Annotated in this window: 59 protein-coding genes (1 of these 59 only partly in view); 36 read left to right on the top strand and 23 right to left on the bottom strand. The window is 73.8% G+C overall.

Annotation, left to right across the window (positions count from 1 at the left end; genetic code table 11):
• Positions 1–11, bottom strand: the start of a protein-coding gene (locus HH311_RS33590) for a TetR/AcrR family transcriptional regulator (protein WP_312030409.1). It extends 631 nt beyond the left edge of the window; 11 of the gene's 642 nt are visible here — the first part of the coding sequence; it begins with the start codon at positions 9–11; its stop codon lies off the left edge, out of view.
• A 211-nt stretch (positions 12–222) separates the two neighbouring features.
• Between HH311_RS33590 and HH311_RS25780 the strand changes: the two genes are divergently transcribed.
• The 12 genes from HH311_RS25780 to HH311_RS25725 all read left to right on the top strand — a co-directional run bounded on the left by HH311_RS25780 (position 223) and on the right by HH311_RS25725 (position 15702).
• The gene (locus HH311_RS25780) at positions 223–1374 is read left to right on the top strand and encodes an acyl-CoA dehydrogenase family protein (protein WP_169186575.1); all 1152 of its coding nucleotides are present in this window, start codon (positions 223–225) and stop codon (positions 1372–1374) included.
• A gap of 10 nt (positions 1375–1384) precedes the next feature.
• Positions 1385–3118 carry an AMP-binding protein gene (locus tag HH311_RS25775; protein WP_169186574.1) on the top strand — a complete coding sequence of 578 codons (1734 nt, stop codon included), beginning with the start codon at positions 1385–1387 and terminating at the stop codon, positions 3116–3118.
• Positions 3118–4716, top strand: a complete 1599-nt coding sequence (locus HH311_RS25770; RefSeq protein WP_169186573.1) for an acyl-CoA carboxylase subunit beta — start codon at positions 3118–3120, stop codon at positions 4714–4716. Before HH311_RS25775 ends, HH311_RS25770 begins: the two co-directional genes overlap by 1 nt.
• 5 nt (positions 4717–4721) lie before the next feature.
• Entirely contained in the window at positions 4722–6770 is a 2049-nt protein-coding gene (locus tag HH311_RS25765; RefSeq protein ID WP_169186572.1) for a biotin carboxylase N-terminal domain-containing protein, read from the top strand.
• A gap of 65 nt (positions 6771–6835) precedes the next feature.
• Complete coding sequence (locus tag HH311_RS25760; protein ID WP_169186571.1) at positions 6836–8440, top strand: AMP-binding protein; 1605 nt, start codon at positions 6836–6838, stop codon at positions 8438–8440.
• Complete coding sequence (locus HH311_RS25755) at positions 8437–9219, top strand: enoyl-CoA hydratase-related protein (RefSeq protein WP_312030408.1); 783 nt, start codon at positions 8437–8439, stop codon at positions 9217–9219. The genes HH311_RS25760 and HH311_RS25755 overlap by 4 nt, the downstream gene beginning before the upstream one ends.
• Complete coding sequence (locus HH311_RS25750; protein WP_169186570.1) at positions 9216–10730, top strand: class I adenylate-forming enzyme family protein; 1515 nt, start codon at positions 9216–9218, stop codon at positions 10728–10730. The genes HH311_RS25755 and HH311_RS25750 overlap by 4 nt, the downstream gene beginning before the upstream one ends.
• Positions 10727–11491 carry an enoyl-CoA hydratase/isomerase family protein gene (locus tag HH311_RS25745; RefSeq protein WP_169186569.1) on the top strand — a complete coding sequence of 255 codons (765 nt, stop codon included), beginning with the start codon at positions 10727–10729 and terminating at the stop codon, positions 11489–11491. The genes HH311_RS25750 and HH311_RS25745 overlap by 4 nt, the downstream gene beginning before the upstream one ends.
• Before the next feature lie 5 nt (positions 11492–11496).
• On the top strand, positions 11497–12291 hold the full coding sequence (locus HH311_RS25740) for a TIGR03084 family metal-binding protein (protein ID WP_169186568.1): 795 nt from the start codon (positions 11497–11499) through the stop codon (positions 12289–12291).
• 116 nt (positions 12292–12407) lie between these two features.
• Positions 12408–14078 carry an acyclic terpene utilization AtuA family protein gene (locus tag HH311_RS25735; protein ID WP_211190821.1) on the top strand — a complete coding sequence of 557 codons (1671 nt, stop codon included), beginning with the start codon at positions 12408–12410 and terminating at the stop codon, positions 14076–14078.
• 104 nt (positions 14079–14182) lie between these two features.
• Positions 14183–15094: an SEC-C domain-containing protein gene (locus tag HH311_RS25730; protein ID WP_169186566.1), complete on the top strand. Its 912-nt coding sequence runs from the start codon at positions 14183–14185 to the stop codon at positions 15092–15094.
• Positions 15091–15702, top strand: coding sequence for a hypothetical protein (locus HH311_RS25725; RefSeq protein WP_169186565.1), 612 nt, complete (start codon positions 15091–15093; stop codon positions 15700–15702). The genes HH311_RS25730 and HH311_RS25725 overlap by 4 nt, the downstream gene beginning before the upstream one ends.
• Here HH311_RS25725 and HH311_RS25720 read toward each other — a convergent pair whose 3' ends face one another.
• From HH311_RS25720 to HH311_RS25710, 3 genes are read right to left on the bottom strand one after another with little or no spacing between them, the layout of a single operon-like run.
• On the bottom strand, positions 15703–15972 hold the full coding sequence (locus tag HH311_RS25720) for a YciI family protein (protein ID WP_169186564.1): 270 nt from the start codon (positions 15970–15972) through the stop codon (positions 15703–15705).
• Positions 15969–16451 carry an SRPBCC family protein gene (locus HH311_RS25715; RefSeq protein WP_169186563.1) on the bottom strand — a complete coding sequence of 161 codons (483 nt, stop codon included), beginning with the start codon at positions 16449–16451 and terminating at the stop codon, positions 15969–15971. The genes HH311_RS25720 and HH311_RS25715 overlap by 4 nt, the downstream gene beginning before the upstream one ends.
• Positions 16411–16761, bottom strand: coding sequence for a helix-turn-helix transcriptional regulator (locus HH311_RS25710; protein WP_211190806.1), 351 nt, complete (start codon positions 16759–16761; stop codon positions 16411–16413). Before HH311_RS25710 ends, HH311_RS25715 begins: the two co-directional genes overlap by 41 nt.
• 124 nt (positions 16762–16885) lie before the next feature.
• Here HH311_RS25710 and HH311_RS25705 point away from each other — a divergent pair, with 124 nt between their 5' ends.
• From HH311_RS25705 to HH311_RS25695, 3 genes are all read left to right on the top strand, one after another.
• A complete protein-coding gene (locus HH311_RS25705; protein WP_169186562.1) occupies positions 16886–18070 on the top strand; it encodes a WXG100 family type VII secretion target in 1185 nt (394 codons plus the stop codon).
• A 12-nt stretch (positions 18071–18082) separates the two neighbouring features.
• Positions 18083–18385, top strand: a complete 303-nt coding sequence (locus HH311_RS25700; protein ID WP_169186561.1) for a hypothetical protein — start codon at positions 18083–18085, stop codon at positions 18383–18385.
• 97 nt (positions 18386–18482) lie between these two features.
• Positions 18483–18650 (top strand): hypothetical protein, encoded by a 168-nt coding sequence (locus HH311_RS25695; protein ID WP_169186560.1) that lies wholly within the window; start codon positions 18483–18485, stop codon positions 18648–18650.
• Positions 18651–18705: 55 nt separating this feature from the next.
• On the opposite strand, the gene HH311_RS25690 is transcribed toward HH311_RS25695, so the two are convergent.
• The 3 genes from HH311_RS25690 to HH311_RS25680 form a co-directional block, all read right to left on the bottom strand.
• Positions 18706–19260, bottom strand: coding sequence for a carbonic anhydrase (locus HH311_RS25690; protein WP_169186559.1), 555 nt, complete (start codon positions 19258–19260; stop codon positions 18706–18708).
• An 83-nt stretch (positions 19261–19343) separates the two neighbouring features.
• Complete coding sequence (locus HH311_RS25685; RefSeq protein WP_312030406.1) at positions 19344–20312, bottom strand: helix-turn-helix domain-containing protein; 969 nt, start codon at positions 20310–20312, stop codon at positions 19344–19346.
• Positions 20309–20833, bottom strand: a complete 525-nt coding sequence (locus tag HH311_RS25680; RefSeq protein ID WP_312030405.1) for a MarR family transcriptional regulator — start codon at positions 20831–20833, stop codon at positions 20309–20311. The genes HH311_RS25685 and HH311_RS25680 overlap by 4 nt, the downstream gene beginning before the upstream one ends.
• A gap of 88 nt (positions 20834–20921) precedes the next feature.
• Between HH311_RS25680 and HH311_RS25675 the strand changes: the two genes are divergently transcribed.
• From HH311_RS25675 to HH311_RS25665, 3 genes are all read left to right on the top strand, one after another.
• A complete protein-coding gene (locus HH311_RS25675; RefSeq protein WP_169186558.1) occupies positions 20922–21545 on the top strand; it encodes an NAD(P)-binding domain-containing protein in 624 nt (207 codons plus the stop codon).
• A 45-nt stretch (positions 21546–21590) separates the two neighbouring features.
• Positions 21591–22154 carry an NADPH-dependent FMN reductase gene (locus tag HH311_RS25670; protein WP_169186557.1) on the top strand — a complete coding sequence of 188 codons (564 nt, stop codon included), beginning with the start codon at positions 21591–21593 and terminating at the stop codon, positions 22152–22154.
• Between the two features lie 212 nt (positions 22155–22366).
• Positions 22367–22651: a hypothetical protein gene (locus tag HH311_RS25665; protein WP_169186556.1), complete on the top strand. Its 285-nt coding sequence runs from the start codon at positions 22367–22369 to the stop codon at positions 22649–22651.
• A gap of 234 nt (positions 22652–22885) precedes the next feature.
• On the opposite strand, the gene HH311_RS25660 is transcribed toward HH311_RS25665, so the two are convergent.
• From HH311_RS25660 to HH311_RS25645, 4 genes are all read right to left on the bottom strand, one after another.
• Positions 22886–23290 (bottom strand): hypothetical protein, encoded by a 405-nt coding sequence (locus tag HH311_RS25660; protein WP_169186555.1) that lies wholly within the window; start codon positions 23288–23290, stop codon positions 22886–22888.
• A gap of 145 nt (positions 23291–23435) precedes the next feature.
• The gene (locus HH311_RS25655) at positions 23436–24431 is read right to left on the bottom strand and encodes a helix-turn-helix domain-containing protein (RefSeq protein ID WP_169186554.1); all 996 of its coding nucleotides are present in this window, start codon (positions 24429–24431) and stop codon (positions 23436–23438) included.
• A 64-nt stretch (positions 24432–24495) separates the two neighbouring features.
• A complete protein-coding gene (locus HH311_RS25650) occupies positions 24496–25449 on the bottom strand; it encodes a helix-turn-helix transcriptional regulator (RefSeq protein ID WP_169186553.1) in 954 nt (317 codons plus the stop codon).
• A gap of 137 nt (positions 25450–25586) precedes the next feature.
• Complete coding sequence (locus tag HH311_RS25645) at positions 25587–25823, bottom strand: hypothetical protein (protein ID WP_169186552.1); 237 nt, start codon at positions 25821–25823, stop codon at positions 25587–25589.
• Positions 25824–26283: 460 nt separating this feature from the next.
• Between HH311_RS25645 and HH311_RS32240 the strand changes: the two genes are divergently transcribed.
• On the top strand, positions 26284–26964 hold the full coding sequence (locus HH311_RS32240; protein ID WP_248304214.1) for a hypothetical protein: 681 nt from the start codon (positions 26284–26286) through the stop codon (positions 26962–26964).
• Positions 26880–27788 (top strand): CoA transferase, encoded by a 909-nt coding sequence (locus HH311_RS31110; protein WP_312030415.1) that lies wholly within the window; start codon positions 26880–26882, stop codon positions 27786–27788. Before HH311_RS32240 ends, HH311_RS31110 begins: the two co-directional genes overlap by 85 nt.
• On the opposite strand, the gene HH311_RS25635 is transcribed toward HH311_RS31110, so the two are convergent.
• From HH311_RS25635 to hemW, 5 genes are all read right to left on the bottom strand, one after another.
• Positions 27699–28565 carry a LysR family transcriptional regulator gene (locus tag HH311_RS25635; RefSeq protein WP_169186551.1) on the bottom strand — a complete coding sequence of 289 codons (867 nt, stop codon included), beginning with the start codon at positions 28563–28565 and terminating at the stop codon, positions 27699–27701. The genes HH311_RS31110 and HH311_RS25635 overlap by 90 nt on opposite strands.
• 11 nt (positions 28566–28576) lie before the next feature.
• Positions 28577–29242: an NIPSNAP family protein gene (locus HH311_RS33585; protein ID WP_169186550.1), complete on the bottom strand. Its 666-nt coding sequence runs from the start codon at positions 29240–29242 to the stop codon at positions 28577–28579.
• 43 nt (positions 29243–29285) lie between these two features.
• Positions 29286–30722, bottom strand: a complete 1437-nt coding sequence (locus tag HH311_RS25625) for an MmgE/PrpD family protein (RefSeq protein ID WP_169186549.1) — start codon at positions 30720–30722, stop codon at positions 29286–29288.
• A gap of 118 nt (positions 30723–30840) precedes the next feature.
• Positions 30841–31701 carry an alpha/beta fold hydrolase gene (locus HH311_RS25620; RefSeq protein ID WP_169186548.1) on the bottom strand — a complete coding sequence of 287 codons (861 nt, stop codon included), beginning with the start codon at positions 31699–31701 and terminating at the stop codon, positions 30841–30843.
• On the bottom strand, positions 31701–32942 hold the full coding sequence (gene hemW, locus HH311_RS25615; protein WP_169186547.1) for a radical SAM family heme chaperone HemW: 1242 nt from the start codon (positions 32940–32942) through the stop codon (positions 31701–31703). Before hemW ends, HH311_RS25620 begins: the two co-directional genes overlap by 1 nt.
• A gap of 118 nt (positions 32943–33060) precedes the next feature.
• Here hemW and HH311_RS33770 point away from each other — a divergent pair, with 118 nt between their 5' ends.
• The 5 genes from HH311_RS33770 to HH311_RS25595 all read left to right on the top strand — a co-directional run bounded on the left by HH311_RS33770 (position 33061) and on the right by HH311_RS25595 (position 38102).
• Entirely contained in the window at positions 33061–33144 is an 84-nt protein-coding gene (locus tag HH311_RS33770) for a putative leader peptide (protein WP_396027462.1), read from the top strand.
• A gap of 105 nt (positions 33145–33249) precedes the next feature.
• Positions 33250–35022: a nitrite/sulfite reductase gene (locus HH311_RS25610; protein ID WP_169186546.1), complete on the top strand. Its 1773-nt coding sequence runs from the start codon at positions 33250–33252 to the stop codon at positions 35020–35022.
• A 142-nt stretch (positions 35023–35164) separates the two neighbouring features.
• Positions 35165–35896, top strand: coding sequence for a phosphoadenylyl-sulfate reductase (locus tag HH311_RS25605; protein ID WP_169186545.1), 732 nt, complete (start codon positions 35165–35167; stop codon positions 35894–35896).
• Positions 35893–36846: a sulfate adenylyltransferase subunit CysD gene (gene cysD / locus HH311_RS25600; RefSeq protein WP_248304213.1), complete on the top strand. Its 954-nt coding sequence runs from the start codon at positions 35893–35895 to the stop codon at positions 36844–36846. Before HH311_RS25605 ends, cysD begins: the two co-directional genes overlap by 4 nt.
• Positions 36846–38102 (top strand): sulfate adenylyltransferase subunit 1, encoded by a 1257-nt coding sequence (locus HH311_RS25595; protein WP_169186544.1) that lies wholly within the window; start codon positions 36846–36848, stop codon positions 38100–38102. The genes cysD and HH311_RS25595 overlap by 1 nt, the downstream gene beginning before the upstream one ends.
• Positions 38103–38144: 42 nt before the next feature.
• Here HH311_RS25595 and HH311_RS25590 read toward each other — a convergent pair whose 3' ends face one another.
• The 3 genes from HH311_RS25590 to HH311_RS25580 form a co-directional block, all read right to left on the bottom strand.
• Positions 38145–38966: an alpha/beta fold hydrolase gene (locus HH311_RS25590; protein ID WP_169186543.1), complete on the bottom strand. Its 822-nt coding sequence runs from the start codon at positions 38964–38966 to the stop codon at positions 38145–38147.
• A gap of 69 nt (positions 38967–39035) precedes the next feature.
• Complete coding sequence (locus HH311_RS25585; RefSeq protein WP_312030403.1) at positions 39036–39767, bottom strand: HAD-IA family hydrolase; 732 nt, start codon at positions 39765–39767, stop codon at positions 39036–39038.
• Positions 39764–40798, bottom strand: coding sequence for a zinc-binding dehydrogenase (locus HH311_RS25580; protein WP_169186542.1), 1035 nt, complete (start codon positions 40796–40798; stop codon positions 39764–39766). Before HH311_RS25580 ends, HH311_RS25585 begins: the two co-directional genes overlap by 4 nt.
• Before the next feature lie 93 nt (positions 40799–40891).
• Between HH311_RS25580 and HH311_RS25575 the strand changes: the two genes are divergently transcribed.
• Complete coding sequence (locus HH311_RS25575; RefSeq protein WP_169186541.1) at positions 40892–41410, top strand: TetR/AcrR family transcriptional regulator; 519 nt, start codon at positions 40892–40894, stop codon at positions 41408–41410.
• A gap of 53 nt (positions 41411–41463) precedes the next feature.
• Here the strand turns inward: HH311_RS25575 and HH311_RS25570 are convergent, their stop codons facing one another.
• Positions 41464–41952 (bottom strand): carbonic anhydrase, encoded by a 489-nt coding sequence (locus HH311_RS25570; protein ID WP_169186540.1) that lies wholly within the window; start codon positions 41950–41952, stop codon positions 41464–41466.
• A 290-nt stretch (positions 41953–42242) separates the two neighbouring features.
• Here HH311_RS25570 and HH311_RS33765 point away from each other — a divergent pair, with 290 nt between their 5' ends.
• The 4 genes from HH311_RS33765 to HH311_RS25555 all read left to right on the top strand — a co-directional run bounded on the left by HH311_RS33765 (position 42243) and on the right by HH311_RS25555 (position 46119).
• On the top strand, positions 42243–42314 hold the full coding sequence (locus HH311_RS33765; protein ID WP_396027461.1) for a putative leader peptide: 72 nt from the start codon (positions 42243–42245) through the stop codon (positions 42312–42314).
• A 156-nt stretch (positions 42315–42470) separates the two neighbouring features.
• Positions 42471–43586: an LLM class flavin-dependent oxidoreductase gene (locus HH311_RS25565; protein ID WP_169186539.1), complete on the top strand. Its 1116-nt coding sequence runs from the start codon at positions 42471–42473 to the stop codon at positions 43584–43586.
• The gene (locus HH311_RS25560) at positions 43583–44902 is read left to right on the top strand and encodes an MFS transporter (protein ID WP_169186538.1); all 1320 of its coding nucleotides are present in this window, start codon (positions 43583–43585) and stop codon (positions 44900–44902) included. The genes HH311_RS25565 and HH311_RS25560 overlap by 4 nt, the downstream gene beginning before the upstream one ends.
• Positions 44899–46119 (top strand): acyl-CoA dehydrogenase family protein, encoded by a 1221-nt coding sequence (locus HH311_RS25555; RefSeq protein WP_169186537.1) that lies wholly within the window; start codon positions 44899–44901, stop codon positions 46117–46119. The genes HH311_RS25560 and HH311_RS25555 overlap by 4 nt, the downstream gene beginning before the upstream one ends.
• Before the next feature lie 73 nt (positions 46120–46192).
• Here HH311_RS25555 and HH311_RS25550 read toward each other — a convergent pair whose 3' ends face one another.
• The 3 genes from HH311_RS25550 to HH311_RS25540 all read right to left on the bottom strand — a co-directional run bounded on the left by HH311_RS25550 (position 46193) and on the right by HH311_RS25540 (position 49074).
• A complete protein-coding gene (locus HH311_RS25550) occupies positions 46193–47026 on the bottom strand; it encodes a calcium-binding protein (protein WP_169186536.1) in 834 nt (277 codons plus the stop codon).
• Positions 47027–47528: 502 nt separating this feature from the next.
• A complete protein-coding gene (locus HH311_RS25545) occupies positions 47529–48326 on the bottom strand; it encodes a Ku protein (protein WP_169186535.1) in 798 nt (265 codons plus the stop codon).
• A gap of 76 nt (positions 48327–48402) precedes the next feature.
• Positions 48403–49074, bottom strand: a complete 672-nt coding sequence (locus HH311_RS25540; protein ID WP_169186534.1) for a GntR family transcriptional regulator — start codon at positions 49072–49074, stop codon at positions 48403–48405.
• A 456-nt stretch (positions 49075–49530) separates the two neighbouring features.
• On the opposite strand from HH311_RS25540, the gene HH311_RS25535 reads away from it, so the two are divergent.
• From HH311_RS25535 to HH311_RS25510, 6 genes are read left to right on the top strand one after another with little or no spacing between them, the layout of a single operon-like run.
• Positions 49531–50472, top strand: a complete 942-nt coding sequence (locus tag HH311_RS25535; RefSeq protein ID WP_169186533.1) for a dihydrodipicolinate synthase family protein — start codon at positions 49531–49533, stop codon at positions 50470–50472.
• Positions 50469–51128: a cyclase family protein gene (locus HH311_RS25530; protein ID WP_169186532.1), complete on the top strand. Its 660-nt coding sequence runs from the start codon at positions 50469–50471 to the stop codon at positions 51126–51128. Before HH311_RS25535 ends, HH311_RS25530 begins: the two co-directional genes overlap by 4 nt.
• Positions 51125–52282, top strand: coding sequence for an LLM class flavin-dependent oxidoreductase (locus tag HH311_RS25525; RefSeq protein WP_312030402.1), 1158 nt, complete (start codon positions 51125–51127; stop codon positions 52280–52282). Before HH311_RS25530 ends, HH311_RS25525 begins: the two co-directional genes overlap by 4 nt.
• Positions 52279–53583 (top strand): NtaA/DmoA family FMN-dependent monooxygenase, encoded by a 1305-nt coding sequence (locus HH311_RS25520; RefSeq protein ID WP_169186531.1) that lies wholly within the window; start codon positions 52279–52281, stop codon positions 53581–53583. The genes HH311_RS25525 and HH311_RS25520 overlap by 4 nt, the downstream gene beginning before the upstream one ends.
• A 42-nt stretch (positions 53584–53625) precedes the next feature.
• Entirely contained in the window at positions 53626–54360 is a 735-nt protein-coding gene (locus tag HH311_RS25515; RefSeq protein ID WP_169186530.1) for an enoyl-CoA hydratase/isomerase family protein, read from the top strand.
• Positions 54357–55691: an MFS transporter gene (locus HH311_RS25510; RefSeq protein WP_169186529.1), complete on the top strand. Its 1335-nt coding sequence runs from the start codon at positions 54357–54359 to the stop codon at positions 55689–55691. Before HH311_RS25515 ends, HH311_RS25510 begins: the two co-directional genes overlap by 4 nt.
• Positions 55692–55743: the final 52 nt, after the last annotated feature.

Genomic DNA, 55743 nt, shown 5'->3' with positions numbered 1-55743 from the left:
GCCTCGCTCACGGCCCCTCCCCTCGCGGTGGTGAATGTCGTGCACTAAGTGTCGCGGGGCCGGCGGGCGTAGCCGTTGCCGCACGACTTCCGCAGGTCGCGGCACCCGTCGTCGTCGGGAAGCGTAGCCGATCCGCGCCGCTGTGCCTCTGGTCACGTGGTCGCGGAGCCGCTACGGTCCGGGTCGAGTGAACGATGAGTCACAGAGCCTCGAGGAGTCGGCGTGGACTTCGTGGAGACCGACGAGCACCGCGACCTGCGGGCCGCCGTCGGCCGGATCGCCGCCCCGTTCGGCGGCGACTACTACGTCGACCACGCGCGCCGCGGCGAGGAGTGCACCGAGCTCTGGCACGCGCTCGGCGACGCCGGCTTCGTCGGGGTGTCGGTCCCCGAGGAGTACGGCGGCGGGGGCGGCGGGCTCGTCGAGCTGGCGCTGGTGTGCGAGGAGACCGCGGCCGCCGGCGCGCCGATGCTGTTGTTGCTGGTCACGCACGCGATCTCGGCCGCGGTGATCGCCGAGTACGGCACCGAGGAGCAGCGCAAGGAGTGGCTGCCGGGGCTGGCGAGCGGCCGGGAGAAGGTCGTCTTCGCGATCACCGAGCCCGGCGCCGGATCGAACACCCACCAGCTCGCGACGACGGCCCGGCGCGAGGGCGAGGAGTGGGTGGTCCGCGGCGAGAAGTACTACATCTCCGGGGTCGACGAGGCCGAGGCGCTGCTGCTGGTGGCGAGGACGGGCACCGACCCGCGCGGCAACGCCCAGCTCTCGCTCTTCCTCGTGCCCACCGACGCGGAGGGGCTCCAGAAGGTGCCGCTGCCGGTCGACGTCATGCTGCCGGAGAAGCAGTTCACGCTGCGGTTCGACGAGGTGCGGCTGCCGGCGACGGCGCTGGTCGGCGACGAGGGCCAGGGGTTCCGGCAGGTGTTCCACGGGCTGAACCCGGAGCGGATCACCGGGGCGGCGCTCTGCGTCGGGATCGCCCGCTACGCGCTGGCCCGCGCGGCGCGGTACGCGAACGAGCGCGAGGTGTGGGGCAGGCCGATCGGCTCGCACCAGGGGGTCGCGCACCCGCTGGCCAAGGCCCGCGTCGAGACCGAGCTGGCCGCGCTGATGACGCGCAAGGCCGCCTGGCTGCACGACCGGGGGCTGCCGGCGGGCGAGGAGTCGAACATGGCGAAGTACGCGGCCGCCGAGGCCGCGCTCGCCGCCGTCGACGCCGCGATGCAGACCCACGGCGGCAACGGCGTGGCCTCCGAGTTCGGGCTCCTCCCCTACTGGGGCCTGGCCCGGCTGCTCCGGATCGCCCCGGTGAACCGGGAGATGATCCTCAACTTCGTCGCCCAGCACGGCCTGGGCCTGCCGCGGTCCTACTGAGGAGGTCGTCGTGGACCTGCAGCGGAATCTGGCGCAACGGATCAACGTCGGCGACGCCCTGACGCGGTCGGCGGCGGCGCGGCCCGGCCAGCTGGCGGTGGTGGACACCCCGGCGAGCGGAGCGAGGGGGGACGTGCAGACCCGGCGGCTGACCTACGCGGAGTTCGACGCGTGGGTGAACCGGCTCGCGCACGGGCTGGTCGGGCGGGGGTACGCCGTCGGGGACGCGCTGGCGCTGGCGGCCGGCAACAGCGCCGAGTTCCTGGCGGTCTACTACGCCTGCGCGAAGGCCGGCGTCGTGTGCGTGCCGGTCAACCTCGGGTGGCGGCCGCACGAGATCGCGTACGTGCTGCGGCACTCGGGGGCGCGGGGCGTCGTCGTCGAGACCCAGTTGGTGCCGACGATCGTCGAGGCGCTGGCCGAGGCGCCGGGGGTGGCCGACGTGGTGGTCGCGCCGGGCACCGAGGGATCACGCGCGAACGGCGCCGGCCTCGCGTCCACTGCAAGGAATGCGCCATTGCTGGCATCGGGGGTCGGGGGCGAGCCATGGGTGAACGGCGCCGGCCTCGCATCCACTGCAAGGAATGCGCCATTGCTGGCACTCGAGGAGCTCGAGACCAGCGACGACTCACCCCCCGAGATCGCGATCGACGACCGCGCGCCGCTCTCCTACCTGTACACGTCGGGCACCACGTCGTTCCCCAAGGGCGTCGTCGGGACCCACCTCGCGATCCACCTCGAGTCGATGTCCGCCGCGCTCGACTCCGGGTGGCACGCCGACGACCGGTTCATCGCGATGATGCCGATGTTCCACACCGCGCAGCTCAACGCGTTCTGCACGCCCGCGATCACGGTCGGCGCGACGATCGTCGTGCACCGCGGGTTCGACCCGGCGCGGTTCCTCGAGACCATCGAGCAGGAACGGATCACCCAGGTCTTCGGGCTGCCGATGATGTACCGGGCGGCGCTCGACCACGCCGACTTCGCCCGCCGCGACCTGTCGAGCCTGAGGCGCGCCGTCTACGCCATGGCGCCCATGCCCGAGGCCCAGATCAAGGCGTGCCTCGACGGGTACGGCTGCGACTTCGCGCTGCTCTTCGGCCAGACCGAGATGTCGCCGATCACGACCCTGTTCCGGCCCGAGCACCAGCTCACGCACGTCGGGTCGGTCGGGACGCCGCTGACCGGCGTGCAGGTCGGGATCATGCGGATTCCCGACAATGCAACTGAGCACGCCGATAGGGAGCTGCTGCCGCCCGGTCAGCAGGGCGAGATCGTCTACCGCGGGCCCTCGACGATGCAGGAGTACCTGCACGATCCCGAGGCCACCGACGTCGCGTTCGCGCACGGCTGGTTCCACTCCGGCGACGTCGGGTGGTTCGGCGACGACGGCGTCCTCTGGTTCGCCGACCGCTCCAAGGACGTCATCAAGACCGGCGGTGAGAACGTCGCGTCGATCGAGGTGGAGCGGGCGGTGTACGACGCCGAGCCCGACGTCGCCGAGGTCGTCGTCGTGGGCCTCCCGCACGCGCGGTGGAGCGAGGCGATCACGGCCGTCGTCGTGCCCAAGCCCGGCGTCCGGCTCGAGCCCGACAAGCTGATCGCCGCGCTGAAGGACCGCCTCGACGGCTACAAGGTGCCGAAGTCGGTGATCGTCGCCGACGAACTGCCGCGGACCTCCACCGGCAAGATCCAGAAGAACGTCGTCCGGGACCTCCACACCGACCACTACGGAGGACGTTGATGGCTGTCCTGCGCTCCATGCTGGACACCTCGTCGGAGAGCTACGTCAGCAACCGCAAGAACCAGCTCGAGCTGGTCGCCGCGCTCGACGAGCAGCTGGAGCTCGTCGTCGCCGGCGGCGGCGAGCGCTACATGCAGCGCCACCGCGACCGGGGCAAGCTCCCCGTCCGCGAGCGGCTCGCGCTGCTCCTCGACCCGGACTCGCCGTTCCTCGAGCTCTCCGCGCTCGCGGCGTGGGGCACCGACTTCACCGTCGGGGCGTCGATCCTGACGGGGATCGGGGTCGTCTCCGGGGTCGAGTGCCTGGTCATCGGGCACGACCCGACGGTGCGCGGCGGCGCGATGAACCCGTACTCGCTGCGCAAGACGCTGCGGGCGCTGGAGATCGCGCGCCTCAACCGGCTGCCGGTGATCAACCTCGTCGAGTCGGGCGGCGCCGACCTCCCGACGCAGGCCGACCTCTTCGTCCCCGCCGGGCGCATCTTCCACGAGCTCACCGAGCTCTCCTCGATGGCGATCCCGACGATCGCGCTCGTCTTCGGCAACTCCACCGCCGGCGGGGCGTACGTCCCCGGCATGTGCGACTACGCGGTCCTCGTCGACCGCCAAGCGAAGGTGTTCCTGGGCGGCCCGCCGCTGGTGAAGATGGCGACCGGCGAGACCGCCGACGACGAGTCCCTCGGCGGCGCCGACATGCACTCCCGCGTCTCCGGGCTCTCCGACTACTTCGCCACGGACGAGCGCGACGCGATCCGGCTGGGCCGCGAGATCGTCTCCCGGTTCCACTGGCACAAGCTGGGCCCGGCGCCGTCGTCGCACGCGCCGGAACCGCACTACGACCCGGAGGAGATCCTCGGGATCCTCCCGCCGGACACCAAGGTGCCGTTCGACCCGCGCGAGGTCCTCGCCCGCACCGTCGACGGCTCGGAGTTCGACGAGTACAAGCCGCTCTACGGGACCTCGCTGGTCACCGGGTGGGCGTCGATCCACGGCTTTCCCGTCGGGGTGCTCGCGAACCACCGCGGCGTGCTGTTCAGCGAGGAGGCCAAGAAGGCCAGCGAGTTCATCCTGCTCGCCAACCAGACCGACACGCCGCTGGTCTTCCTGCAGAACACGACCGGCTACATGGTCGGCACCGACTACGAGCAGGGCGGGATCATCAAGGACGGCGCCAAGATGATCAACGCCGTGACCAACAGCGGCGTCCCCCACGTCACGATCAACATGGCGTCGTCGTTCGGGGCCGGGAACTACGGCATGTCGGGCCGCGCCTACGACCCGCGGCTGATGTTCGCCTGGCCCGGCGCCAAGCTCGCCGTGATGGGCGCGGCGCAGCTCGCCGGGGTGATGTCGATCGTCGGGCGGGCCTCGGCGTCGTCGCAGGGCAAGCCGTTCGACGAGGAGGCCGACGCCGCCCGGACCCGCGCCATCGAGGCACAGATCGAGGCCGAGTCCCACTCCTTCTACATCTCGGGGAAGCTCTACGACGACGGCATCGTCGACCCCCGCGACACCCGCACCGTGCTCGGCATGTCGCTCTCGGCCGTGCACTCCAACACCGTCGCCGGCCGCCGTGGCTTCGGCACGTTCCGGATGTGAGCGCCATGATCCCTTCCCCGTCGCTGCGCTCGCCCCGGACGATCAGCAAGCTGCTCGTCGCCAACCGCGGTGAGATCGCCGCCCGCGTCATGCGCACCGCCCACGCGCTCGGCATCTCCACCGTCGCGGTCCACTCGGACCCCGACGCCGACGCCCCGTTCGTCGCGCTCGCCGACGAGGCGGTGCGCCTGCCGGGGGCGTCGCCGACGGAGACCTACCTGCGGTCCGACCTCGTCATCGCGGCGGCGCGGGCGACGGGGGCCGACGCGGTCCACCCCGGGTACGGGTTCCTCTCCGAGAACGCCGGGTTCGCCCGCGACTGCGCGGCGGCCGGGCTGACCTTCGTCGGCCCGACGCCCGAGGCGATCGCGTCGATGGGCTCGAAGCTCGAGGCGAAGGCGCTGATGGCGGCGGCCGGGGTGCCGGTGCTGCCCGGCGCCACGGTCACCGACGACACCGACCTCGACGCCGAGGCGGAGCGCATCGGCTTCCCGGTCCTGGTCAAGGCCGCGTTCGGCGGCGGCGGGCGCGGGATGCGGATCGTGCGGTCGGTCGCCGACCTGCACGACGCCGTCGACGGGGCCCGCCGCGAGGCCGCGTCGGCGTTCGGTGACGGGACGGTGTTCCTCGAGCGGTTCGTCGAGGACCCGCGGCACGTCGAGGTGCAGATCGTCGGCGACTCCGCCGGCGAGGTCGTCCACCTCTTCGAGCGCGAGTGCTCCATCCAGCGCCGGTACCAGAAGATCGTCGAGGAGAGCCCGTCGCCGGCGGTGGACGAGGCGCTGCGCGACCGGCTGGGGTCGGCCGCCGTCGCCGCCGGGAAGGCCATCGGCTACACCGGCGCCGGGACGGTCGAGTTCGTCCTCGACGGTGCTTCCGGGTCCAGCTCCGCAGGCTCCGTGTCCCGCCCGGCGGAGTTCTTCTTCCTCGAGGTCAACACCCGGCTGCAGGTCGAGCACCCGGTGACGGAGCTGGTCACCGGCCTGGACCTCGTGGCGCTGCAGCTACGGATCGCCGAGGGCCACCCGCTGCCGGCCGAGGTGACGGGCGCCCGGATCGACGGGGCGGCGATCGAGGTCCGGCTGTACGCCGAGGACGTGCCCGCCGGGTACCTGCCGGCCACGGGGACGCTGCACCGCTTCTCCGTGCCGGAGCTGCCCGGCATCCGCGTCGACGCCGGGGTGACCGACGGCAGCGTCGTGAGCCCGCACTACGACCCGATGCTCGCCAAGATCATCGCCCACGGCACGACGCGGGCCGAGGCGGCCCGGACCCTCGCGCGCGCCCTGGCGCGGGCGGAGATCCACGGGGTGACGACGAACCGGGACCTGCTGGTCGGCATCCTCCGCGACCAGGAGTTCCTCGCCGGCGGGACCGACACCGGCTACCTGCCGCGCCACCCCGAGCTCGTGAACCCCCAGCCCGACGACGGCGAGGGCGTCCGGGCCGTGGCGGCCGCGCTCGCCCTGCAGGCCCAGCACCGGGCGGGGGCGCCGGTGCTGCGGGGGCTGCCGTCGGGGTGGCGGAACGTCGGGGGGCCGGCGCAGTCCGTGGCGTACTCCGTCGGCGACCGCACGCTCGAGGTGACGTACGCCTACCGCCGGGGAGGGCCGCAGGCCCAGGTGAACGGATCTGGTCGCCTGGACGACCACATTCGTTCACATGCGGCGGAGCCGCATCGCGTGACCCTGGAAGTCGGCGGTGTGCGCCGCACCTATGCCGTCCACCGGATCGCCGGCTGGACGTTCGTCGACGGGCCCGACGGCTCCAGCGCCTTCGCCGACGTCCCCCGCTTCGCCGACCCCAACGCCGTCGCCCACGCCGGTTCGCTGCTCGCGCCGATGCCGGGCACGGTCGTGCGGGTGCTCGCCGCGGCAGGCGACACGGTGACGGCCGGCGCGGCCCTGGTGGTGCTCGAGGCGATGAAGATGGAGCACACCGTCGCGGCGCCGGTCGACGGGATCGTCGGGGAGCTGCACGTCGCGCCGGGCGACCAGGTCGAGACGCGGCAGGTGCTCGCCGTCGTGGAGGACGCGGCGGAGGCCGCGTCGTGAGCGCGCCGGCGGACCCGGTCGGTGTGCGGGAGGCACACATTCCCGCGGCGCCCACGGTCGCTTCCGTGGCGACCGACGCGCCGCGCACACGGTCGGCCGTCGTCGACCGGGCCACCGGCACCACCGTCGACGCGCTCTTCCGCCGCGCGTTCCGGGTGTTCGCCGACCGGGTCGCGATCACCTCCGACCAGCCCGACGAGCCGGCGTGGACCTACCGCGAGCTCGGCGAGCGCACCGACCGGCTCGCCGCCGGCCTGCACGCCGCCGGGCTGCGCCGCGGCGACCGGCTCGCCGTCCTGTCCGAGACCCGGCCCGCGTACGTGGAGCTCTACACCGCAGCCGCCCGGCTCGGCGTCGCGCTGATCACCCTCAACGTCCGGCTGCACCCCGACGAGCTCGCCGTGATCGTCGCGTCCGCCGCCCCGACCGCGCTGGTCACCTCCGGCACCTTCGCCCCCAGCGCCGACGCCCTCCGCGACCGCTCCCCGTCCGTCACCGCCTGGTGGTCCTTCGACGAGCCGCCCGGCTTCGCGCCTCTCCCCCGCTCCGACGCCCCGCCCCCGGAGCCCGCCGCGCAGCCCAACGACCTCCACGTCGTCCTCTACACCTCCGGCACCACCGGCCCGCCCAAGGGCGCGATGATCACCCAGCAGGCCGCCGCGATCCGCGGGCTGCGCCTCGCGCAGTGGTTCGGGCTGGGTCCCGACGACGGGTTCGTCGGCTGGCTCCCGATGTTCCACTGCGCGGGCGACGAGTCGCTCTACGGCACGCTGCTCACCGGCGGGCGGTTCGCCTGCCTGCGCCGCGCCGACCCGGCGCGCATCCTCGACCTGATCGAGCGCGACCGGCTCTCCTGGACCCTGCTCCTGCCCGGTGTCATCACCGACGTGCTCGCGGAGCCGGTCGGCGCGCGGAACCTGGAGTCGTTCCGCTTCGCGATCGGTTACGCGAACATGATGCCGACGGTCGTCGCGCAGCTCACCGCCAAGTACGGCATCCGCTTCTGCGACGCGTTCGGCCAGACCGAGACCAGCTACGTCCTCGCCCACGGCTTCTCCGGGCCGGGCGAGACGCCGCACCTGCACAAGACGCCGACGCCGCTCGTCGACGTCCGCCTCGTCGAGGCGAGCGGAGCGACGGGGGACGGGGACAGCCCGGAGATGGTCGAGGTCCCCGACGGCACACCCGGCGAGTGCGTGGTGCGCGGGCCGGGCCTCATGTCCGGCTACCTCGACGACCCGCAGGCCACCGACGAGGCCTTCCACGGCGGCTGGCTGCACACCGGGGACGTCCTGCGACGCAACGACGACGGGACGCTCTCCTTCGTCGACCGCGTCAAGTACCTGATCAAGACTGGCGGGGAGAACGTGTACCCGGCCGAGGTCGAGCACGCGATCGCCGGCCACCCCGGCGTCCAGGAGGTCTGCGCGTACGGCGTGCCCGACGAGCGTTGGGGCGAGACGGTGAAGGTCGCCGTCGTGCGGGCCCCCGGCGCGACCCTCACCGCCGACGACGTCGTCGAGCGCTGCCGCGCCCGGCTCGCCGGCTTCAAGATCCCGCGCTACGTCGCGTTCCTCGACGCGGCCGACATCCCCCGCAGCACCACCGGCAAGCTGCAGCGCCACGTCCTCGCCGCCCGTGGCGCGACCGAGTCGGAGCGCGTCCGGTGACCGGCACCTGCGGCATCGCCACCGCCGACCGCGGGTCGGTCCGCATCCTGACCATCGACCGCCCGGGCCGCCGCAACGCGATGGGCACCGCGACCGCCGAGGCCCTCGAGCTCGCGCTGCGGGCGGCGGCCGACGACGACGCCGTCCACGCCGTCGTGCTCACGGGCACCGGCGGGCACTTCTCGGCCGGCGGCGACGCCGAGTCGATCCTCGAGCATGTCGGCGGCGAGGACCCGGAGCTGCTGGCGCTGATGCGGGCCTTCCACCGCCTCGTCGTCGAGATCTGGGAGTCGCGGCTGCCGGTGGTCGCGGCGGTGTCCGGCGTCGCCTACGGCGGCGGGGTGAACCTCGCGCTGGCGTGCGACCTCGTCGTCCTGTCCGAGGACGCGCGGCTGTGCCAGGTGTTCGTGCACCGCGGCGTCGTGCCCGACGTCGGCGGCGCCTGGCTGCTCCCCCGCCTCGTCGGGATGCAGCGGGCCAAGGAGCTCATGCTGCTCGGCCCGGAGATCGACGCCCGGCACGCCGAGCGGCTGGGGCTGGCCAACGCCGTCGAGCCCGACGCCGAGGCCGCGCTCGAACGGGCGGTCGCGCTCGCCGAGCAGCTCGCGACGCTGCCGCCCTACACCGTCGCGCTGTCGAAGAAGCTGATCAACCACTCCAGCGCCGACGACCTGCGCGGCTCGCTCGAGCGCGAGGCCGTCACCCAGGCCGCCGCCCTGCGGGCCCGGCCGGCCACCGAGGCCTTCGAGGCGTTCCGACGGAAAGAGGCCCAGGCATGAACATCGCCGTGCTGCTGCGTCGGGCGGCGGCCGACCACGCGGACGACGTCGCGCTGCGGCTCGACGACCTCGAGCTCACCTACGCGCAGGTCGCCGAGCGCGCGAGCCGGTTCGCCGCGTTCCTGCGGGCGTCGGGTGTCGCGCCCGGCGAGCGGGTCGGGTTCCTGCTGCCCAACGTCGTCGAGTACCTCGTCGGGCTGCTCGGGACGTGGCAGGCCGGCGCGGTCGGGGTGCCGCTCAACGCCCTCTTCCCGGACGCGCCGCTGCGCCACGCCGTCACCGACTCCGGCGCGCGCATCCTCGTCGTCCCGCCCGGCGAGGTCGAGCGGGTGGAGTCGGTGCTCGAGGGCGCCACGCCGCAGCTCCTGACGACGGGTGCCGAGGGCTCGTTCGCGCGGGCGGTGGCGGCGCACGATCCCACCAACGAGGTCGTCCCCCGGCTCGACGGCGACGACGCCCTGCTCATGTACACCTCGGGCTCCACCGGGGTGCCGAAGGGCGTGCGGCAGACGCACCGCAACGTCGTCGCCGAGGTGGACGGCGCGATCGAGTGCTACGGCATCACCGGCGACGACCACGTCCTCAACTGCATGCCGATCTTCCACGTCGGCGGATTGCAGCTCGCGTCGCTGCCGTTGCTGCTGCGGGGCGGGCAGATCACTCTGATGCCGCGGTGGGACGTCGAGGTCTGGCTCGACCTGGCGCAGCGGCTGCGGCCCACCGTCGGCGGGCTCATCTCGACGATGATGATCGACGTCGGCAACCGGACCGCCCGCGATCCGGTCCGGTTGGACTCCTTCCGCTTCTGCATGTTCGGCGGCTCCCGGACCCCGACGGCGGCCATCGAGCGGCTCGAGCGCGGGACCGGCATCCCCGGGACGGAGATCTACGGCCAGACCGAGCAGAACGGCCTCGTCGTCACCTACCGCCCCGGGGAGAAGCGGCGGCCGGACTCGATGGGCCGGCCCCTCGACCAGATCGTCGCGACGCGCCTGGTGCCGGTCGACGGCGACCCGGACCTCGAGCCGGGCGACCCCGGCGTCGGGGAGCTGTGGGTGCACGGCGACGCGGTGACGCCGGGGTACTGGCACCTCGAGGCGCCGGAGAAGTGGGCCGTCGACGACGACGGGCGCCGCTGGTTCCGCACCGGCGACCTCATGTCCCGCGACGCCGACGGCTACTGCTACTACGTCGACCGCATCGACGACATGATCGTCTCCGGCGGCGAGAACGTGTTCCCGCAGATGGTCGAGGAGCACCTGGCGGGCCACCCCGACCTGGCCGAGGTCGCCGTCATCGGCACCGCGCACGAGCGGTGGGTGGAGCAGGTGACCGCGGTCGTCGTCCCCAACCGGCCCGGGGTCACCGTCGAGGCGCTCGACGAGTGGTGCCGGACCCACCCCGACCTGACCGGCATGCACCGGCCCCGGCGCATCGAGATCGTCGAGGCGCTGCCCCGCACCGGCAGCGGCAAGCTCAACCGGCCCGAACTGCGGAGGATCTTCCCTTGAGTGAGGTCGTCACCTACGACGTCGTCGACGGCGTCGCCTGGCTGACCATCAACCGGCCCGAGGCCCGGAACGCGCTGAGCAAGGACGTGCGCGACGGGCTCTGGGAGGGCGCGCGCCGCTTCGTCGCCGACGACTCCGCCGCCGTCCTCGTCCTCACCGGCGCCGGCGACAAGGCGTTCTGCGCGGGCGGCGATCTGAAGGAAATGGCCGAGACCTCGCTGGAGATCCCGCCGCCGGACTTCCTGCCGCAGTTCGGGCGCAACATCGAGATCGAGAAGCCGACCATCGCCGCCGTCAACGGCGTGGCCTACGCGGGCGGGTTCCTGCTGGCCCAGCAGTGCGACCTCGTCGTCGCCGCCGAGCACGCGCGGTTCGCGGTGAGCGAGGTGAAGGTCGGGCGCGGGTCGCCGTGGGCGGCGCCACTGTCGTGGCTGGTCCCGCCGCGGGTGGCCCTGGAGATCCTCCTGACCGGCGACCCGCTGGACGCCCGGCGGGCGCTCGAGGTGGGCCTGGTCAACCGCGTCGTCCCGGCCGGCGACCTCCGCGAGCGCGCCCAGGAGCTGGCCGCGAGGATCGCCGCGAACGCGCCGCTGTCGGTGCGGGCGGCCAAGCGCACGGCGTACCTGTCGGCGGAGCACGATCGCGACGAGGCGTACGCGCGGGCCGAGGAGCTCTGGGCACCGGTGTACCGCTCGGCGGACGCACAGGAGGGCCCGGCGGCGTTCCGCGACAAGCGCACGCCGGTCTGGACGGGGAGGTAGCGACGATGCCGGTGTCGATGGCGGCGCTGTGCGACGACCTGGCGGCCGAGTCCGCCGAGCTGCGGCGCGTGCTGGCCGGGCTGTCCGAGGACGACTGGCAGCGGGAGACGCCCGCCGCGGGCTGGACGATCGGCGACCAGGTCTCGCACCTGGCCTACTTCGACGACGTGGCCCTGCGCTCGGCGACCGACCCCGAGGCGTTCGCGGCGGAGAAGGCGCAGATGGACGCCGAGGGCGGGGTCGACCCGGACACGATCGCGGAGCGGTTCCGTGAGCTGACCGGCGGCGAGCTGCTGACCTGGTTCGACGACGCCCGCGGCCGGTTGATCGCGGAGTTCCGGGGTATCGACCCGGCGACGCGGGTGCCGTGGTTCGGGCCGGCGATGAGCGCGGCGTCGTCGTTGACCGCCCGGATCATGGAGACCTGGGCGCACGCGCAGGACGTCTACGACAGCGTGGGGGCGGTCCACGAGCCGTCGGCGCGGCTGCGGCACGTCGCGCACATCGGGGTCGGGGCGCGGGCGTTCAGCTACCTCGCCCACGGGCGGGAGATGCCCGACGCGCCGATCCGGGTGGAGCTGACCGCGCCGGACGGGTCGACGTGGGCGTGGGGCCCGGAGGACGCGGCCGACCGCATCAGTGGCCCGGCGCTGGACTTCGCGCTGCTCATCACCCAGCGCCGACACCGGGACGACCTGGCGCTGACGGTGGTGGGCGACGCGGCGACCGAGTGGGTCGATATCGGGCAGGCGTTCGCGGGCGAGCCGGGGACCGGCCGCAAGCCGGGGGCGTTCTCGTGAGCGGCCCCGTCGTCCCGCACGAGGGGAACCCTGAGGCGGATAGAGCGGCCGAATCCTCCCCTCGCCGGACGCGGGCCGTGCGGATCGGCAACATCTCCGGCTTCTACGGCGATCGGATGGACGCCGCGCGCGAGATGCTCGACGGCGGGCCGGTCGACGTGCTGTGCGGCGACTACCTCGCCGAGCTGACGATGCTCATCCTCGCCAAGGCGCAGGCCAAGGACCCCGACGCCGGGTACGCCAGGACGTTCCTGACCCAGATGCGCGCCGTGCTCGCCGACTGCGTCGCCCGCGGCGTCAAGGTCGTCTCCAACGCGGGTGGGCTGAACCCGGCCGGGCTGGCGGCGGCGATCGACGAGCTCGGGACCGGCGCGAAGGTCGCGTACGTCGAGGGCGACGACCTGCGGGGATCGCTCGAGGCGATCACACCCGCCGTCACCGGGAAGCCGGTGTCGGCCAACGCCTACCTCGGTGGCTGGGGCATCGCCGAGGCCCTGGCCGCGGGCGCGGACGTCGTCGTGACCGGGCGGGTCACGGACGCGTCGCTGGTGGTCGGTCCCGCGGCGTGGTGGCACGGGTGGTCGCGCGCGGACCTCGATGCGCTCGCCGGCGCCGTCGTCGCGGGCCACGTCATCGAGTGCGGGCCACAGGCGACCGGCGGGAACTACTCGTTCCTGTCCGAGGTCACCGACCGGCGCTACCCCGGCTTCCCGATCGCCGAGGTCGCGGCCGACGGCTCGTCGGTGATCACCAAGCACCCCGGGACCGGCGGGCTCGTCTCGGTCGGCACCGTCACCGCGCAGCTGCTGTACGAGATCGCCGCGCCCGCCTACCTGGGCCCCGACTGCACCACGCACTTCGACACGATCGCGCTCTCCGACGACGGCGAGCACCGGGTGCGGATCAGCGGGGTCCGCGGGTCGGCGCCGCCGCCGACGCTGAAGGTCGCCCTCAACGACGCCGGCGGCTACCGCAACTCGATGACCCTGGTGCTGACCGGGCTCGACATCGAGGCCAAGGCCGCCCACGCCGAGTCGCTGCTGTTCGAGGTGCTCGGCGGGCGGGACCGGTTCGCCGACGTCGACGTCCGGCTGCTGCGCTTCGACCACCCCGACGCCCCCTCGAACGCCGAGGCCACCGCCCACCTGCGGATCACCGTCAAGGACCCCGACCCGCGCGTGGTCGGCCGCTCGTTCTCCAACGCGACGATGGAGCTGGCCCTCGGCGGCTACGCCGGCTTCCACACCACGACGCCCCCCTCGGCCGAGTCCGCCTTCGGCGTCTACCGGCCGGCCGCGGTGCCGCGGGAGGCCGTGACGCACACGGTCGTGCTGCCGGGCGGGGAGCGCCGGGTGGTGGCCGATCCTCTCGTCGATACAAGCGAAGCGTCGTTGCTTGCATCCAGTGGCAGGAAAGCCACACCGTCGGAACCGCCGTCCGGCCCGACGACGCGGGCCCCGCTCGGCACCGTCGTCGGCGCGCGCTCGGGCGACAAGGGCGGTGACGCCAACATCGGCGTCTGGGCCCGTACCGACGAGGCCTACGCGTGGCTGCGCGGGTTCCTCACGGTCGACCGGGCCCGGGAGCTGATCGGCCCCGAGGCGGCGGAGCTCGACATCGACCTCTACGAGCTGCCGAACCTGCGGGCGCTCAACGTCGTCGTGCACGGAATCCTCGGCGACGGCGTGGCCTCGTCGACCCGTCCCGACCCGCAGGCCAAGGGTCTCGGCGAGTACCTGCGCAGCCGCGTCGTCGACATCCCGGAGGCGCTGCTCGAGGGCCGGTGAGCGCCGGAAGACCGTCGGGGCGAGTCGTGAGGACCCGGTCGTCCGACAGCGGTTCGCAGCCGTCCGACCTCCCCGTGGCCCCCCGACGGCTACCGTTCGACGACGTGGCCACGGACCTGACCGAAGACGACCTCACGGAGATCGCCCACGAGGCCCTCGACACCGACGACCCCGGGTGGGCGATCACCGAGCTGGTGGCCGCGGTCGAGGAGGGCCGGCTGGCCGACGAGGCCGACACCTCCTACGCGTTCGGCCTGGCCGCCGACCTCGCCGAGGGAGCCCGGGACGGCGACCGGGCGCTCGCGCTCTCGCGGCGGGCCGTCGACACGGCGCAGAACCCGTCCGAGGAGAACTGGAGCCGCGGGCGGCACGCGGACCTCCTGATGCAGTTCGGGCACGAGGACGAGGGCATGCGCCTGCTCCGTGAGCTCCGGCCCCTGCTCACCCGCGACGGGATGGCCACGATCTACGTGGTCGAGGCGCTCACCGAGAACGGCCACGCCGAGCTCGCCGTCGAGTGGCTGACCGCGGCGCTCGCCACGGCTTCCGACATCGTCGAACGCGCCGAGGAGGACTCCGACTCCGCCGAGGAGGCGCAGGAGATCGAGTACGGCCTCGCCCGCAAGCGCCGCGCCGTGCGGCGTGACCTCGGGCTGTCGCCCGACGAGCTGGACCTCGCACTGGACGAGCTCGACGACGACGCGCCCGACATCCAGACGGTGTTCTGGCCCGAGACCGCGTTCGGCGCCCTGCTCACGGCGTTCCCGGATCGGGCGGACGTCCTCGGCGCCACGTGGGACGAGCACCGAGCGCAGCTCGAGCGGGCCTTCCAGGAGGAGGGCTGGCTGCCGGTCGAGGTCGCGACCCCGGAACTGCTCCAGGCCGCGCTCGCCGACGGGGACGTCATCGAGGTCGGAGCCGGACCGCTCCTCGAGTGGCCACCCGGACGGAACGACCCGTGCTGGTGCGGCTCGGGGACCAAGTACAAGAAGTGCTGCCTCCCCCGGGCCCGATGACCACGTCCACGGAGCGCTTCGACGGCTGGATCGGCGGCCTCGGCACCAGCGCCGGCCTGCGGGTCGTCGTCGGGCACTGGCCGCGCTCGCCCTACGGCCCGTTCACCGACGTGATGCTCGAGCGCCCCGACGGTCACCGGGTCCTGCTCGCCCCCACCCAGCAGGTCGCCGACTTCGTGTCCACCACCTACACCTTCGACGAGGTCCGCCTCGTCCCCGTCGCGATGGACGTCGACACGCACACCGCCCACCTCGCCGCCGGCGACCTCACCGCGACCCTCACGCTCGGCCGCCGCACCCCTCTCGGCCTCCTCCTGCGCGCCGTCCCGACGATGCTCGCCACCGCACCCCGGTGGATCGCCACCATCGACGCGATCGCCCGGCGCGTCCTTCCCGGCGTGCGCACGGTCGGCTCCGCCGGGCACGGCCGCACCGAGTACTACGGCGCCCGCGACCTGCACCGCATCACCGAGGCGACCGTCCACGTCGGTGGCGACGACCAGGGCCGCATGACCGACGTCGACCCACCCGTGCGGTTCGGCTTCGGGTCGACCCCGACGACGCCGTCCTGGGTCCGGATCACCGCGCTGGTCGTGCGGACCGGCTGATCAGGCGAGGACCTCGTTCCACTCGCAGACCTCGTGACGCACGACCACGCCGTGCGCCACGAACGGGTCCCGCCCGGCGAACTCCTCGGCCGCCGCCGCGTTGGTGAAGATCGCCATCGCCCCGCGGCCGGCGAGGTCGGTGAACGTCCCGACCATGAGCAGGTCGCCGCGGCCGTGGAACTCGCCGAGCAGCTTCTCGTGCTCGGACCAGTGCAGGGGGGCCGTGGACGCCGCGTCGGGAGCCGCCTCGTAGAACAGGACGTACTTCACGACGCTGCCCCGGCCACCGCGGCGTAGGCCTGCAGGGTCGCCGTCCACGCGCCGTCCGACTCGAACGTCCCCCGCATCGCCTCGGCGGCCTCGCCGAACGCCTCGAGGTCGCGGTGCTCGAGCTCGACCCGGGTGCTCTCCGGGCCCAGCTCGACGAACCGGACCTCGACCGTGGTCACGAGGTCGTCGTGGAACCGCCAGTCCGCGCCGATCTGCCACGTCACGGCCAGCCGCTCGGGCGGCTCCCACGCGGTGACCGCACCGGTCGAGGTCTCGGTGCCGTCCTCGTGGCGGGTGTACCAGCGCCCGCCCGCGAACGGTTCGACGACGATCTCCGCGATGGGCGCCGACCCGATGTGGTGGGCCGGCGGCCACCAGCTCGTCATGTCCGCCGTGAAGATCTCGAAGGCGCGGGATCGGCCGACGTCGACGGTCACCTCACGCCGGATCGCCGGGATCGTGCTGGTCGTGTCGGTCACTGTGGTCCTCCTCGGATCGGGTCCGGTGCTCGAACGCCGCCAGCGACCGCTCCCAGAACGCGTCGAGGTGCCGCCGCACCTCGGCCAGGGCGTCCGGGTCGACGCGGTAGAGCCGCCGGGTCCCCTCCTGGCGATCCAGGACGAGACCGACGTCCTTGAGCACCTTGAGGTGCTGCGACACCGCCGGGCGGCTGATCGGCAGCACGCGGGCGAGCTCGCCGACCGCCAGCGGCTCCCGGGAGAGGGCATCGACGATCGACTGCCTCGTCGGGTCGCCGAGGGCGGTGAGCATCGCGGAAGCGTTCGTCATGACGAACCGTAAGCTAGCACTTACCGATACTCCTGCCCAGCACTTTCCCCGAACCGCCCCCGGCCCGACACGGGCTCTCCTACCGTCGATCGCCACGGGACGAGGGGACGGGAGGGCTGAGGCGGTGGGCGTCGACGAGGTCGTCTCCGAGGTCGGGCTGTGGTGGCCCGCGGCGGACGAGGACGGGCTGCGGACGGCGTCGCAGGCATGGGTGAGGCTCGCGGGCGCGCTCGACCACGCCGTCGACGTGGGCCGGGCCGGGCACGCCCGGGCCCTCGCCGGCTGGACCGGCGACGCGGCCGGGCGCTTCGACCGGGCGTGGCGGCAGCACGAGGCGGCGCTGCACGACGATGCCGCGGGCGCCCGCGCGCTCGGCGACGCCCTGGCGCGCTACGCGGACGCCGTCGCCGACGCCAAGCGCCGCGTCGAGGAGCTGGCGGTGACCGCGGGCGCGACGATCGCCGCGGGTGTCGGGCTCGCGTGGCTGACGTTCGGCACCTCGGCCGCGGCGGCGGCCGGGGTGAGCGCCGGGCTGGTGGCGGCGGCGAGCGCGATCGGGGTCGAGCTCTCCGCGACGGCGGCGACGATCATCGGCGGGGCACTCGTCGGGGTCGCGTTCGGCGCCGTGGAGGGCGCCGTCGTCGACATGGCGGTCGCCCAGCCGCTGCGGGTCGAGGCCTTCCACGACGGCGGGTACTCGGCCACCGAGGTGGGCACCGCCGCCGGCCGCGGTGGCCTGCTCAGCGGGCTGCTGGGCGGGATCGCACCGGCCCTCCCCGCGGGGCTGCGATCGCCGGGCCGGCCGGGGCAGGCACCCGCCCCGACCAGCGCCGCCGACGACCTCGGCGAGCTCGACAGCCGCATCAGCGCCGCCCTCGACCCCGCCACCCGCGGCGCCCTCGGCCCGCTCTTCCGACCCGGGATCCACGAGACCCCGACGGCGAGGCTCACCCCCGCCCAGCTCCCCGCGGCCCGGCTGCTCGAGTCCGAGGGCAGGAGCGTGCACGCCCGCACCGACCCGGCCGCGCTCGTCCGCTCCTCCCCCGGTGACGGCGGACGACTGACGGAGCTGCTGCGCCCCGAGCAGCCGACCAGCGCCGCCGTCGAGCACGCCATCCTCGAGGCCAACGGCCGGCTCGCCCGCAACGGCAGCGGGGACATCGTCATCGACGCGCGCGGCACCGGCCTCGACGTCGACACCGCCGGGCAGGGCCTCCTGGCCGCCATCACCCGCGTGCTCGGCCAGGGTCACGAACCGCCCGACTCGGTGCGGTTCGTGTTCGACGACCACAGCATCTGGTTCCCCTAGGGAGGCGCCGCAATGGACGACGGGTTCGCCACGCACCCGGGCGAGCTGGCCGCGGCGGCCGGGCCGTTCGACGAGGCCGCCGGCGTCGTCGCCGAGGCGCTCGCCGCGCTCCGCACCACCCTCGACGGCCTCGGTGACTACGTCGGCGGCGACGAGCAGGGCCGAGCGTTCGCCGCGCAGTACGACCCGGAGGTCGCCGAGGCCACGGCGGCGGTCGACCACGAGGCGCGGGCGGTGCGCTCGCTCGGCGACGCGCTGCGGGGGTCCGCCCACGACTACGCGGCCGGCGACGGCGGCCTGGCCGGAGGTCCGTGACCCCTTCGGCGGAACGGCCTCGCGGGTCGCCGCACCGGGGCGGACCGGCCGACTACTGTCCGACGTCTCGGTTCTGATCACGGGAGGTCGGCGGTCGATGCGGGTCATTCGGGACGTCCTGATCGAGGCCGTCTTCGCGGGCGCCCTGACCAGTCTCGTCCTGGGCTACGGCGTGGTCGGGCTGGTCCTGCTCGCCCTGGGCGGCGTACTGCTGAGCATGGCGCTGCGCGGGCACAAGTACATGTCCTTCGGCATCACCCGCTGAGCCCGACGGCCGCCGAGGCGGCGCGCCGGGTGACGGCGCGCGCCCGGGGCCGCGGTCAGCCGGACTGCGCGGCGTTCCGCGAGCTCGGCGGGACGACCTGCGTGACCAGGCCGGTCGCGACGTCGTAGGCGTAGCCCGAGACGGCGATGTCGCCGGACACCGTCTTCGCGTCGAGGATCCGCGCCACGTCGCCGGGGACGGTGCGGGCCGGGTCGGTCACCGCGGTGCGCTGCAGGACCGCGTCGTCGAAACCCCGGGCGACGAAGCCCGCGCGCAGGTCGGGGTCGGCCATCAGGCCCGACCCGCAGTCGGTGTGGTGCATGACGGCGAACTCGAACCAGGGCGCGTCCGGGGTCTTCACCTCGTGCAGGTAGCTGATCCACGCCAGGTCGTCGAGCACGGCGTCGGTCACCCGCCCGCCGACGGTCCGCGCCACGATCGCGTCGCCGAGGTCGAGCTCGAACAGCGCGGCGGGGTCGACCCGCGGGTCGATGCAGGTCAGCAGGTAGACCTGCTTGGTGGGGAGGAACGGGATCGCGGGGACCCGGTCCTTGGCGTCGGTGGCGGCGAAACGGCGGTTGGCGGTGAGGAGCTCGTCGAGATCGGACATGCCCCCAGCGTGCTCCGGGACGGCCTCGGGGATGAGGGGCACGACGGCCGGGGAACGTCGGGGTTCGGCCAACCCCCACGTGGTCAGCCCGCGGCCGGGTGCCGGGCGTGCCGATAGGCGGTCGGGGTGGAGCCCACCTGCCGGGCGAAGTGCACGCGCAACGTCGCGGCGCTGCCGAAGCCGCAGAGCTCGGCGATCTCGTCGATGCCGAGCCGGGTGGCCTCGAGCAGCCGTTGCGCCTCGAGGACGCGCTGGCCGGTCAACCACCGCATCGGGCTCAGCCCGGCCTCGTCCTGGAACTGGCGGGTGAACGACCGCACCGGCATCCCCGCGTGGCGGGCCAGGTGGTTCACCGTCAATGGACGCTGCATCTGGGCGATGGCCCACTCGCGGGTGGCGCCCAGCCCGCCGTCGGGCGGGAGCGGCCGCTGCGCGTACTGGGCCTGGCCCCCGGTCCGCTGCGAGGCCACGACCATGCGCCGCGCGACCTCGCCGGCGACGGCCTGCCCGTGGTCGCGGCGCACCAGGTGCAGACAGAGGTCGATCCCCGCCGAGATGCCCGCGCTGGTGAGCACCTGGCCCTCGTCGACGAAGAGCACGTCGGGGTTGAGCCGCACCCCCGGGAACAGCGCGCGGAACTCGTCGGCGTACTGCCAGTGCGTCGTCGCGGCGCGGCCGTCGAGCAGACCGGCCCGGGCGAGGGCGAAGGCGCCGACGCACACCGACGCGATCCGCGTCCCGCGTCCGGCGGCCTCGCGCAGGGCGGCCAGACCCGCGGGATCGGGCGAGTCCACCGGGTGGAAGCCCGGCACCACGACGGTGTCGGCCTCGGCGAGGACGTCGAGCCCGCGGGGGACGTCGATGTCGAACCCGGTCGACGAGGGCACCGCGCCGGCGGCGAGCGAGCAGACCGTGAAGGCGTACCGCGACCGCTCGTCGCGGTGACCGAAGACCTGGGCCGCGATCGACAGGTCGAACGCCACGACCGACGGCAGCGCCAGCGCCACGACGCGGTGCACGGCGCCCGCAGCGTCGCCACCCCGACCGGTCACTCCGCCGTCTCCTCGTGACCCGCGCCGCCGGGTACCGCGTCCGACGGGTCGTCCGACCGGCCGTCGTCGAGCGCCTCGACCCGTGCGCGCACGAGCCGGGCGAGCTCGCAGATGGTGTCCAGCTGCTCGGGCGTCACGTGGTCGAGCAGGAGCGCCCGGACCGCGGCGACGTGGGGTCCGGCGGCGGCCTCGATGACCTGCCGTCCGTGCGGGGTGAGCACGACGTGGTGGCCCCGCTGGTCGCTCGCGCACTTCTCCCGGCGCACGAGACCCCGACGTTCCATGCGGGTCAGGTGCTGGGAGAGCCGGCTCTTCTCCCAGCGCAGCGCCCGACCGATCTCGAAGGCACGCAGCCGCTCCGGCGGCGCCTCGGACAGCAGGACCAGCACCTCGTAGTCGGCCCGCGAGAGCCCACTGCGGTTCCGCAACGTCCGCTCGACGTACTGGGTCACGTCGGCCTGCATCGCCATCAGGCCGCGCCAGGCCCGCTGCTCGCGCTCGTCGAGCCACCCGTCACCCACGAGCCCATCCTACGGCGTCGGTTGACACATTAACCATCGCCTGCCTACGGTCCGGTTCACACGTCAACCAGAGGGAGTGGGACCTGCCGTGAGATTCGGGATGATCGGGGCCGGGACGCTGGCGCAGGCGATCGCGAGCCACGCCCTCGACACCGGTCACGAGGTCGTCTTCAGCAACCGTCGCGGGCCGGACAGCTTGGCCGACCTGGTCGCCCGACTCGGGCCGAACGCCTCCGCGGGCACCATCGACGACGTCGGCGGGACCGACATCGTCGTCCTCGCCGTCAACTGGACCCAGGTCCCCGACGCCCTGGCCGCGTTGCCACCGCGGCCCGGACGGATCCTGGTCGACGCCACCAACCAGTGGGTGGAGCCGCCGCCCGCGGCCGTGGTCGACACCTCCCTGTCGGTCGGCGGCAGCGAGTTCGTCGCGTCGCTCGTGCCGGACGCCCACGTGATCAAGGCCTTCGACAACATGTACGGCCCGAAGATCGCCGAGGACCCGATCACGCCGACGGGACGCCGGGTCCTCTTCTACGCCGGTGACGACGAGCCCTCGAAGCGCCGTTTCCGCGCCGTCGCCGACGGGTTCGGGTACGCGCCCGTCGACCTGGGCCCCCTGGTGATGGGCCGGCTCATGCAGGTCGACGGGCCGCTGACCGGCCTGCACGCCATCCGCGAGGAGCTCGGCCACCCCCTCGGGATGCCGTGACCCGTCCCCCTCCGCCCCGTCGATCCCCCGTCACCGAGGAGTCCCATGTCCAGCACCGACCGCCCGCTCCTGCAGGTCCTCATCGCCAGCACCCGGCCCGGCCGCGTGGGCGAGCCCACCGGGCGATGGGTCGCGCAGCGCGCGGAGGAGCACGCCGGGTTCGACGTCGAGGTCGTCGATCTCGCCGAGATCGATCTCCCCATGTTCGCCGAACCGAAGCACCCGCGTCTCGGGGACTACGCGTTGTCCCACACCCGGCGTTTCAGCGCGATCATCGGTCGCGCCAGCGCCTTCGTGTTCGTCTTCCCGGAGTACAACCACAGCTACAACGCCGCGCTGAAGAACGCGCTGGACCACCTCAGCCTGGAATGGCGGGGCAAGCCCGTCGGATTGGTGAGCTACGGCGGCGTCGCGGCCGGCGCCCGCGCCGCGGTCGCCCTCGAACCCGTCCTCCTGGCCCTCGGGATGCGACCCGTGGCGTTCGCGCCGATCCCCATGATCTTCCAGTTCCTCGAGGGCGACGGGGACGAGCGCCGGTTCGTCCCCGACGCCGAGGTCGACAAGGGCATGACGGCCCTGTTGGACGGGGTCGCCGCCGAGCTGGGCTAGGCAGCCGCTGCGCTCGCCGAGGGACCGCACGCCCTACGAGCCTCCGGCCAGACCGCCACAGCGAGACGGCGTGTGGCCGTGGAGATCAACGGGGTAGGTGCAGCGAGTCGGGCGCTGCTCGCCCCCGAGGCCGGACCGCCCGACCAGGCCTCTCGGTTGACCAGCCAGCTCGAGGGGCCGTCCTGCACGCGGGTACGTGAGGGAAGGCCGCCATGACGACCGCTGCCGCCACGCTGCTGTTCCTGCTCATCATCGCCGCACTCGTCGCGGTCGCCGTCGTCGCCGGCGTGGTGCTGCTGCTCGGCACCACCGCTGGTCTCAGCACCGCGCTCGCCGCGTTCCTCGAATGGCGCGAGCGGCGCCGACCCGACCGGGCCGACCCCCACCGGCGAGGCCTCCTGCGGTCCTGGGCGTCGAGGAAGCCGGCACTACGGTGGGCCGCCGCCAAGGTCGCCGAGGTCGAAGGCCGCGATCCGGTCGAAGCGCAGCGCTTCTGACGGCGGGGTCGCGCGCGGACTACTTCACGCGGGTCCGCGAGGTCGGAGACCGGCGAGAAGCTCGAGACTGACCGACCTGCACAGCATCCCTCCCCCTCACCCCCGTCCCCGGGAACGGGTGAGGTGTCGCAGGACGACCTGAGGTGTCGGTGGCCGAACACGAGGCCGGCCGACCTCGGGAGCCGGGCGCCAGCGCTGCCCGGCGACCGAAGACGGGCCGGAGAGCACGGAGTGCTACTGGCGGGGGTTGGTGGCCTGATCGGCTGCGTGGTCCGCCAGGTCGGCGGTCGAGCGGGCGGTGTCCCCCGCGGAGTGTCGGACGCGGCTCGCCGCAGCCAGGACGTCCTTGGCGAAGCCGCGCTGCCGGGCGAGGAGCCGCTCACCGAAATCGAACATGGCATCGAGGACCTCCTCGGGGTTGGCCCGCGCGTGCCGACCACGCTCGCGGACCTCCCCGAGCAGTTCCCGGGCCTCTTCGCTCCACTGCTCCCACGCCTCACTCATCGTCTGCTCACTACGACGAGTCAGCTCCGTCAGACGCTCCATCGGGGTGCCGCCAGAGGAACCCTGACCCGAGGACGAATGACCGGAAGTCGGCCCCCCGGTCTGATCGTGTGTCTGGTCGGCCGGTGCGTTCATCGTGTTTTCCTTCTCCCACGCTGTCGGGCCCGCGCCGCACCCGCCAGCGACGATCATCTTCCGCGAGTCGTTCCGTTGACCGACTACGCAGCCGCGGTGGACAGGGCTACCTGACGGCCTGGACGACCGAAACAGATCGTCGCGGTCAGCGGCGGAGGGTGTGCTCGGGAGACTCGCCGCCGCTGGCGAGCGTGTAGGCGACCGCGAAGGTGGCCGGGTCGGTGAATCCCCAGCGGGCAGCGATCGCGGCGACGGTGTCGCCGGCCTCGGGGTCGCCGTCGTGGAGGTCGCGATGGGCGCCCTGCATCCGGGCGCGCCACAGTTCGAGGGCCCAGCTGGTGTTGCGGTGGCGCCGCAGGGTGTCGTCGACGTCCCGGGCGGGGACGCCGGCGACCGCGGCGACGTCGGCCGGGCCGAGGGGCTGCGCCGCCTGGCTGTGCAGGTAGTCCACCACCTCCCGCAGCGTCGCCTCGGTCACCGTGCCGGGTCGCGCGGGTGAGGTGGGGCCGGAGAGGGCGTCGAGTGCGGTGTTGGGGAAGGTGGAGAGCAGGCTGGCGGCCAGCTGACGGAAGGCGCCCTCGACCAGGATGGGGTTCTCGGCGACGGTGGGGTTGCCCAGGATGTCGTCGCGGACGTGCGCGACGGTGGCGTTCCATCGCCCGGCGTGCGCCGGGGAGATCGGCTCGAGGCCGGTGAAGCGCAGCTGCTCGGGCTCGATGGGACAGGTCGCGGCCGCGTGGTCGGCCACCGCGGCGGGGTCGAGGATGAGCGGGGCGAGGTCGACCCCGTCGGTGGTGGCCCGCCACGGCTCGTGCGGGGGGACCAGACAGATGTCGCCGGCTCCGGTGCGCAGCTCGGTGTGGGCGGTGTCGAACGAGAGACGGCCGGCGTGGACCTGCTCGACGCAGAGCAGATCGTCGAGGGGGCCGTGGTAGCCCACGGCGATCGTGCACTGGAACCGGGTGATCGCGAACCCGCGGCTGGCCAGGACGTGCTGGGAGAACCGGAAGTCGTCGGTGTCGCCGGACATCCGCACGCCCCCGCTCACCTTGTAGCTGGTGCGGACCTGTTCCTCGGCCTGCTGGGGGTCGCCGGTGACGAACCGGTCCTCGTGCAGGTCGTAGCGGGGGTCGTGCGCCACGTCCTCACCTTCCCTGGGATGAACGGACTGGGTCTCGGCGATGAGCGGACTGCGGTCGGGACGCTCACGAGCGCAGGGTCTCGCTGGGCGGGCGGCCGTAGAAGTGCCGGTACTCGCCGGCGAATCGGCCGGGGTGGGCGAAGCCCCAGCGGGCGGCGATCGCGACGACGGTGTCGCCGCGGGTGGGGTCACCGGCCTGGAGGTCGCGGTGGGCGCGCTCGAGGCGCACCCGCCGCAGATAGGCCAGGGGAGGCTGGTTGCGGTGCTTGCGGAACGCGAGCTGCAGGGCGCGGGGGCCGATCCGGGCGGCGTCGGCGATCTCGGTGAGAGTGGTCTGCTCGCCGGCGTGGGCGTCGATGTAGTCCACGGCCCGGCGCACGGTGCCCGGTTCGGCGCTGTTCGGGCCGGCGGTGTGCTGGCGGTCGAGGGTGCTGTTCGGGAACACCGCCAGCGCGCCGAGGACGAGCTGGCGCAGCGCCTCGCCGTAGAGGATCGGCTGGGCCATCAGATCGTCCTCGGCGAGCAGCTCCCGATCCAGGTGGCTGATCAGGGCGTTCCAGTACCGGGCGTGCCCCGGCGAGCGCGGAGTCGTCACCCCGAACTCCACGCCGGCCCGGCCGAGATCGGCGACCTCGGCGGCGACCCGCCCGACCTCGGCGAGGTGGACCGTGGTGACCCGGACGCGACCGCCGGCCCAGGCGGCGGTGTGGGGCGACCAGTGCGGCGTGAGCATCAGCCGGGAGGCCCGATCCCCGCCCCGGTCGACCAGCCGCATCGGGCTGTCGGCCTCGACGACGGTGAGCTGCGCCGGCGGCTCCGCCTGGGCGTCGACGCGAGCGGTGTGCAGCAGGTGGCCCACGCTCAACGCGCCCACCGCCGCCACGGCCAGGCTGAACCGGAACCCTGCCGCGTCGAACGGCTGCACCCGGAACCGGGTATAGGCCTGTTCGTACTGGAGGGCCTCGTCCGGATCGCGGGTGCTGACCCGACGATGCAGCACCGACGGAGCATCGATCATCCCACCGAACCTCCTCGACGACACGAGGGCCCGCATGGGTGTTCTACGGTTTGTGCGTGCACTGACGGTATCGGAACGCGCAACCCCCTCCGGGGTCGCGGACAAGCGGTCGTCGGTGGCCCTGCCCGCTGTCGGGATCATTCCCGGCCCGGAGGTCGCGGACCGGGCTCGGCCGTGGTGATCCCCTCGCGCTCGTGGCCGCGGTGGCAGCCCGTGGCACGCGTCATCACCTCGGCGGCGAGCTCAGCGGGTGAGAACACCGCGGCCAGGGTGTCGGCGGCCAGCGCCACCACGCTGAGCAGCAGCTCGGCGGCGGCTTCCGCCGCAGCCTCCGCCGAGGCTTCCCACGCTGCGAGCGGGGCGCCCGTCGTCACCGTGCCCTCTCCGCGCTGGGCGGGATGGGGACCGTCGGCTCGGGGGTGGTGTGCCGGAGTCGGTCCACGAGGTTCGGGCGGAGGTACCGCGTGGAAGGCGCCGTGACGCTGATCGGCCCGGCTACGGCGACCGGTCGGTGATCGCCGCGATGCTGTGGGTGGGGACATGCTGGCTTCCCTTCGGTCCCCGGTCGTCGCCGTGCGCCGCGGACCCTCCTCGGCCGACGGGCACCCTGCGGGCACAGCGGCATCTCCGGCCCGTTGCGGTCTCGGCGCGAGGGTCGGTGGCCGGAACCGCAGGTGCGACGCGGGTCGATGCACGCGGCGCATCGACGACGAGGAAGGAGCATTTCTCCCGGCGATCCACCCTTCCTAACGTCGGTGTCGGGCACGGGCTCGCGGACACGAATTCGATCGGATCCGATCCGCGACGGACACCCGCCACGGATCGGAGGAGAGGATGGACGCGGAGACGCTCCCGACCGCACTCGGGGAACTGCTGGCCGTGCGAGGAGGGCCGCCCCTCGTTCCCGGGGAGCTCGAGATCACCGGCGACGATCCCCTGTTCCCCACGCCGTTCCGGGTCGGCGGGGTCCTCGCCGACGCGCTCGCGGCACGGGCGGTCGCGGCGAACGATCTGTGGGAGTCGAGGACCGGCCGCCGCCAGCGCATCCGGGTCGACCGGCGGGCCGCGGCGGCGACGGCCCTCGGCGGCGAGGACATGACCCGGGTCCGCGGCGAGGACGGGACCTACCGACCCGCCCCGATCTCGCCGGACGTCGAGCACATGGTCTCGCTGACCCAGCCGTGGCCCACGGCCGACGGGCGCTGGTTCGTCCCGCACTTCAACCTCCCCCACCTCGAACGGCGGGTGCGCGACGTGCTGGGTTGCCGGCCGGACCCGGTGTCGGTCGGGGCCGCGGTGGCTCGATGGAAGGCCGCCGACCTCGAGGACGCCCTCGCCGCCGTCGGGGCGTGCGGTGGCGTCGTCCGCACCCCGCGGGAGTGGCTCGAGCACCCCCAGGGCGCCTACCTCGCCACCGGCCCGTCGTCGAGATCACCAGGATCGGCGACAGCGCGCCCGAGCCGCTCCCGCGCGGCGGCGAGCAGCCGCTGTCCGGGATCCGGGTCCTGGACCTGACCCGCATCCTCGCCGGACCCACCGCGGGGCTGAGCCTCGCCGAGCACGGCGCCGACACCCTCATGGTGACCGCACCGCACCTCCCGCAGGTGCCGCCGTTCGTCCGCGACACCAGCCACGGCAAGCGCAGCACCTACCTGGACTACACGCGGTCCGGACAGGCCGACCGGCTGCACGCGCTCGTCGACGAGGCCGACGTGTTCGTCGAGGGCTACCGGCCCCACCGGTTGGCGGCCCACGGCTTCGGCCCCGAGGCGCTCGCCGCGCGCCGGCCCGGCCTGGTGTCGGTGACCGTGAACTGCTTCGGCTCCGGCGGACCGTTCGCGGACCGGGCCGGATGGGATCAGGTCGCGCAGGCCGTGACCGGGATGTGCGACGTCCAGGGACGGGCGGCGGGAGCCGGGCGCCCGGCGCTCACCCCGGTGTACCTCTGCGACTTCCTCACCGGATTCCTCGGCGGCTTCGGCGCGATGGTCGCGCTGGCCCGCCGCGCCCGCGACGGGGGCAGCTACCGCGTCGAGGTCTCGCTGTGCCAGGCCGCCATGCTGGTGCAGCGACAGGGTCTCCTCGGTGGGTTCGCCCGCGCCGAGGGGCGACTGCGTCCCGACGAGTTCGAGTCCTACGCCGTGACCGACGACGCGACCGCGTACGGGGACCTCAAGAGCCTCGGCCCGGTGATCCGCATGTCCGAGACCCCACCGCGCTGGTCGACCACCACCCCGGCGCTGGGCAGCTCACCGGCCGTCTGGCTGCCCCGCCCGGACGGCGCACTCGACGAAGGTCCGCATCAGGGGCTCCTGCACGTGGGGCAGGAAAGCCAGTGACACAGGGCTCGGCGGCGCGCCGGTGAGGGGGACGAAGCGCACGGCGGGGTGGATGCCGCGGCGCGTCGCGACCTCGGGCACGACGCCGATGCCGCGGTCCGCCGCGACGGTCTCGATCCACTCGTCGAAGTTCGAGGTCTCGATGGTCCTCGCGGGGCCGTGCCCGGCCGGCCAGGACGACGCGGTGGTGGTGCCGGAGACGGTGTTGACCACCAGCGGCCAGCCGGGCACGTCCGTCCACGCGATCTCGGGCTGCTCCGCGAGGGCCGAGTGTGTCGAGCAGACCGCGACCCGCGCCTCGTCGAACAGGTGCACCAGCTGCACCGCGGCCCCGCTCGCCGGCGTGACGCGGCCGCGGACCAGCACGACGTCGACGACGGCGCCGGTCAGCGCATCCATCGGGTCGTCACAGCGCACCAGGGCCACCGTGGCCCCGGTCGTGCCCTCGAAGGCGGCGAAGGTCTGCTGCGCCCAGGGGTCGGGCAGCAGCCAGCTGAACCCGAGCCGCAGGGTGCTCTGCGCCCGCACCGCGTCCACCGCCCGGTCGAGCTCCGCGAGCACCGTGCGGGTCTGGTCGTAGAACCGCCGCCCGACCGCGGTGAGCTCGACGTGGCGGGAGCTGCGGTCGAGCAGCGTGACGCGCAGCGCGTTCTCGAGCTGGCGCACGGTCCGGCTCAGCTGCGGCTGCGTGATCGCCAGCGCGTCCGCGGCCTGGGTGAACGAGGACCGGTCGGCCACCGCCACGAACGCCCGGAGGTGCCGGAGCTCGATGTCCACGCCCGGCCTCGTCAGGCCAGTGGGGAGAAGTCGGCCGGCCAGGCCATGATCGAGTCGGCCTCGAGGATGTGCTCCGGGCCGCCGGGCGGGGGCCACCGGTCGGTGGTGTAGAGGTCCCGACGGATCTCGACGCGTTCGTCCAGGCCGGCGAACGGCCAGATGTGGACGATGCGGGCGGGCCCGTCGAGGGCGTACATGACCACGGTGACGGGGTCGACCACGTGCCGCCCGGGCAGGCGCCGGCGCCAGCCGTCGATCGTCGCCGGGAGCCCACCGGGGACCAGGTGGTAGTCGCGGATCTCGTACACGCTGCCGTAGCGGCCGGGCCGGACGCGGGGCACGAACGGGAACGGCGCGAAGCCCTGCATCGCGAGGTCGGTGAGCTGACCGTCGGCGCCGAAGGGGTGGCGGTCGGCGGCGGCCCGCGCCCGTTCGGCGGCCAGCTCGGCGTCGTCGTCGAAGGCCCGCAGGACGTAGGCGCGGCCGAGGCGGCCGTGCTCGGCGGTCCAGCAGCCCAGGAGCTCGCCGTGTGCCTCGGGCGCGGTGACCCAGGGCTGCACCCCGGCCAGGGCGGCGGGTGCGTCGAGCAGGCGGAAGTGCAGAGTGGTGAGCTCGTAGCGCACCGCCCTGGTGGCGGGGTCGAGGTCCTCCCCGGTGATGGGTGGGGGTGTGGTCACCGCTGCTCCTCGGGTCGTCGGGAACCGGCTGCGCGGGGGATCCTCAGAGCCGCCGGGTGCGCGACCGGCGGGGGGTGGGCGACACCCGGGCGAGCAGCCCGGTGAGCTCGCGGACCCCGATGCCCTCCAGCCCGCCGACGGCGTCGACGATGTCCCGCGCCAGGCCGGGATCGACGAAGGGCTCGGCCAGCCACGAGAACTTCTCGACGACGCGGTCCCAGCTCAGCGGCCGGGTCGGCGCGCCCTCGTGGTCGGTCTGCTCGCGCGAGAGCTCCCGGCCGTCGGCGAGGACGAGGTGGACCCGGACCGGGGTCGTCCCGGGGTAGCCCGCCGTCAGGGTGTCGTCGGGGCGGGCCTCGACGCGGCGCATCAGGGCCTGGACGTCGTCCCGGCGGATCCGCTCCTCCCGGAGCTGCTCGGGCCCGACCTGCCCGTCGAGCAGGGCGGCCGCGGTCAGGTAGGCCAGGTTGTAGTCGGCCTGTTCCTTGGTGACGACGACGTCCTTGGCGCCGAACCGGCCACCGCCGGCGATGTCGTAGGCGGTCTGGAAGACCTCGAGGCGGACGTGGTCGATCTGCTCGGGCCGCAGCTGGTGCGCCGCCGCGAGGTGGAGCACGCTCTCGATCACCGGTTGGCCGTGGATGAGCGCACAGTACTTCTTGAGGTGGGTGTGCTCGGCGACGCCGAGGTCCCGGTCGTCGAGGCGCAGGTCCACGGTCTGCCCGAACAGCTGGTGGAGCCCGTTGGGGCCCTCGAACAGGCCCCGGGGGCCGGTGACGCCGTGGGCGGCCAGGGCCGCGGCCTCGACCGCGCGCTGCGCCGTGACGGCCGGTGAGATGCCCTTCCACATCGACACCGGCTCGGAGTGCACCGCGGAGAGCGACACGTTGTCGACCGCGGCGGCCGCGACGGCGTGGGCGATCCGGGTGGCGTCCAGGCCGAGCAGCCGTCCGCCGGCGGCGGCGACCGAGATCGCCAGCTGCAGCGCGTGGTTGAGGCCCAGCGCCATCACCGGCACCTGCGCGGAGAACCGGCAGCCCAGTTCGTAGGCCACCGCGAGCGCGGTCAGGAACTCCTCGCCGCTCGCGTCACGGGACTCCGCGGCGGCGAGCACGGCGCCGAGGTTGTCCGCGGGATGGCACAGTCCGCCGGGGGTCAGGTAGGTGTCGAGCTGGTCGACGTAGCGCACCAGCACCGAGTTGACCAGCATGGCCTGGGTGAGGGTCGCCCGGCCGCCACCGATCAGCGTGGCCACGGGGTGGCCGTCGACGGTCCCGACGTGGTGGCGCAGGCCGGTGATCAGCTCGCCCTCGAGTGCGGCGATCGCGGCGCCGAGACCGTCGAGCACGTTGCGCTTCAGCGCGGTCAGGGCCGCGGGCGGGATGTCGGCGGGGACGGCCGCCGCGGCGAACCGGCCGATGTCGTCGACCACGTAGCCCGAGTGGACGTCGGGGGCGGCGGTGGACGGGGCGGCGCTCATCGTGTCTCTCCTTCGGACGCTCGGCTCGCCCGCGACGCTAGGCACCGGGGCCGCCCCACAGAAATGCCTTCTCCGCTGCATCGATGCGTCACGCGCATGGCCCAGGTCGGGTGCGCCGTCAGTCGAGGCGGTCGAGGAACGCCAGCAGGTGCTCGTCGACGGCGTCGGCGTGCCGCGCCGGGAGCCAGTGCCCCGCCCCGGGCAGCGTCACGCACTCGAAGGGGCCGCTGACGAACGCGGCCGACCCGGCCATCTGCGCCTCGGTCAGCGCGACGTCGTCCTCGCCGATCAGGCCCAGTACCGGGCACGTCACCGGCGGGAGCTCGACGGGGTGCTCGTCGACGAACGTCGTCGGGTCGACGTTGGCGCGGTACCAGGACAGCCCCGCGGTCAGTGCTCCCGGCCGGGAGAGGTCGCGGATCTGGGTCTCGACGAGGTCGTCGTCCTCGGTGCCCGGGTGGGCCCAGCGGCGGTAGAACGCCCAGCCGTCGGCGGGCAGCACCGCCTCGGCGGCCCCGGGGTGGAGGAACCAGAGCATGTACCAGGACAGGGCCCGCTGGGCGAGGCCCGCTGCCCGGAAGGCGTTGGGGTGCCCGACGGACAGGGCGACGTAGCCGCGCACCGATGCGCTGCGCATGGCCAGCGCCCACCCGACCGCGGCCCCGTAGTCGTGCCCGACCACCACGACCCGCTCGATCTCCAACGCGCCGAGGAGCGCCACCATGTCGGCCACGGAGTGCCGGAGCCGGTAGGCCTCGACGTCGTCGGGACGGTCGCTGTCGCCGAACCCGCGCAGGTCGGGGGCGATCACGCGGTAGCCGGCGTCGGCGAGGCGCGCGATCTGCACGGACCAGAGCGTCGCCCGGTCGGGGAAGCCGTGCAGCAGCAGCACCGCCGGACCGTCGCCCACGTCGTGCACCGAGAGCGTGATGGCGGGCAGCGCCACCCGGGTCGGCTCGGGCGGCGTCGTCCCGGTCATCAGGCCCCCGTCAGCGCGATGGCGACGCCGTCGGCGAGCAGCCGGCCGCGCCGGGTGAGCACGGCGCGGCCACCCTGCCAGGCCGGGCCGGACAGCAGCCCGTCCGCCGCGGCCTGCGCGCCGGCCGCGCGGCCGTCGTCGTCGAGGGCCGTCACCGCCAGGCCGTCGACGGTGCGCAGCTCGAGCAGCACCTGCTCGACGTGCCGTTCGCCCGGCCCGAGCAGCTCCCGCGCCTCGGCGGGCGAGGACCCCGCCGCCAGCAGCTTCGAGTACCGCGCCGGGTGGCGGACGTTCCACCAGCGCACGCCACCGACGTGCGAGTGCGCGCCCGGCCCGGCGCCCCACCAGTCGCCGCCGGACCAGTAGCCCAGGTTGTGGCGGCAGCGCGCCGAGGCCGACCGCGCCCAGTTCGACACCTCGTACCAGTCGAACCCGGCCGCCGCGAGGACGTCGTCGACGATCTCGTAGCGGTCGGCGAGGACGTCGTCGTCGGGCATCGGCAGCTCGCCGCGGGCCACACGACGGGCCAGCGCCGTCCCCTCCTCCACGATCAGCGAGTACGCGGAGACGTGGTCGGCGCCCGAGGCGAGCACCGCGTCGAGCGAGCGGCGGAGGTCGTCGTCGGTCTCGGTGGGAGTGCCGTAGATGAGGTCGAGGTTGACGTGCTCCAGCCCGGCCTCCCGGGCCGCCGTCGCCACCCGCACCGCCGCGCCCGGCGTGTGCCGACGGTCGAGGACGGCGAGGACGTGGTCGACGTCGGACTGCATCCCCAGCGACAGCCGGGTGTAGCCGGCGTCGGCGATGGCCGCGAGCAGGGCCGGCGTCGTCGACTCCGGGTTGGCCTCGGTGGTGACCTCGGCGCCCGGCGCGAGCCCGAACGACGACCGGACCGCGTCCAGCACCGCCGTCAGCCCGTCCGCGCCCAGCAGGGAGGGGGTGCCGCCGCCGAGGAAGACGGTGTCGGCGCGCGGCGGCTCCCCCAGCACCCGCGCCGCCAGGTCGAGCTCGCGGCGCAGGCCCTCCAGCCAGGAGGCGGGCGAGGCGGGGTCGTCGGTGCTGGTGGGCGACAGCCCGAGGTCCGAGGCGGTGTAGGTGTTGAAGTCGCAGTAGCCGCAGCGCGTGGCGCAGAACGGCACGTGGACGTAGACGCCGAACGGGCGCGTCCCCAGCCCGTCGAGCGCGGCGGCGGGGAGCGCGCCGTCGGCCGGGGCGGGGTCGCCGCCGGGGGGCACGGAGGGCACGTCCCGATTGTGCCTGCGGCACGGACCCCCGGGCCCGGAGGGCGGAAAAGTCCGGACAAGATGCCGTGGGCGCCACAGCCGGTGGAATCGGGCAGGCGCACATGGCACGCTGGTCGCCGTGCGTTCCCTGGACCCGATGCTCGTCGGTCGACCCCACGTCGACCTCGGGCGTGTGTCCAGCGCACTCTGCCCGGCCTGCTGAGCAGCGCCGCTGACGCCCGCCCCGCGGGCACCCACCACCACGATCGTCAGCAGGTGCCGCGCGGGTCCGACCGCGTGCGCCTGCTCACCGGAGGACGCACCACCGATGACCAGCGCTCCGTCCAGTGAAGGCGCCTCGACGCCCGAGGAGTCCTACGCCGAGACCACCCCGCTCGGCGTCCGGGACGTCCCCGACGACAAGCCGGTGGTGCCCAAGAAGCCGCGGGCCCGCAAGGGCAAGGCCGAGGGCCAGTGGAAGCTGGGCTACCGCGAGCCGCTCAACAAGAACGAGCAGTCGAAGAAGGACGACCACCCGCTGAACGTCAGGGCGCGGATCGAGAACATCTACGCCCACCGCGGGTTCGACTCGATCGACCCGGCCGACCTGCGCGGCCGCTTCCGCTGGATGGGGCTCTACACCCAGCGCGCCGAGGGGATTCCGGGCACCGACACCGGGCACCTCGAGGAGGAGGAGCTCGACGCGCGGCACTTCATGATGCGCGTGCGGGTCGACGGCGGGGCGCTGACCACCGAGCAGCTGCGCGTCATCGGCGAGATCAGCCAGACCTTCGCGCGGGACACCGCCGACGTCACCGACCGCGAGAACATCCAGCTGCACTGGATCCGCGTCGAGGACGTCCCGGAGATCTGGCGCCGGCTCGAGGCGGTCGGGCTGTACACCACCGAGGCCTGCGGTGACTGCCCGCGCGTGGTCCTGGGCTCGCCGGTGGCCGGGATCAGCGCCGATGAGGTCATCGACGGCTCGCCGGCGATCGCGGAGATCGTCGAGCGCTTCATCGGCGACCGCTCGCTCGCGAACCTCCCCCGCAAGTACAAGACCGCGATCTCCGGGCAGCAGGACGTCGCGCACGAGGTCAACGACATCTCCTTCGTCGGTGTGGTCCACCCCGAGCACGGGCCGGGCTTCGACCTGCACGTCGGCGGCGGGCTGTCCACCAACCCGAAGCTCGCGGTGCGGCTCGGGGCATGGGTGCCGCTCGACGAAGTCCCTGACGTATGGCACGGCGTGACCCAGGTGTTCCGCGACTACGGCTACCGCCGGCTGCGGACCCGGGCCCGCCTGAAGTTCCTCATCGCCGACTGGGGCCCGGAGAAGTTCCGGCAGGTCCTCGAGGACGAGTACCTGGGCCGCAAGCTGGTCGACGGTCCGGCGCCCGACCCGATCGCCGGGACCATCGACCACGTCGGGGTCCACGACCAGGTCGACGGCAAGTCCTACGTCGGGGTCGCGCCGCCGGCGGGCCGGACGTCGGGGTCGACGCTGGTGGGCGTGGCCAAGGCCGCGGAGGACGCCGGGTCGACGCGGGTCCGGCTCACCCCCTACCAGAAGATCCTCGTGCTGGACGTGCCGTCCGAGCAGCTCGACACGCTGACGGCCGCGCTCGACCACCTGGGGCTGCCCGCGCGGCCCAGCGTCTTCCGGCGCGCGACGATGGCCTGCACCGGCATCGAGTTCTGCAAGCTCGCGTTCGTCGACACCAAGGAGCGGGCCCGCACCCTGGTCGAGGACCTCGAGCAGCGCCTCGCCGAGGTCGCCCCGGAGCTCGAGACGCCGATCTCGATCCACCTCAACGGCTGCCCCAACTCCTGCGCGCGGGTGCAGGTCGCCGACATCGGGCTCAAGGGCCAGATCGTCAACGACGCCGAGGGCAACCCGGCGGCGGGCTTCCAGGTCCACCTGGGCGGCGGGCTGGGGCTCGACTCGGGCTTCGGGCGCAAGCTGCGCGGGCACAAGGTCCTCTCCGACGAGCTCGGGCCCTACGTCGAGCGGGTGGTGCGGTCGTTCGTGGAACACCGCGAGGACGGCGAGCGCTTCGCCCAGTGGGTCGTGCGCGCCGAGGAGGGCCAGTTGTCGTGAGGTCGTTCCCGGTCCAGTACTGCCCGTACTGCGGGGAGCAGGACCTGCGCCCCCGGGACACCCCGGAGGGCGCGTGGGAGTGCGCCGACTGCCGCAGCACCTTCGTCGTCACACGGGCCCCGAGCCCGGTGGGAGGCCCAGCATGACCAGCGTTTCCGGGACGGCCGTCGATGCCCGTCGCGCCGAGGCCCTCGAGGCCGGCGAGCACTTCGCCGCCCTCGAGGCGACCACGGACCACCGCGCGCTCACCGAGCAGATCCTCGCGTGGGCCGCTGAGACCTACGGCGCGGGCCTGATCGTCGCGTCGAACATGCAGGACGCGGTGCTCGTGAAGCTCGGCGCCGATGCGCGCCCCGGCGTCGACGTGCTCTTCCTCGAGACCGGCTACCACTTCGCCGAGACCCTCGGGACGCGCGACGCGGTCGCGCAGACCTACGGCGTGCGCATCGTCGAGGCCCAGCCCGAGCACACCGTCGCCGAGCAGGACGCGCTGCTGGGCAAGGACCTCTTCGCGACCGACCCCGGTCAGTGCTGCAACCTGCGCAAGGTCGTCCCCCTCCAGAACACGCTGGCGGACTACGACGCGTGGGTCACCGGGGTGCGCCGGGTGGAGGCCCCGACGCGGGCCGCGACGCCGCTGGTCACCTGGGACGAGCGGCACGGGCTGGTCAAGGTCAACCCGATCGCCCACTGGTCCGACGAGCAGATGGACGCCTACATCGCCGAGCACGCGGTGCTGGTCAACCCGCTGGTGGCCGAGGGCTACCCGTCGATCGGCTGCCGGCCCTGCACCGCCAAGCCGGCGCCCGGCGCCGACCCGCGCAGCGGCCGCTGGGCGGGCTTCACCAAGACCGAGTGCGGGCTGCACGGATGAGCGCCGACGTGGGTGTGGATTTCCAGACGTCCAGTGACAGCGATGCGACACCGCTGACGACGACCGACGAGCTCGACGCCCTCGAGTCCGAGGCGATCCACATCATCCGGGAGGTCGCCGGCGAGTTCGACCGGCCGGTCATCCTCTTCTCCGGCGGCAAGGACTCGATGCTGCTGGTGCACCTCGCGCGCAAGGCGTTCTGGCCCGCGCCGGTGCCGTTCCCGGTGCTGCACGTGGACACCGGGCACAACTTCGACGAGGTCATCGACTTCCGCGACGCCGTGGTCGAGCGGTACGGGCTGACCCTCGAGGTCGCGAGCGTCCAGGAGTACATCGACGACGGCCGGCTCTCCGAGCGCGCCGACGGCACCCGCAACCCGCTGCAGACCACGCCCCTGCTCGACGCGATCACCGAGCACCGCCACGACGCGGTCTTCGGCGGCGGCCGCCGGGACGAGGAGCGTGCCCGGGCCAAGGAGCGCATCTTCAGCCTGCGCACCGCGTTCGGCGCCTGGGACCCCTCGCGGCAGCGCCCCGAGCTGTGGAACCTCTACAACGGCCGCCACAAGGCGGGCGAGCACGTGCGCGTGTTCCCGCTGTCGAACTGGACCGAGCTCGACGTGTGGCGCTACATCGCCCGCGAGGAGATCGAGCTGCCCTCGATCTACTACGCGCACACCCGCGACGTGTTCGCCCGCGACGGCATGTGGCTCACCAGCGGCCCGTGGGGCGGCCCGCGTGACGGCGAGGAGGTCGTCACGAAGACGGTGCGCTACCGCACCGTCGGGGACGGGTCGTGCACCGGCGCCGTCGAGTCGACCGCCACGACGCTGGACGAGGTGCTGGTCGAGGTCCGCGAGTCCCGGTTGACCGAGCGCGGCGCGACGCGTGCGGACGACCGGCTCTCCGAGGCCGCCATGGAGGACCGCAAGAAGGAGGGCTACTTCTAGTGACCACCGATCTTCTGCGGTTGGCGACGGCGGGTTCGGTCGACGACGGCAAGTCCACGCTCGTCGGGCGCCTGCTCTACGACACCAAGTCGGTGCTCGCCGACCAGCTCGAGGCCGTCGAGCGCGCCACCCAGGGCGGCGGCGACCCCGACCTGTCGCTGCTGGTCGACGGGCTGCGCAGCGAGCGCGAGCAGGGCATCACGATCGACGTGGCCTACCGCTACTTCGCGACGCCGAACCGCTCGTTCGTCCTCGCCGACACCCCCGGCCACGTCCAGTACACCCGCAACACCGTCACCGGCGCCTCGACCGCGCAGCTGGCCGTGCTGCTCGTGGACGCGCGCCACGGCGTCGTCGAGCAGACCCGGCGCCACGCCGCGGTGATGGCGCTGCTGCGGGTGCCGCGCCTCGTGCTCGCCGTCAACAAGATCGACCTGGTCGAGTACGACGAGCCGACCTTCTCCACGATCGCCAAGGAGTTCCACGAGATCGCGGAACGACTGGGGTACGACGACGAGGCCGTCGTCGCCATCCCGGTCTCGGCCAAGCGGGGCGACAACGTCGTCCTGGCCTCCGAGAACACCCCCTGGTACGACGGCCCGACGCTGCTCGACCACCTCGAGTCGGTCCCGGTCGACGGGCCCGACGCGGCGGCGCCGTTCCGGTTCCCGGTGCAGACCGTGATCCGCCCGCGCACCGCCGAGTTCCCCGACTACCGGGGCTACGCGGGCCTCGTCGGGGCAGGCACGGTCCGGGTGGGCGACCCCGTCGTCGTGCTGCCGGACGGGCAGCGCACGACGATCGAGGGCATCGACCGCTTCGAGGGCCCGCAGGAGCGGGCGAGCGCCGGCGAGAGCGTGGTGCTGCGCCTGGCCGACGACCTCGGCGTCGCCCGCGGCGCGGTGATCGCGGCCGCCGACGACGCCCCGGAACCGGTCACCGAGTTCACCGCGACCCTGGCCTGGCTGCACGAGAAGCCGCTGGTGCCCGGACGCCGGCTGCTGGTCAAGCACGGCACCCACACCGTGCAGGCCATGATCACCGAGGTGGCGGACCGGCTCGACGTGCAGACGCTCGAGCGGGTGCCGGGCCCGGAGAACCTCGAGATCAACGACATCGGCAACGTCTCGATCACCGTGGCCGAGCCGCTGCCGCTCGACGACTACGAGCGGGTGGCCGCCACCGGCTCGTTCCTCGTCATCGACCCGCAGGCCGGGGACACGCTCGCCGCCGGGATGTGCGCTCCGCGCTCGTGAGCACTTTCTGGTGTCATGGCACCAGAAAGTGCTCACGAGCCGTCAGGCACCTATGAAGGTCAGCAGTTCCTTGTCCAGCGCGTCCTGGTACGGGCCCGCGATGCCGTGCGGGGCGCCCGAGAACACCTTGAGCTCGCCGTTCTTCACCAGCTCGACCGACTTGTACGCGGCGTCGTGGATGGGGACGATCTGGTCGTCGTCGCCGTGCGCGATGAGGATCGGGACGTCGAGGGCCTTGAGGTCCTCGGTGAAGTCGGTCTCCGAGAACGCCGCGACGCAGTCGTAGGCGGCCTTGAGGCCGACGGTCATGCCCTGCCGCCAGAAGTCGTCGCGGGCGCCCTGGGAGATCTGGCTGCCCTCGCGGTTGGTGCCGTAGAACGCCGCGGAGAGGTCCTGGTAGAACTGCGACCGGTCCTTCAGGACGCCGTTGCGGATGTCGTCGAAGGCCTCCTTCGGGAGACCGTCGGGGTTCTTGTCGGACTTGATCATGACGGGCGGGATCGCGCCCGCCGTGAAGACCTTCGCGACGCGGCCGTTCGCGCGCTGCGCGGCGTAGCGCACCACCTCGCCCCCGCCCGTCGAGTGGCCCACGAGGATCACGTCGCGCAGGTCGAGGGCCTCGATGAGCGACGCCAGGTCGGCGACGTAGGTGTCCATGTCGTTGCCCTCCCAGGTCTGGGAGGACCGGCCGTGGCCGCGACGGTCGTGGGCGATCCCGCGGAAGCCGTGGTCGGCGACCAGCTTGAGCTCGACGTCCCACGCGTCCGAGGTCAGCGGCCACCCGTGGCTGAACACCACGGGCTGGCCGCTGCCCCAGTCCTTGTAGAAGGTCTGGGCGCCGTCGGGAGCGGTGTTGAAGGGCATGAGGGCTTCTCCGTGCGGTCGAAGACAGGTGCCTCGATCGTGTCCCGGTGCTCCCGGTGCCCGCATCGGTCAAGCGACTGCCATGAGCGCCCCGGCCAGCTCGGCCATCGAGCCGACGTGCAGGTCGGGCTCGGTGACGGCCGCCGCCGACGGCGTCGCGCCCGACCCGACCCGGCCGCGACGCCGCTCCACCCAGCACGTCGCGAGGCCGAGCCGCCGGGCGGCGCCGATGTCGTGGTACTGGCTCTGGGCCACGTGCAGGACCTCGTCGCGCCCGATCCCGACCGCCGCGAGCCTCGCGAGGCCCGCCTCGAACATCCGCGGGTCCGGCTTGTTGACGCCGACCTCGTCCACGGTGACCCCGTCGGCGAACGGCTCGCCGACGGTGGACGCCATCGCGTCGAGCGCCGCGCGGTCGGCGTTCGTCACCGCCACGAGCACGAAGCGCTCCCGGAGCCGCGCCAGCGCGTCGACCGCGTCCGGGAACGCCGGCCACGACCCGATGGAGCGCCGCAGCGGCGAGGGACCCGAGCCACCGTCGAGACCCGGCAGCCCCAGCTCGCGCGCCAGCCGCGTCGAGATCGGGTCGAGCATCGCGGTGAACGGCGTCTCCGGGGTGAGTCGCTGCTGCTCCCCCTCCGCGGCGCCGAACGCCGCGAGCACCGCCTCGTCGTCGGGACCCTCGTCGTCGGGACCCTCGGACGCGACGGTGCGCACGCACCGCAGGATGCCGGTCTCGAAGTCGATGAGCGTCCCGACGACGTCGAAGGTGAGGGCCCGGATCCCACCGAGGTCGATCACGGCAGCACCACCAGCTTCCCGACGAAGCCCTTGGCGACGAAGTCCGCCTGCGCGCGGCCGAGCTCCGCGAGCGGGTAGCGGCCGGCCACCAGCGGGCGGAGCGCGCCGCGGGCCGCGAGGTCCACGACGGCGGCGAAGTCGGCATGGGTGCCGAACGACGACCCGACGACCGTGAGCTGGCGCAGGTAGATCGTCCGCAGGTCGGTCTCGACGACGGGGCCCGCGATTGCCCCGGCGACGACGTAGCGCCCGAGCGGCGCGAGCGCGCGCAGCAGGGCGCCGAACGACGGCCCCGCCACCACGTCGGCGACGACGTCGACGGAGTCGATCCCCGCGGCGTGCAGCGCCCCGAGCAGGTCGGCCTCACGGTCGACGACGACGTCGGCGCCCAGCGCCCGGATCGCCTCGTGCTTCGCGGCGCCGGCGACGGCCACGACGACGGCGCCCCGGTCCTTCGCGATCTGCACCGCGGCCGACCCGACCCCGCCCGAGGCCCCCGTCACGAGCACGGTCTCCCCCGCGGCGAGCCCGGCGCGGCCGAGCATGCGCATCGCGGTGGTGGCCGCGGTCGGGAGGCTCGCGAGCTCGGCGTCGTCGAGGTCACTGCGAACCGCGTGCGCGTTCGCCGCGGGCACGGTCACCAGCTCGGCGAACCCGCCGTCGCGCTCGCTGCCCAGGTAGTCGGTGTCGACGAGGGCGCGCTCGTCGCCGTCGTAGAGCATCGGGTCGACGAGGACCCGCTCGCCGATCCGCGTCGCCGGGACCCCGGGACCGACCGCGTCGATCCCGCCCGCGACGTCGGCGCCCTGGATGCGGGGGAACACGAACGCCTCGCGGCGCCAGCCGTGGACCGCGTCGGGGTCGTCGGGCGCGCCGTAGGCCCCCTCGCGGGTCCAGAGATCGGTGTTGTTGAGTGCGGCGGCCCGCACCCGGATGCGGACCTCCCCCGGCCCGGGCTCCGGGTCGGGCACGTCCTCGCGGTACTCCAGCGCGTCCGGCCCGCCGTGGCGGGTGAGCAGCACGGCTCGCATCGTTCTCCCTCGCAGGTAAACCAGTCGGTATAGCGCTGAGGGAACACGACCGTGCCCATGGAAGTCAACCCACCGGTCGGTATAGTGCCGGACATGACGACACCGGCGGGCCGCGTGCTCCTCGAGCGCGCGTCCGAGCTGTTCTACGGGCAGGGCATCACCGCGGTGGGCGTGGCGGGCATCGCCGACGCGGCCGGCGTCACCAAGAAGACCCTCTACGACTGCTTCGGGTCGAAGGCCGCGCTCGTCACGGCCTACCTGCAGCGGCGCCACGACCTCTGGTGGGCGCACCTGCAGGAGCGGCTCGCCGAGGACCCGTCGGTGCTGACGCTCTTCGACGCCTACCTCGCGCACCCGTGGTTCGACACCGGCCGCGGCTGCGCGTTCCAGCGCGCCGCGGCGGAGCTGCCCGACGACCACCCGGGGCGGGCGGTCATCACGGCGCACAAGCAGGCGGTCCGCGCGGAGATTGGGCGGCTGGTCGGCGACGACGCCCTGGCCGACCACCTGTTCCTGCTGCTCGAGGGCGCCGTCGCGCGCCGCGGGTGGGAGGGGACGACCGCGGGCCTGGACGCCGCGCGGGAGGTGGCAGGTGCGCTGACGCGCTCGTGAGCAGAAAGTGTCGGTATACCGACACTTTCTGCTCACGAGCGACGAAGTCGCACCTATTGGACCTCGTTCAGCTTCCCGGTCGCCACGTCGAAGACGAACCCGCGCACCGAGGACTTGTTCTTCACGAACGGGCTGTCGGTGATGCGCTTGATGGAGTCGCGCACGTCGCCCTCGAGGTCGGGGAAGGAGTTGGCGCTCCACGACGGCCGCTCCCCCGACTCCTTCTCGAGGATCTCGGCGAACTGCTCGTCGGAGAAGGTCAGCATGCCGCAGTCGGTGTGGTGGATCAGCACGATCTCCTCGGTGCCGAGGAGGTGCTGGCTGATCGCCAGGGAGCGGATGGTGTCGTCGGCGACGATGCCGCCGGCGTTGCGGATGACGTGCGAGTCGCCCTCCTGCAGCCCGAGCACGCCGTAGACGTTGATGCGGGCGTCCATGCACGCGACGACCGCGGTCTTGCGCGCCGGCGGCAGCGGGAGGGGGCCGGAGAAACCGGCGGCGTAGCGCTCGTTGTTCTGCAGGTACTCGTCGGTGACCGACATGGTGGGGTGCGTCCTTCCGGGACGTCGGGAGTTCGGGGTGGTCGGGACACGGCACGGACCGGCCGCGGAGGGCGCGCGGAAAGGGCGTGAGGGCGCGCGGCTCACGCGGCCCGGCGACACCACTCGTCGAACTCGTGCGCGCGGCGGCTCGGCCAGAAGAACTCGCGGCCGCACGCGCACATGCGCATCATTCGATCGCACTCCGCCGAGCGGGCGCAAGCGACCCACGCCCTGAGACGACGGTCCCAGGCGGTTGTCCTCGGCCACCGGCCCCCATAGCGTCGCCGACCATGACCGGGACGCGGCTCGTCGTGCGCGAGCACATCGACCTGCTCCGGGTCGCCTCCGCGCTCTGTCGCTGATCCCGGAGCCGCTGATCCCCTCCGGAGACGTGTCGCGCCCGTCTCCCCAGCGCCCGTCTCCCCCGCGCCCGTCTTCCCAGCGCCCGACGGCCCGTCCCCGTCACGCCGCGCCACGGCCCGCGTCACCACGCCGTACCTCCCCAGGGAGCACCCCCCATGACCGTCGAGTTCATCGGCATGATCGGCACCCGGCTGGTCTCCGAGATCCACCCGCCGTCCGACCCGCCGGTCGACCCGGCGGTCGTCCGCCGGTTCGTCGATGCCCACGAGCAGGGCGGCTTCGACAAGGTGCTGGTCGGGCACTCGGCGTCGACCCCGGACGGGCTGCAGGTCGCCTCGTACGGCGCCGCCCACTCCGACCGGCTCGGGTTCCTCGTCGCGCACCGGCCCGGGTTCGTCGCCCCGACGCTGGCCGCGCGCACCTTCGCCACGCTCGACCAGTTCTCCGGCGGCCGGGTCGCGGTGCACGTCATCTCCGGCGGCAGCGACGCCGACCAGCGCCGCGACGGCGACCACCTCGACAAGGCGGCCCGTTACCGGCGCACCGACGAGTACCTCGAGGTCCTGGACCGCACCTGGACCAGCCCGACGCCGTTCGACCACCACGGCGAGTTCTACGACGTCGAGGACGTCGCACCCCAGGTCCGCCCCCGGCAGCAGCCCCGCATCCCGATCTACGTCGGCGGCTCCTCGGCCGACGCCTACCGGGTCGGCGGCCGGCACGCCGACGTCCACGCGCTCTGGGGCGAGCCGCTCGCCCAGACCGCCGAGCAGATCGCCGCGGTGCACGCGGCCGCGCGGGACGCCGGGCGCACCACGATGCCTCGCATCAGCGTCTCGTTCCGCCCGATCCTCGGCACCACCGAGGAGCAGGCCTGGGAGCGCGCCCACCGCGTCCTCGACCGCATCACCGCGGCCGGCGGCGGCGCCGGCAGCTTCACCGGCAAGCGGATGCACGACGCGACCCCGGCCAACGTCGGGTCCCAGCGCCTGCTCGCCGCGGCGGCGCGCGGCGAACGGCACGACCGCGCGCTCTGGACCCCGACGGCGGCCGCGACCGGCGCGGCCGGCAACTCCACGGCCCTCGTCGGGACCCCCGAGACCGTGGCGGCCGCGCTGCTCGACTACGTCGACCTCGGCGTCACGACGCTGCTCATCCGCGGCTACGACCCGATCGACGACGCCGTCGCCTACGGCCGCGACCTGCTCCCGCTCGTCCGCACCGAGCTCGCCCACCGCACGCCCCACCCCACCGAGGAGATCCGCGCGTGACCGCCACGACGAGCCCGACCCCACCCACCACCCCGCGACGGGTGGCGCTCGCGAGCGCCGTCGGCACCGCGATCGAGTGGTACGACTTCTACCTCTACGCCACCGCCACCGCGCTGGTGTTCAACACGCTGTTCTTCCCCTCGATCAGCCCGACGGCGGGCACCCTCGCCGCGTTCGCGACCTACGCGGCCGGCTTCGGCGCCCGGCCCATCGGCGCGATCGTCGCCGGGCACATCGGCGACCGGGTCGGGCGCAAGGCCGTGCTGGTCGGCGCGCTGGTCCTCATGGGCAGCGCCACCACGCTCATCGGCGTGCTGCCCGGGTACGCGAGCATCGGTGCGCTCGCCCCGACGCTGCTCGTGGTGCTGCGGCTGCTGCAGGGGTTCGCGGTCGGCGGCGAGTGGGGCGGCGCGGCGGTGCTGTCCACCGAGCACGCGCCGCCGCGGCGCCGCGGCTGGTTCGGCAGCTTCACCCAGATCGGGTCGCCGGCCGGGATGCTGCTCGCCACCGGGTCGCTCTCCCTGGTCCGGGCGCTGACCACCTCCGAGTCGTTCCTCGCCTGGGGCTGGCGGATCCCGTTCCTCGCGAGCGCGCTGCTCGTCGCGGTCGGGCTGGTCATCCGGCTGCGGCTCGAGGACGCCCCGGAGTTCGTCGCGCTGCGCGAGAAGAACGAGGTCGTGCGGATGCCCGTCGTCGAGGTCCTGCGCACCGCCCCGCGCGAGGTGCTGCTGACCACCGGGCTGCGGCTCTCCCAGATCGGCCTCTACACGCTGATCACCACCTACGGGCTGACCTACGTCGCGCAGAAGCTGGGCAAGGCCTCGTCGGCGGGACTGCTCGCCGTCGTCGTCGTCTCGGCGATCGGGCTGGCGACGACGCCGCTCTGGGCGCTGCTCTCCGACCGGGTCGGACGACGGCGGCCGTACCTGTTCGGGTCGATCGGGGGCACCGTCGGGCTGGCGCTGTTCTTCCTCGCCGTCGACGCCGGGTCGACGCTGCTGATCGTGCTGGCGGCGGTGATCGCGGTGAACCTGCTGCACGACTCGATGTACGGGCCGCAGGCGGCCTGGTTCGCCGAGGTGTTCGACGTCCGGGTGCGCTACAGCGGCGCCTCGCTGGGCTACCAGATCGGGTCGGTGCTCTCCGGCGGGTTCGCCCCGCTCGCCGCGGCCGCCCTGCTGGTGGCCGGCGGCGGGAGCCCGTGGTGGATCGTCGTCGCCTTCGCGGGCCTCTCGGTCCTGACGACGACGGCGGCGCTGCTCGCGCCGGACCCGTCGCGCCGCGAGGAGCGGACGTTGCAGACTGCCGCGACATGAGCGCCGCGACCGTGCCCGCCCGCCCGGGCACACCCGCCGTCGGGACCCTGCTCGCGGAGATCGCCGCGGGCGCCGCCGAGCGGGAACGGCTCGACGAGAGCCCGTTCGCGCAGGTTGCGGCCGTGGCGGCCGCCGGGCTGGGGCGGCTGTCGCTGCCGGAGTCCGAGGGCGGGCCGGGCTGCTCGATCCGCGAGCTGCTCGGCTTCGTCACCGACCTCGCCGAGGCCGACCCGATCGTCGCCCACGTGCTGCGCACCCACTACAGCCAGGTGCTCGGGTTCCTGCGCCTGCCCGATCCCGACGTGCGCCGCCGCTGGCTCGACGAGGTCCGCGCCGGGAAGGTGTTCGGCAACGCGATCAGCGAGACCGGCTCGGTGTCGGCGGGGTCGCACGAGTTCACGACGCGGCTGGAGGAGGTCGGCGGCGGGCGCTGGGTGCTGAACGGGGTGAAGTACTACAGCACCGGCACGCTGTACTCGGACTGGATCGCGGTGGCGGCCCGGGTGGAGGGTAGCCAGGAGGGGACTGATCAGCTGGCGACGGTGATGGTCCCGGTCGACCGCGAGGGCGTCTCGGTGATCGACGACTGGGACTCGATGGGCCAGCGCCGGACCGGGACGGGCACGACGTCGTTCACCGACGTCGCGGTCGGACCCGAGGACGTGCTCGTGGTGCGCGACCGGGTGGCGCCGCGGCCGGCCGGCGACGTGCCGTTCCTGCAGCTCTACCTGCACGCGGTGATCGCCGGGATCCTCCGCGGCGTGGTCACCGACGCCGCGGCGCTGGTGCGCAGCCGGACCCGGACCTTCGACCACGCCCCGTCGCCGCAGCCGGTCGACGACCCCATCCTGCAGGAGACGGTCGGGCGGCTGGCGGCCACGGCGTGGGTCGCGGAGGCGGCGGTCGGGACGGCGGCGGACGCGGTGCAGGCCGCCGAGGACGCCGTGCGGGCCGGGGCGCCGACCGCGGAGGTGGGCCGGACCGCGTCGTACGCGATCAGCGCGGTGAAGGTGCACCTGGACCGCGTGGCGACCGACGCGGCGACGGCGCTGTTCGACGTCGGCGGCGCGTCCGCCTCCGGCCGGGCCCGCAACCTCGACCGGCACTGGCGCAACATCCGGACGATCACGCTGCACAACCCGGCGTCGTACAAGGCGACCGCCCTGGGCCGGTGGCACATCGCCGGCGAGCCGCTGCCGGTCAACGGCTACTTCTAGGTGGCCTCCGGCCATGTGAGCACTAAATGTCGGTATACCGACATCTAGTGCTCACAGGCGCGGAGCGCACCTCCTAGCTCGTCGTGGCCGGCGGCAGCGTCGGCACCACGGCGTTGGGGTCGACCCCGAGGGCCCGGGGCAGCGGGACGGGCAGCCCGGCCGGGTTCACGAGCAGCGGTCCGAAGAAGCGGATGATGTGCTCGCAGTTGACGAACGTGTCACCGGGGTCGCCGATGCACGTGTCGTTGCCGGGGCCACCGTCGACGAGGTCGTCGTTGCCGGCGTCGGAGGCGTTGAGGACGTCGTCGCCCGGCCCGCCGTACTCCTTGTCCTGGTCGTTCGGGTACGGGTCGTTGATGAGGTCGTTGCCGGCGTCGCCGTACATCGTGTCGCTGTCGAAGATGCCGTCCATGGAGTCGTTGCCGTTGCCACCGTGGATGGTGTCGTCGCCCGGCCCGCTGGTCAGCGCGGCCTCCGGGTCGACGAAGGCGGTGAACTCGCAGGGCACGTTGTCGTCGCCGTCGTCGCCGAACTGCTGCGAGTCGCCGCCGCCGCCGTCGATGCAGTCCCGACCCGGGCCGCCGTGGGCGTCGTCGCTGCTGCCCTGCAGGAAGACGAGGTTCTGCTCGATGTCGTCGTCGCCGCCGGCGCCGAAGATGTGGTCGATCTTCTGACCGCCGATGAGGGTGTCGTTGCCGGGGCCGCCCGTGCACGTCCCGCCCTGCAGGCCATTGCAGAGGGTCACGGGCTTGGTCGGGTCGGTCGGCGGGAGCGGAGGGGCAGCCGCGACCGGGGCCGCGTGCGCGATCGCGGGCGTCGCGGGCGCGGCGGAGGCCGTGGCGCCCGCCGCCGCCAGGGGGAACACGAGCGAGGCCGCGGCGATCGCGACCCAGCGGTACCTGGTCATCTGGGGAGTCCTTCGGGGGTGGTCGTGGCCGGGCGCGCGGCGACCGGCGCACGAGGTGGGGAGCTTGCGGGGAGCCGACACGACGGCCCACCGCGCCCGGGTTCGGCGCGAGCGGGACGACGTGCGACGGGAACGCCGCACCGGGGGAGGAGCGGCGGAGGACCACGCATCTCCGGGGTCCGGGTGGAACACCCCGGAGAGTCGCCGGAGGACGACCGCGGGGACGCGGACGTGGTCGGCCCGACGTCGGCGGATCAGCGACAGAGAGCGCTGTTCGTGCGCAGCAGGTCGACGTGTCGCCGGACGGCGAGGACGAGTCGGTTGCGCACGAGGGAGAAGCTCGCAGCGGAATCGCCACGAGTCAAAAACGGCGTGATTCGCGACCACCGTCGACGTGTCCCCCGATCGGTGGATCCTCGAGGGGTGCCGGACCCTGAGCAGGTGATCGACACCGGGGAGCGCGCGCGGCGCGGTGACCGACCTCACGAGGCCGTATCCCCCGTCAGGAGGCCGCCGCGTTCCCGCCGGCCGCCTCGACGCTGCGCCGCAGGGCCTCGAGCAGGCCGCCGACCTCCGTGCCCTCGTCCGGCTCCTCGGCCGGGACCACCTCGCGGCCCTCGCGCTTGTCCGCGACGAGCTGGTCGACCCGCGCGGTGTAGGTGTCCTCGTACTGGTCGGGCTTCCACGTCGACGTCATCGCGCCGACGAGCTCCTTGGCGGTGTCCAGTTCCTGGGGACGGATGTCGGTGTGCACGGGGAGCACGTCGAGCTGCTCGGTGGGGTCGCGGACCTCGTCGTGCCAGAACAGCGTCTGCAGCGCCAGCACGTCGCCGTCGGCGCGCAGCGCGGTGAGGTGCTCGCGGCCGTGCATGGTGACCGTGGCGATGCCGGCGCGGTCGGTCTCGGCCAGCGCCCGGCAGAGCAGGCCGTAGGAGTGCGCGTAGCGCTCGTCGCTCGGCGCGACCCAGTAGGTGCGGTCGAAGTAGACCGGGTCGATCTCGGCGAGGTCCACGAACTCGACGACGTCGATGGTCTGCGACCGGCCGGGGGCGATCTCGCGCAGCTCGTCGGGCTCCACGACGACGACCTCGCCGTCCACCTCACGCCCCTTGACCACGTCGGAGGTCGGCACGACGTCGCCGGTGCGCTCGTCCACGCGCTGGATGCGCACGCGGTCGGAGGTGCCGCGGACGTACTGGTGGAAGTGGATGGTGTGGTCCTCGGTCGCGCTGTAGAGCCCGACCGGGATGGTCACGAGGCCGAAGGTGATCGCCCCGCTCCAGACCGCTCGTGGTGCCATGAGGTGCGACTCCGTCGCTCGTGAGCACTTTCTGGTGCCATGGCACCAGAAAGTGCTCACGGGCGCGCAGCGCACCTCAGGAACCGAAGGCGCCGACACCGCCCTCGTCCCGCACGAGCGCGGCGATGCGGACGTCGCGGGTGCGCTCGAGGTGCTCGCGCAGGGCCTTGCGGGCGGTGTCCTCGTCGCCGGCGACGATCGCGTCGAGCACCACCTGGTGCTCGTCGTCGGTCGACTCGAGGTTGGCCGAGCGGGTCATGTCGCCGGTGTCGTGCAGCGCGAGCCGGCGGGCGAGCTGCTCGAGGACCTCGGTGATCGTGTCGTTGCGGGAGGAGCGGCGCAGCACCTGGTGCCACCGGCCGTGCAACCGCCGGGCCTCCTCCGGGTCGGTGGCCGCGCGGGACTGCTCGTGCACGTGCTGCAGGCGCGCCAGGTCGAGGCTCGAGCGGTGCCGGGCCGCCGACGCCGCCGCCTCGGCCTCGAGGGCGATGCGGGCCTGGTAGATGTCGACGACCTCGGAAGGGGTCAGGGTCCGCACCACCGGGCCGCGCGCGCCGCGCACGATCAGCCCGTCGCACTCCAGGCGCAGGATGGCCTCGCGCACCGGCGCCCGGCCGAGCCCGTAGCGGGCCGCCACCGCGGTCTCGAGCACCGGGGAACCGGGGAGCAGCGCCCCGGAGGTCAGCTCCTCGAGCAACCGCTCGTGGGCGGTGTCCCCCGCGCTCGACGTCGAGGCGGCGCCGGTCATGGGTCCTCCCCGAGCTCGTCCGGCCGCGCTGCGCGACCGGGCCGAACAGTACGGCACGCGTCAGCGCGACCACGGCGTGCAGCCTGCTGTGGTGACGTGCGTCTACACGCGTCACCACGTGCTTGCGCGGGACGTTGCCCGTCGCCTAGCGTCGGACGCGCACCGACGACGACGGCGAGGAGGGACGCGACGTGACCTGCCAGCGCGACGTGCTCTCCCACCCCCGCGACACCCGTGGTGACCGCGGCTGCCGCAGCTGTCGTCCGTGCTCCCGCCGCGCCTGAGCGCGGCACTCCCCCGACGGCGGCCCGCCCCGACCCGCACCCGACGTCCCCGTGACGTCCGGCCCCGCGCGTCGTGACGACGCGGAGGACCCGTCGTCCGTCACCCCGCGTCGCCCGACGTCCGGCCTGCACCGCCGGCGCCGGCGCACGCCTGCCCGCCCCTGGAGCCGCGATGCCCCCCGCCGTCCCCCACGCCGTCGAGCCGACGCTCGCGCCCGGCCTCGTCGTCGCCGCCCTCACGACCTTCCGCGGCGACTCGGTGCGGGTGGACCAGGCCCGGCTGGCCGACCAGGTGACCGCGGTCGCCGGCTACGCGCCGTCGGCGATCAGCGTCGGCGCCGTCGAGAGCCAGGAGTTCCAGGTCCTCGCGCGGCGCACCCGGCTCGCGATGCTCGACACCGTCGTCGCGGCGGCCCCCGGCGTCCCGGTGGTGGCCGGGGTCTCCAGCCCGTCGCTGGCCGAGTCGATCGCGCTCACCAGGGAGGCCGCCCGCCGCGGCGCCTCGCTGGCGCTCGCCGTCGCCTCGCCGAAGCCCTGGGGCGCCGCCCCGACCCCCGACGAGGCCCACCGCTGGTTCTCGCTGCTCGCCGACGCGAGCCCGATCCCGCTGATGCTCTACAACAACCCGCGCCTCGGCGTGGACCTCTCCGTCGACACCATGGCCCGCATCTGCAGCCACCCGCAGGTGGCCGGGATCAAGGAGACCTCCCGCGACGAGGCCAAGCTGCTCGGCCTCATCGCGCGGGTCGCCGAGCACGCCGCCGTGTTCACGAACATGGAGATGCTGCTCGCCACGCTCGTCCTCGGCGGCGCGGGCGCGATGCTCCCGACGCCGGGCGTGCCGATCGCCGCGCGCATCGTCGCGGCGGTCCGCGACGGCGACCACCGGCGCGCCGCCGCCGACGCCCTGTTCTTCGCCGACTTCCCCAGCCGCTGGAACGGCCTCGGGTTCCTGCCCGCGGTCAAGGCGGCCGCCGCGCTCATGGGCTGCGACCTCGGCGGGCCGCTCTGGCCGTGGTCGGGGCTCGACGAGACCGCCCGCGCCGACCTGGCCGCCCACCTCGCCAAGTGGGACCTGCTCGACCACTTCGCCACGAAGGACGCCCCGCGATGACCCTCCACGACCTCAGCCACCCGCTCTGGGCCGGCATGCCCAAGATCCCGGTCCTGCCCGAGGTGGAGCGCCACCAGATCACCGCGATCGCCGACGGCGCCCCGCTGGACATCTCCTCGATCACGCTCGCGCTGCACGTCGGCACCCACGTCGACGCCCCGTCCCACGTCGTGCCCGGCGGCACCCCGATCGACCGGGTGCCGATCGAGCGCTTCCACGGCCGCGCCGTCGTCGCCGCCGTCGACCGCAAGCCCGGCGAGGAGATCACCGTCGACGACGTCCTCGCCGGCGGCCCCGAGCCGCGGCGCGGCGACTTCCTGCTGCTGCACACGGGCTGGGGCGAGCGGTTCACCTCCGAGGACTACGGCGATCACCCGAGCCTGTCGGTCGAGCTGGCGGCGTGGGCGGTCGAGCGCGGCATCCCGTTCGTCGGCGTCGACATGATCACCCCCGACCTGCCGGTGCACCGCCGCGGCCCGGACTTCGACTTCGGCGTGCACCGGACGCTGCTCGGCGCGGACGTCCTCATCGCCGAGAACCTCACCGGGCTCGCCCCGCTCGCCGGCCGGCACGTGGCGCTGCGCGCGTTCCCGCTCGCCGTGCGCGGCGGGGACGCCGGTCCGGCCCGCATCGTCGCCGAGGAGATCGACTCGTGACCCGCCCCCTGGACCGGCCCGCCGGCCCGCTCGACGACCCCACCAGCCCGCTCTCCCGCGCCGCCGCCGCACCGCTGATGCTCGGGCTCTTCCTGCCGCTGCAGACCGGCGCGTTCTCCCAGTCGACGCTGCCGCGCGGCACCCGCTGGGACTTCGAGTACAACCGCGCCCTCACCGCCCGCGCCGAACAGGCCGGGTTCGAGTTCGTCTTCGGCCTGCAGCAGTGGGTCGGGCAGGGCGGCTTCGGCGGCGAGATGGCCTACCGGGAGAACTTCCTCGACCCGTTCATCTCCACCGTCGCGCTGGCCGCGACGACGACGTCGATCCTCTCCCTCTCGACGGTGCACGTGCTCTACGGCAACTGGCACCCGCTGCACCTCGCCCGCTTCGCCGTGACCGCCGACCACCTCTCCGGCGGGCGCTACGGGCTCAACATCGTCACCGGGTACGCGGAGAACGAGCCGCGGATGTTCGGCATGGAGCGCATCGACCACGACCGGCGCTACGAGCAGGCCGACGAGTTCGTCTCGATCATGGAGGACCTCTGGGCCGGGAACTCCGAGCTGACGTACGACGGCGAGTTCTACCGGCTGGACGGCGCCTACGTCTCGCCGCGCCCGACCCACGGCCGCCCGATCCTGGTCGCCGCCAGCGGCTCCCCCGCCGGGTACGCCTTCGCCGGGCGCCACGCCGACATCGTGTTCACCTCGAGCCCGGCCGGGGCGGACTTCGACGGCGCGATCGACGCGCTTCCCGACCACGTCGCGACGATCAAGCGGGCCGCCCGCGCGCAGGGCCGCGAGGTGAAGGTCATCATCTTCCCGCTGGTGGTGTGCCGGGAGACCGACGCCGAGGCGGCGGCCTACCGCGACGCGATCGTCGCCCACGCCGACCACGGGTCGCTGGTCAACTACCACGCCCGCCACACCGGCGGCGACAGCCAGGCCTGGCCGCAGCACGTGCTCGCCGACCGCGCGCTCGGCGGGCACCTGCAGATCGTCGGCGGCCCGGAGAAGGTCGCCGAGTCGTTGGAGCGCCTGCACGACGCCGGGTTCGACGGCGTCCAGCTCGGCTTCTACGACTACTCCCCCGACCTCGAGCAGTTCGTCGACGCCGTGCTGCCGCTCCTGGAGAAGCGGGGGCTGCGGGGATGAGCTGCGGCCTCGTCCTCACCGCCACGGTGCTCGGCCTGGGGATGCACCAGGGCGCGTGGCGGTTCCGCGACGGCGACCCGTTCGACCACCTGCGCCTGGACCACCACCTCGAGATCGCCCGGCTCGCCGAGGCCGGCGGGCTGCACGCGCTCTTCCTCGCCGACACCCTCGACGGCGCCGAGGAGCGCTACGCCCGCCCCTCGCTCGGCGCGCTCGACCCGGTGGTCGTGCTCGCCGCGGCCGCCGCGGTCACCGAGCGGATCGGGCTGGTCGCCACCTCGTCGACCAGCTTCAACGAGCCCTACAACCTGGCGCGGCGCTTCGCGAGCCTCGACCGGATCAGCGGCGGGCGCGCGGGCTGGAACGCGGTGACGACGTTCGTGCCCACCGCCGCGGCCCAGTTCGGCGACGCCCCGCTCCCGGACCACGCCGCCCGGTACGCCCGCGCGGCGGAGTTCCTCGACGTCGTCACCGGGCTCTGGGACAGCTGGGACGACGACGCCCTGGTCGGGGACAAGGCGACCGGGCGCTACGTCGACGCCGACCACGTCCACCCGCTGCACCACCGCGGCGAGCACTTCAGCGTCGCGGGCCCCGCTCCGCTGCCCGGGTCGGCCCAGGGCCGGCCGGTGATCTTCCAGGCCGGGTCGTCCGGCCCGGGACGCGACCTCGCCGCCCGGTACGCCGACGTCGTCTTCACCGCCCAGAACACCCTGGAGGCGGCCCGGGCGTTCCGCGCGGACCTGCGCGCGCGGGCCGCCGCGCTCGGCCGCGACCCGGACACGCTGCTCGTCCTGCCCGGGCTCACCCCGGTGCTGGGCGACACCGACGAGGCCGCGGCGGCCCGCAAGACCGCGCTGGACGAGGCCCGCGGGATCGCGCCGGAGCTGGAGAAGCTCGCGCTGCGGGTCGGGGTACCGGTGGCCGAGCTCGCGCTCGACGAGCCGCTGCCGGTCGAGCGGATCCGCGCGGACGCGGGCTTCCGCGGCTCGCACGGGTTCCGCGACGCGGCCGTCGAGCTCGCCGTGCGCCGCGGGCTGACCGTCCGGGAGCTGCTCGCCGAGAACGGCGGCGGCCACCTGCAGGTGGTCGGCACCCCCGACCGCGTCGCCGACGTCGTCGAGACCTGGGTCGACGCCGGCGCCGCCGACGGCTTCAACCTCATGGTCGACGTGGTGCCCGACGGGCTCGCGGCGATCGTCGACGAGGTCGTCCCGCGGCTGCGCAAGCGCGGCCGCTTCCCCGCCGAGTACGCCGGCTCGACCCTGCGCGAGCACCTCGGCCTGCCCCTGCCGACCTGATCACTGCCCGCCGGATCCCCCTCGACCTCCCCCGGAGCCCGTATGTCCGCCCCGCCCACCACCGCCCCCGTGCACACGAGCGTCGACGGCCCCGTCGCGCGCATCGTGCTGGACACCGGGGACGGCAACACCCTCACCTACGCCGCCATGACCGCCTTCGTCGACGCCCTCGAGGCCGCGCGCGACTCGGGGGCGACGGTCCTCGTCGTCGCCGGCGCGGGCGGCGACCTCACCGTCGGGCGCGCCAAGCACGAGCAGGTCCCCGGGGTGACCCGGCAGGAGAACCTGTCGCTGATCCTGCGGGCCAACGAGGCGTTGAGCGCCTTCCCCGGGATCAGCGTCGCCGTCGTCCGGGGCCGCGCCCTCGGCTTCGGCACCGGGCTCGCGCTGCACGCCGACCTGGCACTGGCCGCCGACACCGCCGTCCTCGGCTTCGACGAGCTCGCCCACGGCCTGCCCCCGCTGGTCGTCCTCACCTACCTCTACCGCCACGTCGCCCCGAAGGTCGCCGACGACCTCGTGCTCACCGGCCGCCGCGTCGGCGCCGCCGAGGCCCGCGACCTCGGCCTGGTCTCGCGCGTCGTCGCAGAGCCGGACCTCGAGGCCGTCGTCGAGCGCACCGTCGCCGAGCTCGCCGGCCGCGACCCCTCCGCGCTGCGCCTGCTCAAGGACGTCGGGCGCGAGCACAAGGCCACCGCCCCCACCCGAGCGGCCGGCGACGACGCCGTCGCCCGCCTCGTCGCCTGGATCGAGAACCGCACAGGAGCCCGCGCATGAGCACCGAGACCACCGCCCCGTCGTCGACTGCCCCGCCCCCCGACTCCGCGCGGCGACAGCGCCGGAGCGCCTTCGCCTCGGCCTGGCTCGGGTGGATGCTCGACGGGTTCGAGACCTACGCGATCGTGCTGGTCGGCAGCCTCGTCGTCACCGACCTCATCGGGCCGAAGGCGTCGCCGATCTGGTTCGGCGTCGTCCTGGCGGTGCAGCTCCTGGCCTGGGCGGTCGGTGGGCTCGCCTCGGGCGTGCTCATCGACTACTTCGGCCGGCGTCGGGTGCTGATGTTCTCGATCCTGCTGTACGCGGTCGCGACCGGGCTCGCGGCGCTATCGCCGAACTTCGCGGTCTTCCTGGTGCTGCGGGTCTTCGCGGGTCTCGGGATGGGCGCCGAGTGGGGGCCGGGCAGCGCGCTCGTGGCCGAGACGTGGGCCGACCGCTCGCGCGGCAAGGGCGTCGCGCTGCTGCAGTCGGCGTTCGGGGTCGGCTTCCTCGTCGCGACCGGGGTGTTCTTCCTGCTGCGCGACGCCGGGCCGGACACCTGGCGCTGGATGCTGCTGATCGGCGCGGTGCCCGCGCTGCTGGTGCTGCTGGTCCGGCGCTCGGTCGACGAGACCGAGCTGTGGCGCTCGAGCGACGCCCGCCGTCGGGACGCATCCCGCCGCGCCCGGGCCGGCGAGGCGCTCGACGCCGAGGAGCGCGCGCTGACGGTGTTCACGCTGCGCCGGATCTTCGCCGACCCGACGTCGCGCTCCCGGATGCTGCGCCTGCTCGCGCTCTCGACCGCGAGCCTCGTCGGCTGGTGGGCGGTCTCGACCTGGATCCCGCAGTTCGCGGGCGCCGCAGTGAAGGCGGCCGGGGCGAGCACGTCGACGGTCACCCTGATCGTGCTCGCCTACAACGTCGGCGGCGTGCTCGGCTGGCTCGCGTGGGGCGTGCTCGCCGACGCGATCGGACGCCGGTGGACGCTGTGGGGCTACTTCGCCGGCGCGCTGGTGATGACCTGGGTCCTCTTCGGGCTCTCGTGGCACTCGCTCGGTGCCCTCACCGCCGTCGTGTTCGTCAACGGGATCTTCACCCTCGGGCAGATGGGGTGGATGGCGACCTACCCGGCCGAGCTGTTCCCGACCGCCGTGCGCGGCAGCGCCATCACGACCGTGTTCAACGCGAGCCGGGTGGTGGCGGCCGTCGGCGCGGTGCTCGCCGGCTCGATCGTCGCCGGGCTGGGAGGCATCGCCGCGGCCGGCCTGACCATCGGGTCGATCTACGTGCTCGGCCTCGTGTTTGCGCTGATCGCCGGGCCGGAGACGAAGGGGAAGCCGCTGCCGTCCTAGACATCCCACGGCCCTAAGGGGTCAAGCTGCGGCTGGGGTGGTGTTGTTGGTC

Source organism: Actinomycetospora sp. TBRC 11914 (assembly GCF_012933465.1).
Lineage (GTDB): Bacteria > Actinomycetota > Actinomycetes > Mycobacteriales > Pseudonocardiaceae > Actinomycetospora.
This window is presented reverse-complemented; position numbering and strand designations above follow the sequence as displayed.

What these genes read in the sequence shown, in the direction of transcription:
- HH311_RS25770 (WP_169186573.1), top strand. Translation starts at nt 3,118, where the DNA reads ATGGCTGTCCTGCGCTCCATGCTGGACACCTCGTCGGAGAGCTACGTC.
- HH311_RS25765 (WP_169186572.1), top strand. Translation starts at nt 4,722, where the DNA reads ATGATCCCTTCCCCGTCGCTGCGCTCGCCCCGGACGATCAGCAAGCTG.
- HH311_RS25750 (WP_169186570.1), top strand. Translation starts at nt 9,216, where the DNA reads ATGAACATCGCCGTGCTGCTGCGTCGGGCGGCGGCCGACCACGCGGAC.
- HH311_RS25740 (WP_169186568.1), top strand. Translation starts at nt 11,497, where the DNA reads ATGCCGGTGTCGATGGCGGCGCTGTGCGACGACCTGGCGGCCGAGTCC.
- HH311_RS25735 (WP_211190821.1), top strand. Translation starts at nt 12,408, where the DNA reads ATGGACGCCGCGCGCGAGATGCTCGACGGCGGGCCGGTCGACGTGCTG.
- HH311_RS25725 (WP_169186565.1), top strand. Translation starts at nt 15,091, where the DNA reads ATGACCACGTCCACGGAGCGCTTCGACGGCTGGATCGGCGGCCTCGGC.
- HH311_RS25710 (WP_211190806.1), bottom strand. Translation starts at nt 16,761, where the DNA reads ATGACGAACGCTTCCGCGATGCTCACCGCCCTCGGCGACCCGACGAGG.
- HH311_RS25700 (WP_169186561.1), top strand. Translation starts at nt 18,083, where the DNA reads ATGGACGACGGGTTCGCCACGCACCCGGGCGAGCTGGCCGCGGCGGCC.
- HH311_RS25695 (WP_169186560.1), top strand. Translation starts at nt 18,483, where the DNA reads ATGCGGGTCATTCGGGACGTCCTGATCGAGGCCGTCTTCGCGGGCGCC.
- HH311_RS25690 (WP_169186559.1), bottom strand. Translation starts at nt 19,260, where the DNA reads ATGTCCGATCTCGACGAGCTCCTCACCGCCAACCGCCGTTTCGCCGCC.
- HH311_RS25670 (WP_169186557.1), top strand. Translation starts at nt 21,591, where the DNA reads ATGTCCAGCACCGACCGCCCGCTCCTGCAGGTCCTCATCGCCAGCACC.
- HH311_RS25665 (WP_169186556.1), top strand. Translation starts at nt 22,367, where the DNA reads ATGACGACCGCTGCCGCCACGCTGCTGTTCCTGCTCATCATCGCCGCA.
- HH311_RS25660 (WP_169186555.1), bottom strand. Translation starts at nt 23,290, where the DNA reads ATGAACGCACCGGCCGACCAGACACACGATCAGACCGGGGGGCCGACT.
- HH311_RS25650 (WP_169186553.1), bottom strand. Translation starts at nt 25,449, where the DNA reads ATGATCGATGCTCCGTCGGTGCTGCATCGTCGGGTCAGCACCCGCGAT.
- HH311_RS32240 (WP_248304214.1), top strand. Translation starts at nt 26,284, where the DNA reads ATGGACGCGGAGACGCTCCCGACCGCACTCGGGGAACTGCTGGCCGTG.
- HH311_RS25625 (WP_169186549.1), bottom strand. Translation starts at nt 30,722, where the DNA reads ATGAGCGCCGCCCCGTCCACCGCCGCCCCCGACGTCCACTCGGGCTAC.
- HH311_RS25620 (WP_169186548.1), bottom strand. Translation starts at nt 31,701, where the DNA reads ATGACCGGGACGACGCCGCCCGAGCCGACCCGGGTGGCGCTGCCCGCC.
- HH311_RS25610 (WP_169186546.1), top strand. Translation starts at nt 33,250, where the DNA reads ATGACCAGCGCTCCGTCCAGTGAAGGCGCCTCGACGCCCGAGGAGTCC.
- HH311_RS25605 (WP_169186545.1), top strand. Translation starts at nt 35,165, where the DNA reads ATGACCAGCGTTTCCGGGACGGCCGTCGATGCCCGTCGCGCCGAGGCC.
- cysD (WP_248304213.1), top strand. Translation starts at nt 35,893, where the DNA reads ATGAGCGCCGACGTGGGTGTGGATTTCCAGACGTCCAGTGACAGCGAT.
- HH311_RS25590 (WP_169186543.1), bottom strand. Translation starts at nt 38,966, where the DNA reads ATGCCCTTCAACACCGCTCCCGACGGCGCCCAGACCTTCTACAAGGAC.
- HH311_RS25580 (WP_169186542.1), bottom strand. Translation starts at nt 40,798, where the DNA reads ATGCGAGCCGTGCTGCTCACCCGCCACGGCGGGCCGGACGCGCTGGAG.
- HH311_RS25575 (WP_169186541.1), top strand. Translation starts at nt 40,892, where the DNA reads ATGACGACACCGGCGGGCCGCGTGCTCCTCGAGCGCGCGTCCGAGCTG.
- HH311_RS25570 (WP_169186540.1), bottom strand. Translation starts at nt 41,952, where the DNA reads ATGTCGGTCACCGACGAGTACCTGCAGAACAACGAGCGCTACGCCGCC.
- HH311_RS25565 (WP_169186539.1), top strand. Translation starts at nt 42,471, where the DNA reads ATGACCGTCGAGTTCATCGGCATGATCGGCACCCGGCTGGTCTCCGAG.
- HH311_RS25555 (WP_169186537.1), top strand. Translation starts at nt 44,899, where the DNA reads ATGAGCGCCGCGACCGTGCCCGCCCGCCCGGGCACACCCGCCGTCGGG.
- HH311_RS25550 (WP_169186536.1), bottom strand. Translation starts at nt 47,026, where the DNA reads ATGACCAGGTACCGCTGGGTCGCGATCGCCGCGGCCTCGCTCGTGTTC.
- HH311_RS25545 (WP_169186535.1), bottom strand. Translation starts at nt 48,326, where the DNA reads ATGGCACCACGAGCGGTCTGGAGCGGGGCGATCACCTTCGGCCTCGTG.
- HH311_RS25540 (WP_169186534.1), bottom strand. Translation starts at nt 49,074, where the DNA reads ATGACCGGCGCCGCCTCGACGTCGAGCGCGGGGGACACCGCCCACGAG.
- HH311_RS25535 (WP_169186533.1), top strand. Translation starts at nt 49,531, where the DNA reads ATGCCCCCCGCCGTCCCCCACGCCGTCGAGCCGACGCTCGCGCCCGGC.
- HH311_RS25530 (WP_169186532.1), top strand. Translation starts at nt 50,469, where the DNA reads ATGACCCTCCACGACCTCAGCCACCCGCTCTGGGCCGGCATGCCCAAG.
- HH311_RS25520 (WP_169186531.1), top strand. Translation starts at nt 52,279, where the DNA reads ATGAGCTGCGGCCTCGTCCTCACCGCCACGGTGCTCGGCCTGGGGATG.
- HH311_RS25515 (WP_169186530.1), top strand. Translation starts at nt 53,626, where the DNA reads ATGTCCGCCCCGCCCACCACCGCCCCCGTGCACACGAGCGTCGACGGC.
- HH311_RS25510 (WP_169186529.1), top strand. Translation starts at nt 54,357, where the DNA reads ATGAGCACCGAGACCACCGCCCCGTCGTCGACTGCCCCGCCCCCCGAC.